47 protein-coding genes (1 of these 47 running past the window's edge) are annotated in these 57,671 nt (G+C 63.1%); 19 read left to right on the top strand and 28 right to left on the bottom strand.

What is annotated here, in order from left to right:
• A protein-coding gene (locus C6W88_RS17475; protein WP_124804776.1) for a hypothetical protein crosses the window boundary here: on the top strand, positions 1–471 show its 3' portion. The gene continues 306 nt to the left of window position 1, outside the view; only the last 471 of its 777 coding nucleotides appear in the window; its start codon lies off the left edge, out of view; its stop codon occupies positions 469–471.
• 108 nt (positions 472–579) lie between these two features.
• On the opposite strand, the gene C6W88_RS17470 is transcribed toward C6W88_RS17475, so the two are convergent.
• Positions 580–2,286, bottom strand: a complete 1,707-nt coding sequence (locus C6W88_RS17470; protein WP_108133392.1) for a potassium/proton antiporter — start codon at positions 2,284–2,286, stop codon at positions 580–582.
• Positions 2,287–2,474: 188 nt separating this feature from the next.
• Between C6W88_RS17470 and C6W88_RS17465 the strand changes: the two genes are divergently transcribed.
• Positions 2,475–3,701 carry an ABC transporter substrate-binding protein gene (locus C6W88_RS17465; RefSeq protein WP_181248659.1) on the top strand — a complete coding sequence of 409 codons (1,227 nt, stop codon included), beginning with the start codon at positions 2,475–2,477 and terminating at the stop codon, positions 3,699–3,701.
• 149 nt (positions 3,702–3,850) lie between these two features.
• Here the strand turns inward: C6W88_RS17465 and C6W88_RS17460 are convergent, their stop codons facing one another.
• Positions 3,851–4,630 carry an alpha/beta fold hydrolase gene (locus C6W88_RS17460; protein ID WP_045993713.1) on the bottom strand — a complete coding sequence of 260 codons (780 nt, stop codon included), beginning with the start codon at positions 4,628–4,630 and terminating at the stop codon, positions 3,851–3,853.
• A gap of 214 nt (positions 4,631–4,844) precedes the next feature.
• Positions 4,845–5,534: a 7-cyano-7-deazaguanine/7-aminomethyl-7-deazaguanine transporter gene (locus tag C6W88_RS17455; protein ID WP_108133390.1), complete on the bottom strand. Its 690-nt coding sequence runs from the start codon at positions 5,532–5,534 to the stop codon at positions 4,845–4,847.
• Between the two features lie 851 nt (positions 5,535–6,385).
• Between C6W88_RS17455 and C6W88_RS17450 the strand changes: the two genes are divergently transcribed.
• On the top strand, positions 6,386–6,715 hold the full coding sequence (locus C6W88_RS17450; protein ID WP_045993715.1) for an ArsR/SmtB family transcription factor: 330 nt from the start codon (positions 6,386–6,388) through the stop codon (positions 6,713–6,715).
• A 175-nt stretch (positions 6,716–6,890) separates the two neighbouring features.
• On the opposite strand, the gene sohB is transcribed toward C6W88_RS17450, so the two are convergent.
• Positions 6,891–7,922, bottom strand: a complete 1,032-nt coding sequence (gene sohB / locus C6W88_RS17445; RefSeq protein WP_108133389.1) for a protease SohB — start codon at positions 7,920–7,922, stop codon at positions 6,891–6,893.
• A 143-nt stretch (positions 7,923–8,065) separates the two neighbouring features.
• Here sohB and C6W88_RS17440 point away from each other — a divergent pair, with 143 nt between their 5' ends.
• A complete protein-coding gene (locus C6W88_RS17440) occupies positions 8,066–8,374 on the top strand; it encodes an SCP2 sterol-binding domain-containing protein (RefSeq protein ID WP_045993717.1) in 309 nt (102 codons plus the stop codon).
• Positions 8,375–8,412: 38 nt separating this feature from the next.
• Here the strand turns inward: C6W88_RS17440 and nudC are convergent, their stop codons facing one another.
• The 4 genes from nudC to C6W88_RS17420 are packed head-to-tail and all read right to left on the bottom strand — an operon-like array spanning position 8,413 to position 11,172.
• A complete protein-coding gene (gene nudC, locus C6W88_RS17435) occupies positions 8,413–9,189 on the bottom strand; it encodes an NAD(+) diphosphatase (protein WP_108133388.1) in 777 nt (258 codons plus the stop codon).
• On the bottom strand, positions 9,189–9,965 hold the full coding sequence (dnaQ, locus tag C6W88_RS17430; RefSeq protein WP_108133387.1) for a DNA polymerase III subunit epsilon: 777 nt from the start codon (positions 9,963–9,965) through the stop codon (positions 9,189–9,191). Before dnaQ ends, nudC begins: the two co-directional genes overlap by 1 nt.
• A 47-nt stretch (positions 9,966–10,012) precedes the next feature.
• Positions 10,013–10,447: a ribonuclease HI gene (gene rnhA / locus C6W88_RS17425; protein WP_231498692.1), complete on the bottom strand. Its 435-nt coding sequence runs from the start codon at positions 10,445–10,447 to the stop codon at positions 10,013–10,015.
• 23 nt (positions 10,448–10,470) lie between these two features.
• The gene (locus C6W88_RS17420) at positions 10,471–11,172 is read right to left on the bottom strand and encodes a class I SAM-dependent methyltransferase (RefSeq protein ID WP_231498691.1); all 702 of its coding nucleotides are present in this window, start codon (positions 11,170–11,172) and stop codon (positions 10,471–10,473) included.
• A 208-nt stretch (positions 11,173–11,380) separates the two neighbouring features.
• Between C6W88_RS17420 and gloB the strand changes: the two genes are divergently transcribed.
• The 7 genes from gloB to C6W88_RS17385 all read left to right on the top strand — a co-directional run bounded on the left by gloB (position 11,381) and on the right by C6W88_RS17385 (position 21,707).
• Positions 11,381–12,148 carry a hydroxyacylglutathione hydrolase gene (gloB, locus tag C6W88_RS17415; RefSeq protein WP_045993722.1) on the top strand — a complete coding sequence of 256 codons (768 nt, stop codon included), beginning with the start codon at positions 11,381–11,383 and terminating at the stop codon, positions 12,146–12,148.
• A gap of 74 nt (positions 12,149–12,222) precedes the next feature.
• Positions 12,223–13,416: a transglycosylase SLT domain-containing protein gene (locus C6W88_RS17410; RefSeq protein ID WP_045993723.1), complete on the top strand. Its 1,194-nt coding sequence runs from the start codon at positions 12,223–12,225 to the stop codon at positions 13,414–13,416.
• 45 nt (positions 13,417–13,461) lie between these two features.
• Positions 13,462–15,288 (top strand): extracellular solute-binding protein, encoded by a 1,827-nt coding sequence (locus C6W88_RS17405; protein ID WP_108133385.1) that lies wholly within the window; start codon positions 13,462–13,464, stop codon positions 15,286–15,288.
• Between the two features lie 190 nt (positions 15,289–15,478).
• On the top strand, positions 15,479–16,552 hold the full coding sequence (locus C6W88_RS17400; protein WP_083970510.1) for a microcin C ABC transporter permease YejB: 1,074 nt from the start codon (positions 15,479–15,481) through the stop codon (positions 16,550–16,552).
• 2 nt (positions 16,553–16,554) lie between these two features.
• Positions 16,555–17,628 carry an ABC transporter permease gene (locus tag C6W88_RS17395; protein ID WP_231498690.1) on the top strand — a complete coding sequence of 358 codons (1,074 nt, stop codon included), beginning with the start codon at positions 16,555–16,557 and terminating at the stop codon, positions 17,626–17,628.
• Positions 17,618–19,207 carry an ABC transporter ATP-binding protein gene (locus tag C6W88_RS17390; RefSeq protein ID WP_108133384.1) on the top strand — a complete coding sequence of 530 codons (1,590 nt, stop codon included), beginning with the start codon at positions 17,618–17,620 and terminating at the stop codon, positions 19,205–19,207. Before C6W88_RS17395 ends, C6W88_RS17390 begins: the two co-directional genes overlap by 11 nt.
• A gap of 205 nt (positions 19,208–19,412) precedes the next feature.
• On the top strand, positions 19,413–21,707 hold the full coding sequence (locus C6W88_RS17385; RefSeq protein WP_181248660.1) for a sensor domain-containing diguanylate cyclase: 2,295 nt from the start codon (positions 19,413–19,415) through the stop codon (positions 21,705–21,707).
• A gap of 207 nt (positions 21,708–21,914) precedes the next feature.
• Here the strand turns inward: C6W88_RS17385 and C6W88_RS17380 are convergent, their stop codons facing one another.
• Positions 21,915–22,610, bottom strand: coding sequence for a pseudouridine synthase (locus C6W88_RS17380; protein WP_045993727.1), 696 nt, complete (start codon positions 22,608–22,610; stop codon positions 21,915–21,917).
• Positions 22,610–23,425, bottom strand: coding sequence for an amidohydrolase (locus tag C6W88_RS17375; protein ID WP_108133382.1), 816 nt, complete (start codon positions 23,423–23,425; stop codon positions 22,610–22,612). Before C6W88_RS17375 ends, C6W88_RS17380 begins: the two co-directional genes overlap by 1 nt.
• A gap of 197 nt (positions 23,426–23,622) precedes the next feature.
• Between C6W88_RS17375 and rarD the strand changes: the two genes are divergently transcribed.
• Positions 23,623–24,522: an EamA family transporter RarD gene (rarD, locus tag C6W88_RS17370; RefSeq protein WP_045993729.1), complete on the top strand. Its 900-nt coding sequence runs from the start codon at positions 23,623–23,625 to the stop codon at positions 24,520–24,522.
• Here rarD and C6W88_RS17365 read toward each other — a convergent pair.
• Positions 24,498–26,927, bottom strand: coding sequence for an EAL domain-containing protein (locus C6W88_RS17365; RefSeq protein WP_181248661.1), 2,430 nt, complete (start codon positions 26,925–26,927; stop codon positions 24,498–24,500). The genes rarD and C6W88_RS17365 overlap by 25 nt on opposite strands.
• A gap of 285 nt (positions 26,928–27,212) precedes the next feature.
• On the opposite strand from C6W88_RS17365, the gene C6W88_RS17360 reads away from it, so the two are divergent.
• The 4 genes from C6W88_RS17360 to C6W88_RS17345 all read left to right on the top strand — a co-directional run bounded on the left by C6W88_RS17360 (position 27,213) and on the right by C6W88_RS17345 (position 31,653).
• A complete protein-coding gene (locus C6W88_RS17360) occupies positions 27,213–28,370 on the top strand; it encodes an NAD(P)/FAD-dependent oxidoreductase (RefSeq protein WP_108133380.1) in 1,158 nt (385 codons plus the stop codon).
• Positions 28,371–28,470: 100 nt separating this feature from the next.
• Positions 28,471–30,183, top strand: coding sequence for a SulP family inorganic anion transporter (locus tag C6W88_RS17355; protein ID WP_108133379.1), 1,713 nt, complete (start codon positions 28,471–28,473; stop codon positions 30,181–30,183).
• Between the two features lie 283 nt (positions 30,184–30,466).
• Complete coding sequence (csiR, locus tag C6W88_RS17350) at positions 30,467–31,153, top strand: DNA-binding transcriptional regulator CsiR (RefSeq protein WP_045993733.1); 687 nt, start codon at positions 30,467–30,469, stop codon at positions 31,151–31,153.
• Between the two features lie 287 nt (positions 31,154–31,440).
• Entirely contained in the window at positions 31,441–31,653 is a 213-nt protein-coding gene (locus C6W88_RS17345) for a YlcI/YnfO family protein (RefSeq protein ID WP_045993734.1), read from the top strand.
• A gap of 83 nt (positions 31,654–31,736) precedes the next feature.
• Here C6W88_RS17345 and C6W88_RS17340 read toward each other — a convergent pair whose 3' ends face one another.
• The 8 genes from C6W88_RS17340 to osmF form a co-directional block, all read right to left on the bottom strand.
• Positions 31,737–33,641, bottom strand: a complete 1,905-nt coding sequence (locus tag C6W88_RS17340; protein WP_108133378.1) for a protein kinase domain-containing protein — start codon at positions 33,639–33,641, stop codon at positions 31,737–31,739.
• A gap of 64 nt (positions 33,642–33,705) precedes the next feature.
• Complete coding sequence (locus C6W88_RS17335; RefSeq protein WP_108133377.1) at positions 33,706–35,397, bottom strand: dihydrolipoyllysine-residue acetyltransferase; 1,692 nt, start codon at positions 35,395–35,397, stop codon at positions 33,706–33,708.
• Between the two features lie 21 nt (positions 35,398–35,418).
• The gene (locus tag C6W88_RS17330; RefSeq protein ID WP_045993737.1) at positions 35,419–36,396 is read right to left on the bottom strand and encodes an alpha-ketoacid dehydrogenase subunit beta; all 978 of its coding nucleotides are present in this window, start codon (positions 36,394–36,396) and stop codon (positions 35,419–35,421) included.
• Between the two features lies 1 nt (position 36,397).
• The gene (locus C6W88_RS17325; protein WP_045993738.1) at positions 36,398–37,606 is read right to left on the bottom strand and encodes a thiamine pyrophosphate-dependent dehydrogenase E1 component subunit alpha; all 1,209 of its coding nucleotides are present in this window, start codon (positions 37,604–37,606) and stop codon (positions 36,398–36,400) included.
• 343 nt (positions 37,607–37,949) lie between these two features.
• The gene (locus C6W88_RS17320; protein ID WP_045993739.1) at positions 37,950–38,684 is read right to left on the bottom strand and encodes an ABC transporter permease; all 735 of its coding nucleotides are present in this window, start codon (positions 38,682–38,684) and stop codon (positions 37,950–37,952) included.
• Positions 38,677–39,621 (bottom strand): ABC transporter ATP-binding protein, encoded by a 945-nt coding sequence (locus tag C6W88_RS17315; protein ID WP_045993740.1) that lies wholly within the window; start codon positions 39,619–39,621, stop codon positions 38,677–38,679. The genes C6W88_RS17320 and C6W88_RS17315 overlap by 8 nt, the downstream gene beginning before the upstream one ends.
• Complete coding sequence (locus C6W88_RS17310; RefSeq protein WP_308812446.1) at positions 39,618–40,772, bottom strand: ABC transporter permease; 1,155 nt, start codon at positions 40,770–40,772, stop codon at positions 39,618–39,620. Before C6W88_RS17310 ends, C6W88_RS17315 begins: the two co-directional genes overlap by 4 nt.
• Positions 40,773–40,793: 21 nt before the next feature.
• Positions 40,794–41,696 (bottom strand): glycine betaine ABC transporter substrate-binding protein OsmF, encoded by a 903-nt coding sequence (gene osmF / locus C6W88_RS17305; RefSeq protein ID WP_045993742.1) that lies wholly within the window; start codon positions 41,694–41,696, stop codon positions 40,794–40,796.
• 87 nt (positions 41,697–41,783) lie between these two features.
• On the opposite strand from osmF, the gene C6W88_RS17300 reads away from it, so the two are divergent.
• Positions 41,784–42,923 (top strand): DUF1853 family protein, encoded by a 1,140-nt coding sequence (locus C6W88_RS17300; protein WP_108133376.1) that lies wholly within the window; start codon positions 41,784–41,786, stop codon positions 42,921–42,923.
• Positions 42,924–42,925: 2 nt separating this feature from the next.
• On the opposite strand, the gene cysS is transcribed toward C6W88_RS17300, so the two are convergent.
• On the bottom strand, positions 42,926–44,311 hold the full coding sequence (cysS, locus tag C6W88_RS17295) for a cysteine--tRNA ligase (protein WP_108133375.1): 1,386 nt from the start codon (positions 44,309–44,311) through the stop codon (positions 42,926–42,928).
• A gap of 1 nt (position 44,312) precedes the next feature.
• A complete protein-coding gene (locus C6W88_RS17290) occupies positions 44,313–45,992 on the bottom strand; it encodes a glutamine--tRNA ligase/YqeY domain fusion protein (RefSeq protein WP_045993745.1) in 1,680 nt (559 codons plus the stop codon).
• A gap of 172 nt (positions 45,993–46,164) precedes the next feature.
• Between C6W88_RS17290 and C6W88_RS17285 the strand changes: the two genes are divergently transcribed.
• Together C6W88_RS17285 and C6W88_RS17280 are read left to right on the top strand one after the other, a co-directional pair.
• On the top strand, positions 46,165–46,665 hold the full coding sequence (locus C6W88_RS17285) for a peptidylprolyl isomerase (RefSeq protein WP_045993746.1): 501 nt from the start codon (positions 46,165–46,167) through the stop codon (positions 46,663–46,665).
• 58 nt (positions 46,666–46,723) lie between these two features.
• Positions 46,724–47,506, top strand: coding sequence for a UDP-2,3-diacylglucosamine diphosphatase (locus tag C6W88_RS17280; RefSeq protein ID WP_308812445.1), 783 nt, complete (start codon positions 46,724–46,726; stop codon positions 47,504–47,506).
• A gap of 62 nt (positions 47,507–47,568) precedes the next feature.
• On the opposite strand, the gene C6W88_RS17275 is transcribed toward C6W88_RS17280, so the two are convergent.
• From C6W88_RS17275 to tig, 7 genes are all read right to left on the bottom strand, one after another.
• Positions 47,569–48,630 (bottom strand): CobW family GTP-binding protein, encoded by a 1,062-nt coding sequence (locus C6W88_RS17275; protein WP_108133374.1) that lies wholly within the window; start codon positions 48,628–48,630, stop codon positions 47,569–47,571.
• 320 nt (positions 48,631–48,950) lie between these two features.
• Complete coding sequence (locus tag C6W88_RS17270; protein WP_045993748.1) at positions 48,951–50,771, bottom strand: SurA N-terminal domain-containing protein; 1,821 nt, start codon at positions 50,769–50,771, stop codon at positions 48,951–48,953.
• Positions 50,772–50,964: 193 nt separating this feature from the next.
• Positions 50,965–51,237, bottom strand: coding sequence for a nucleoid-associated protein HU-beta (gene hupB / locus C6W88_RS17265; RefSeq protein WP_045993749.1), 273 nt, complete (start codon positions 51,235–51,237; stop codon positions 50,965–50,967).
• Positions 51,238–51,414: 177 nt separating this feature from the next.
• Positions 51,415–53,823, bottom strand: a complete 2,409-nt coding sequence (gene lon, locus C6W88_RS17260; protein ID WP_045993750.1) for an endopeptidase La — start codon at positions 53,821–53,823, stop codon at positions 51,415–51,417.
• A 163-nt stretch (positions 53,824–53,986) separates the two neighbouring features.
• Positions 53,987–55,276: an ATP-dependent Clp protease ATP-binding subunit ClpX gene (clpX, locus tag C6W88_RS17255; protein ID WP_045993751.1), complete on the bottom strand. Its 1,290-nt coding sequence runs from the start codon at positions 55,274–55,276 to the stop codon at positions 53,987–53,989.
• A 75-nt stretch (positions 55,277–55,351) separates the two neighbouring features.
• Positions 55,352–55,972 (bottom strand): ATP-dependent Clp endopeptidase proteolytic subunit ClpP, encoded by a 621-nt coding sequence (gene clpP, locus C6W88_RS17250; protein WP_045993752.1) that lies wholly within the window; start codon positions 55,970–55,972, stop codon positions 55,352–55,354.
• A gap of 73 nt (positions 55,973–56,045) precedes the next feature.
• Complete coding sequence (tig, locus tag C6W88_RS17245) at positions 56,046–57,386, bottom strand: trigger factor (RefSeq protein WP_045993753.1); 1,341 nt, start codon at positions 57,384–57,386, stop codon at positions 56,046–56,048.
• Positions 57,387–57,671 lie beyond the last annotated feature (285 nt).

Here is a 57,671-nt window from a genome sequence, read left to right as displayed (position 1 = left end):
ACGGTGTTCGACCTCACCACCTTCGAACACTCCTGGGGTCGTTCTGGCTTCGGTGTGGTCGCCCTTCTGCCGACCGGCGGTGAGCATCGTGGCGCCGAACAGTGGGGTCTGGGTCCGGCGGTCGGGTTTGCGGCCTCGCGGGGCTCCTTCCTGTATGGCGCCTTCAACCAGAACATCTTCAGTGTCGCCGGTGAGGACGATCGCGAGGACGTCAACCTGAGCATCCTGCAGCCCATCATCAATCTCGGGCTCGGCCAGGGCTGGTCAGTGGGCACTTCGGAGATGAACATCACCTACGACTGGGAGCACAGCGACTGGAGCAGCCTGCCCGTGGGTGGCCGACTCAGCAAACTGGTAAAGCTGGGAGACTCCCCGCTGCAGATCAGTGGTCTGTATGAACACAACTTCGCCGACGACTACGCCGTGCCCGAAGACCAATTTTCGCTGCAGTTCAAGTTGCTGGTGCCCTGACGGGCTCTTCCAGGGCATCTTGGCAAGGGGCTTTCTCGACAGACCCCGCTCGATAATTTCCGCCCGGTTATTTCCGCTCGATTCTTTCCGATACTGGAACGCTGCGCCTCAGTAGAGGCGCAGACCCACACGGGTGATATGGTTGCCTTCCATCTCGCTCACCACCCAGTGGATGCCATGCCAGTCGACGTCGTCGCCTACCACCGGATGCCCGCCCAAGCGTAGCCCCATGAATTCGCCCAGTGTCAGCGAGGCCTCGCCGGGGCTCAGGGTCAACGCATAGGCATCGGCCACATCGCCCATCCTGGCGTCCGCATCCAGGGTAAAGGTGCCGAAGAAGGCTCGCTGCTGGCGATGCTTGGCGTCGCCGTTGAACAGCCGGTTCAATGCTGGCAGATCGTCGCTCTTGCCGATGACACAGATGATATCGTCGATGCGCAACTGTGTACTGCCCTTGGGGTGCAGCATCACGTGCTGGCGGAACAGGGCAGAGATCAAGGCACCTGAGGGAAAGCGCAGCAGCCGAATCGGGACGTCTTCGAGATCGGCATTTTCGACCTTGTAAACGAACATCTCGAAGTCGTTTTCAGGCAGGATGCCAAGTGGCCCCCGATGATTGGGAGTGGCACTGTCCGGCACCATGACCTTCATGCGGCGTGCCATCCAGGGCAAGCTTCCGCCCTGGATCAACAGCGACAGCAACACCACCGCGAAGGCCACATTGAAGTAGAGGCCAGCTTGCTCGACGCCACCGATGACAGGAAAGATCGCCAGCACGATGGGCACGGCACCGCGAAGCCCCACCCAGGAAATGAATCCCACCTCGCGCCAGCGGAAATGGAAGAACGGCTTGAGCGTCAGCACCACCGCCAACGGACGCGCCACGAAGATCAGCGCCAGGGCCACCACCGATGCAGGCAACAGCACCTCCAGCAGTGCAGAAGGTGTCACCAGCAAGCCAAGCACCAGAAATAGCCCGATCTGACTTAGCCAGGCCAGTCCGTCATGCACCGGCAAGATGAAGTTGAGGTGCCGCCCCGGCTGATTGCCGATCATCAATCCGGCCAGATAAATCGCCAGGAAGCCACTGCCCCCCAGGGCACTGGTCAAGCCAAAGACGCAGAACCCCAACGCCAGGGCCAGCAGCGAGTAAAGTCCCGGTGCAAGATCCACATAGCGCAGCAAGCGACCGATCAGCCAGCCCGCGCCAAGCCCGATGGCGATGGCCATGGCGAACTGCTGAACAAAGAACAGCAGCATGTCCATGGGGCCACCGAGGTCCCCCACCAGCGCCTCGACCAGCACCAGGGTGAGAAAGATCGCCATGGGATCGTTGGTGCCGGACTCGATTTCCAGGGTGGCGCCGACCCGTTCATTGAGGTTGAGCCCTCTGCCACTGAGCATCGAGAAGACCGCCGCAGCGTCGGTAGAACCGACGATGGCCCCGACCAGCAGGCCCTGCAGCAACGATAGATCGAAGACCCACATCGCCAGCAGACCGACCAGACCGCTGGTGATGAAGACCCCGACGGTAGCGAGCCCCAGGGCGGGTTTGAAACCGACACGAAAGGTCTTGAGCCGTGTCCTCAGGCCACCATCCAGCAGGATCATCGCCAGGGCGAGATGGCCGATGACAAAGGCCAGCGAGTAATTGTCGAAGTCGATACCCAGCAGGCCGTCTTCACCCGCCAGCATGCCGAGTATCAGGAACAGCACCAGCAGTGGCACACCGGCCAGAGCGGAAAGCCGACTGGCCAGCACACTCAGCGCAATCAGCGTTCCACACAGAAGAAAGAGACTATTGATCGAATCCATGCGCATCCCTTGCAACGTTCATCATGATTGTCTCACGCCCGGCCCCACGCCGCGATCTGTCGAGTGTAACGTGATTCATCGAGCGCACTTCGAATTACCAGGATGTTGATGGATGCCGCTGGTGAACGAAGCTCGCCCTTGGATACACTAGCGCGCTGGTACGAATGCCTGACCCATGGAGATTGTTGATGCCTAAGTCGTCGCCCAGGCAACACCGGCTAATCCGGCTTGCGGGCTTGAGCTTGCTGCTGGCAAGCCTCGGCGCGTTGCCCCCGGCCCTGGCCGAGCCGGAGGCGCCCGCTGAAGCCGCAGCGCAGCAACAGGCAGCGCCGCCCCTTGCCCAGGAGCAACGGGTCGAGACTTCTTTCGAGCAGATTGGCGGAACGCCCCCTACAAGCGCCGAAGCGGCGGTGGTGAGCGATATCCTCGAGCGCTACCGTGGATTGCCTGGTGGACCCGGTATCGACACGCCCGCGATGCCGGTGGCACCGTCGGCCACGGCGGCTCCTGCCGATCCGATCGCACCGCCACCGGTCACCGAGCTGACTCTAGTGCTGGAATGGTCACCCGGGCCGCAGCACGCTGCCTTGCTGGTGGCTCAGGAGAGGGGGCTGTTCTCGCGGCGCGGACTGAACGTCGTGCTGCAGACCCCCGCCGATCCCGACGTACCTGCCAAGCTGGTGGCGGCATCCCAGGCGGATCTGGCACTGACCGACCAGCTGACCCTGCACCGGCTGGTGGACCAGGGGCGCCCCATCATCAGGGTAGCCACCTTGAGCGAATTGCCACTGTCGGCACTGCTGGTACGCGAAGATGCGGACATCGACTCGGTGCTGGGACTGATCGATCACCGGATCGGCTACGCGCAGCGCGCGGGACAAGACGTCTTGCTCAGGGCCATCCTTCAACACGAAGGATTGAACCTGTCCCATGTCGAGGCCAAGGACGTGCACTTCAGCGTGATACGCGCGATGAACGAAGGCTGGATCGATGCCTTTATCGGCGGCGCGGCACTGTCCCTGCCGCGAGAGCTCGCCGACCTCGGCATCGCTACCCGCGCCATGCCGACCGAGACACTGGGTATCCCTGTGCATGACGGCCTGGTCGTCGTGGCCAACCAGGACCACTTTCAGGCACAGAAGGACGCCATTCGCGCCTTCGTCGACGCACTGGAACAAGCCACACGCTGGATCATCGACCATCCCGCCGCGAGCTGGGAGATCATGACTCGACTCGAGCCGACCATGGACAGCCCCGCCAATGCCGAGGCCTGGCCCGACATCAGGCGCCGACTCAGCCTGCGCCCCGGCGCCATGGACCACGGCCGCTATCGTCGCCTGGAGCGCTATCTACATGACCAGAAGATCGTCGAACGCTTGACCCCGATCTCGCGCCTGGGCAAGGACCCCGGCTAATCACTGGCGCCTGGGCATGGACCCCGGCCAATCACCGGCGCCTAGGCATGCACCCCGGCTAAACCACAGACGCCTGGGCAAGGACCCCGGCTAATCAGCGGCACCTGGACCAGGACCCCGGCCAATCACCGGCGCCTTGATTGCACTGGCTAGTCGTCCAGAGAGGCCAGAAACTCGGCCACTTGCTCCTGAAACTCCTGCGCCCTCTCGGTGTGCAGCCAGTGACCAGCGTCCAGGGTCTTGACTTCGGCCCTGGGCAGGACGGCGCGCAGCGACTCAAGCAGGTCATCGGCGACGTAGTCGGAGCGACTACCGCGCAACACCAGCGTCGGCACATCGATGCTTCCTTCGCCACCGGGCGGTGCCATGATCTGGCCGTAGCCGGCTTCGATCGCATCGAGATTGACCCTTAGGCGTAGTACGCGATCGTCGTCGCGCACCAGATTGGTAGCCAGAAACATGCGGGTGGGCTTGTCGTCGATCACCTCAGCCATCAAGGCATCGGCCTCTCGCCGGTCGGTGGGCTCACCCTGCTCGACACGCCGCAGTGCGCTGAAGACGCTATCGTGCCGGTGTTCATAGGCGACCGGCGCGATATCGGCAACGATCAGCGACGCCACCAGCTCAGGATGCAGCCTGGCCAGGGTCATCACCACCTTGCCGCCCATGGAGTGGCCAAGCAGGTGCCCTCTGGTGACGCCGCAGCGGTCCATCACGGCTGCCACGTCCTCGGCCATCTGGTCATAGTCCATACCCTCGGCATGGGGAGAACGGCCATGATTGCGAAGATCCAGGGCGATCACACGGCGCTCGCCCGACCACTGTTTGACATGGGAGCGCCAGTTGTCGGCGCTACCCAGCAGGCCATGAACGATGACCAATGGCTCTCCCTGACCACCACTGTCCGTATATTCCAGGGAAACCGTCATAGCTGCACTCCTTTGAGCGATCGAAGGTTGGTAGAGAGCCGGTAGAACGTCGTGCTTCACGACACCAGCATAGTACTGAACGTGCCAGGCGGGGCGCGGAGCCAGGCAGCAAGCACAGCCAGAGCAAACCAAGGCGGGGCTAGATCGGGACCAGAGCAGAACCAGATCGTAACACCGGCCCAGCAGGCTCAACCGCCGGGGATCGAGGCCCTTATCAGCGTCCCTCTCCCCGAGCGACCTGCTCCGGCCAGACGTCCTGACTGCCGGTCACCGCCACCAGTCGCTGGCTCAGATAACGCAGCAGCACGCCGTACAGGGGCAGGAAAAAGACCAGACTGATCGCAAGTTTGATGGCGTAGTCGACCGCTGCGATTTCTGGCCAATGCTGCGCCATGAACGGGTCAGGGCCAGCCTCGAAGGCGATGGAGAAGAACGCCACGGTATCGACCAGATTACCGACCAGGGTCGACGCCGCCGGCGCCACCCACCAGTGCTTGAGTCGCCTGAGCCGGTCGAAGACCTGCACGTCGAGCAATTGTCCGAGCAGGTAGGCCATGAAACTGGCCAGTGCGATCCGGGCGACAAACAGATCGAAACCATCGAAGGCTGCAAGGCCAGCGAAGCCGCCCTGCGGGAAGACCACCGAGACAACGTACGACACCACCAGCGCGGGCAGCATCACGCGCATCACGATAGCGCGCGCCGGCCCCTTGCCGAACAGGCGTACCGTGAGATCGGTGGCCAAGAAGATGAAGGGAAAGCTGAAAGCGCCCCAGGTCGTGTGCAAGCCAAACACCGTAAACGGCAACTGGACCAGGTAGTTGCTGGCGGCGATGACGACGATATGGAAAACGACCATCAACGCCAGCAGGCGACGGCGCTGTTCGAAGGACAGAGTGAACATCATGATTCCTTTTTCGCAAGGGGTGAGGGAACCCTGGGAACAACCACAATACGGGTACAGGCACGCCTGGCTGCGATACCTCTGGAGGGCGCTGCAGCATGCTGGCTTGAGCAATACCTGGTGCTGTTTCGCCGTCGACTCGCCATCGTCTGCTCAGTGGCACACGACGACTGACGCGAATCGCACCGACCGGGCCGAGCCGGATGGCTCAGAATTCCAAGCCGGATGGCGCACGATTTCGAGCCGTATGGCGATAAGTCTCGCGCCACCGCGTGGGGTGCAAATTTGGCGGCGGAAATTATACGAGACAAGCCTGCGCCTTGCCAGCACTCCCTTGCTCGACCCCTTCCCCTTTACCCACAGGCCACCCCGGGTAGACGGGCAAAATCAGATAACTGCAGATCCAGGCACCAGATGTGCCATACAGGATACCTAGAGAAACCTGATATTGCACAATATTGTCAGTCTGCTAAATACAAATACAATAAACAACGCGATGGACACACTTTGAAAAACTTATTATCTAATTCTGCCGAAACGGTCACAAACACGCGTTTAAGACGCGTTTACTTCAACAATGCGCTATTATTGAGAAGTTTCTTAATCACTAACGGAAAGAAAGGCTTCGGCTTTCATCAGCGACCAAATGAAAGGAGTCCTGCGCCCCGGACCAACACTATTCCGAGGAGCCGGATACGCCGAATCCGACTAGCGGATCTCTTCGATGAGGATGACAAGCCATCCATGCACAACACCTCGATCCCTATTGCCGTCCATCTCGGGTGGCGCCTAGCGCCACGACGTCCAACGGGTGAAATTCGTGTCAGTCACCGCTGCAAGGGAGAGTGCTGATGAACAGCTCACAACGTGTTGCCGGCCGCCTGCTTGAGGGTGGAGATGCCGTGGTAGACAGAGCGAGCGGCCTGCTGAAAGCCATCGCCAACGACAATCGCCTACGAATCCTGTGTCTACTTGAAGGCAACGAGCTGTCCGTGACAGAGCTCAATCAACGCCTGAGCCTGAGCCAGTCGGCCCTATCCCAGCACCTTGCCATCCTCAGGCGAGCCGAGCTGGTCAGTACTCGGCGCTCCTCCCAGACCATCTACTACTCATTGCAAGGCGACAGCGCGAGCATCATGATCGCCGCCATCGTCAAGATGAACGCAGCCAACGACGACTGAAGCGCGACCACAGACTCTGGTCAGGCGCTTCGCACCCGATAGCCCTCGCTGGAGGGCATCGGGCTCGCTCGATGGACAGAACGACTTGGACAGGCGGAGCTGGGGCGGCTCAGGTCAGGCAGTATTGCGATCCAATATTGCGATCCAATGTTATGAACCGCGACGCACGCTTCGTCTACCGATGCTCCCAGCCGGACGCATCGACACGCTCTTCCACCCGGTCGAGCGCCTGCTCGACCATGCCAGAGGCGGAAAAACCAAGACGCTCGGCCAGTGATGGCACCGCCGCAAGCCTCAGGCTCAGCACCTTGCCACGTTCCATCGCCTTGCTGAGATAAGCCTCGCTGGTGGTGACCTCATCCGCCAACCCTCTGGACACGGCCTCTTCTCCGTACCAGACCTCGCCGGTGGACACGGCGTCGATATCCACGCCGGAGCGGCGCTGGTCGACGTAGTCCTTGAACTTGGCATGGATGGCGTCGAGGTCCGCCTGCAGCTTGTCTCTGCCTTCCTCGGTGTTTTCGCCCAGCACGGTGAGCGTGCGCTTGTAGCGCCCGGCGGTCACCAGCTCCACATCGACGTCATGGCGCTTGAGCAGGCGGTGGACATTCGGGATCTGGGCCACCACCCCGATGGAGCCGATTACCGCAAACGGGGCCACCAGGATGCGGTGTGCGTTGCACGCCATCAGGTAGCCGCCGCTGGCCGCTACCTTGTCCACGCAGACCGTGGTCTTGAGCCCCCCCTCGGTGAGCCGGTGCAGTTCCGCCGCACCCTGCCCATAGGTGTGGACCAGGCCTCCGGGGCTCTCCAGTCGAATGACCACCTCGTCCCCTTCCTTAGCCACACCAAGCAGCAAGGACACTTCGCGAGCCAGGCGGTCCACGCCGCTGGCCTTGAGGTTGCCATGAAAATCGATCACCCAGGTGGTGGCGCTCGATGCCACGCCTTCGTCCTGCCTGGGCTTGGTATCCCGACGCCACGGCCAGCGCAGGCGAGACCGCTTTTCTGTGCCTGTCCTGGCGTGTATCAAACGCTCACGCCACTGACGCTGACGCTGACCCAGGTCCTCGATCCTGAGTTGCTCCCTGGGTACACTGCCGCCACCCTTGGCCCGGGCAAGCACGATCAGCGCCAACAGCACGACCCCCGCCACCAGCAGCAGCTGAACAAAAAAGGTCAGGATCTCACCCAGCCAGTCTTCCATCGCTCTCTCCCTGTCACCCGGCACGATTCTGCAAAGACCTGGACCTTGACGGTCATAGGCCCTGAACGGCGCCCGGCCTTGATTGAAACATTCGTTTGAAATACGCTGCCTGACAGCGACTCACACAACTGCAAGGAATTCTCATGTCACAGACACTCGATACGCTACGCTCTCGCTTCAATCCTGACGCTGCCCAGGGCATGCACGAGATCTTCCAGTTCCACTTCAGCGATACCGAGGATCACTATGTCGTCATCGACGATGGCGCACTGGACATCCAGCAGGGCGAGCACGACGATCCCTCTGTCAGCCTGAGCATGAGCAGCGACACCCTCAAGGGCATCATGACCGGTGATATCAACGGCATGACAGCCTTCATGACCGGCAAGCTCAAGGCGACCGGCAATATCATGCTGGCGACCCGCCTGACCGAGCTGTTTCCCGAGAAGTGATGCTCAAATGGGCAGTGGCTCCTCCCGGCGACTGCCCGTCAGGACCGACCGTCACGCACCTCGGACAGGTGCAACTCGATCAACTCCCGCGAGATCGAATAAAGCGGCGGCAACTGCGGTAGCTGCCGTGGCGAGAACCAGGCGGCGTCTTCGATCTCGTGGCCGTCGATCACGATGCGTCGGCTTGCCGCCTCGACCAGATAGCCCAGCATCAGGGAGTGGGGAAAAGGCCAGGCCTGACTGCGAATATAACGCAGCCGCCCCAGCTTCAGACCGACCTCCTCGTGGACCTCGCGATGCACCGCCTGCTCCGCCGACTCTCCCGGTTCGATGAATCCTGCCAGGGTGGAATAGCGTCCGGGTGGAAAACGCGGGCTACGAGCCAGCAACAGCGACTCCCCGTGGGTCACCAGGGTGATGATGCAGGGCGAGATGCGCGGGTAGTTGCGATGGCCGCAATTGTCGCAGTGCATCGCAAACTCGTGTTCCAGGCGCCTGGCTTGGCTGCCGCAACGCCCGCAAAACCGGTGGTTGCCCATCCAGGCACCCACCTGCAGCGCCGTTGACACCAGCCCGTACCATGACTCGGGCAACCTCGACAGCCAGCTACGGCCGTCTGGCCAGTCGGCGGCTGGGCTGTCTTCAAGACGCAGCCCCACCGGTTCGTCCGACCACCAGCACAACGGCTGAACACGCTCATCCCAGGGCTCGACCGGCCCCAGCGGCGTATTGTCCAGGCCAGGCGCCATACAGCCTTTCGCCAGGCGAATGATACGCCCCGACTCGACACCTCTTGGCAGCTCCCGATGCAGCATCAGACACCGTCCTGCGTGGCGCTGCCGGGGCCGGCGTAGACAGGGTCCAGGTCGTCCCAGCGACACTCACCTGCCTTGCCACGCACCTTGTCGAGCTTGGCCAGATGGGCCGCCATCTCCTGCTCTGTCGGGCGTACCACGCTCAACCGCCCCGGCTCCAATGACAGCCGACGCACCGAAAGCTCGCCGGGCACTGCCGCCTGCTGGTCGCTGTCGTTGCCCGCATCCAGGGTCAGGGCAGTCTGCCCACCGGTCATCGCCAGATAGACGTCTGCCAGGATCTCGGCATCGAGCAAGGCCCCGTGCAGCACGCGGTGACCATTGTCGATATCGTAGCGCTTGCAAAGGGCGTCGAGGCTGTTGCGCTGCCCCGGGTGCAGCCCCCGTGCCATGGTCAGGGTATCGAGGATACGACAGTGATCCTTGACGGGCCCTGCATATAGCTCGGGGTGGGTGGCCTTCAACAGCTTGAATTCGTGGTCGATGAAGCCGACATCGAAGGGCGCGTTATGGATGACCAGCTCGGCCCCGCGAATAAACTCCCAGAAGTCGGCCGCCACCTCGGCGAACACCGGCTCATTGGCGACCCGCTCGTTGGTGATGCCGTGGACACCGATCGCCTCGGCATCGATCTCACGCTCGGGATTGATGTATTGATGGTAGGAATTTCCGGTCAGACGCCGGTTTATCATCTCCACGGCGCCGATCTCGATGAGACGGTGGCCGTCGCGAGTCTCGATACCGGTGGTCTCGGTATCCAGTACAATCTGTCGCATTCTGGGTCCCTGATGTCGGATGGGCTGTGGGGTGTGGGCCGACGGCGTCAGGCGCCTTCCAGCAACTCGTCGATGGCCTCGTTGACCAGGGCGTCGGCGGCCTCGTTTCCAGGGTGGCCGCTGTGCCCCTTGACCCAATGCCAGCTGACCTGGTGTCGGCGTGTCTGCTCATGCAGCTCGCGCCACAGATCGGCGTTCTTCACCGGCTGCCTGGAAGCCGTCTTCCAGCCACGCTTGATCCAGCCATGGATCCATTCGGTGATGCCCTTGCGCAGATACTCCGAATCTGTCCAGAGATCCACGTGACACTCGCGCTTGAGCGTCTTCAGCGCCATGATCGCGGCGGTCAGCTCCATTCGGTTGTTGGTGGTATCACGCTCGGCGCCCTTGAGCGACTTGCGGTGATCCCCGCTTTCCAGCAGCGCTCCCCAGCCGCCGGGTCCGGGATTGCCGCGGCAACCCCCGTCGGTGTAAATGGTCACGACAGGGAGTGAATCGGGAGTGGTCAACGCATTGCTACCTTCTTCTGCTTGGGGGTCTGCCGCACACTGGGCTCGAGCCTGGTGGTGCCGAGTGCGGTGTTACCGACCGGCAAGCCGAACAGCGGGCGTTTTCCCTGGGTACAGGCCAGCTGCGAGCGGCAGCGAGCCTGGATGATATAACAATCGCCCAGGGGCAGGTTGTGGCGCCGGCCAAGGGTCTCCAGCATGCCATTGCCACCGGCGAGCCCCGGCAGGCGAAATCGGCAGTAGTCTACCCGCTCGATCTCGAAGTCGACAAACTGAAGCCAGTCCTTCATCGTCCGCGGCGTTCGCCATACGCCCTGCCCCGGCAGCTGCCGCCGGCGGCGAGGCCGAACCCTCATCAAGCCCGACGATGACAGCGGAGACCAGCCGAGCAGCACCAGTCGCCCCTGCGGCGAGACCACCCGGGCGGCCTCCTGCAGAAGCTGGTGGGGGTGGGACACCACCTCCAGCAAGTGATTGAGCACCACCACGTCCATCGCCCCATCGGGCAGAGCCAAGCGCTCAGGACGGCAAACCAGCGTGCTGGAACTTTCCGCCAGCTCCCTGGTCGGAGACCACCGTATCCAGTGGCGCACCGCGCTCATGTCGGCCAGTGGCTCGGCCAGTGACATTTCAAGACCGTGCTGGCCGCACCAGCGTTCGGCCAGCGGGCCCAGGCAGGCTCGCTCGGAACGCCGCACGGCGCATCCGCTGTCGCTGGACCAATAGCGTCGAGCGTGCCGCACCAGGCACGCGAGCTCCATCGGCTCCGACGCATTTGACATAGTCGACCTGTGCCTCCAAAGTGTCTGATTTTGCAAGGCGAAAAAACGAAGTTTACTGAAGTCTGCGCCGGCCGCCCAGCTAGATGCTGCCCGCTCAAGGCTCGCTCCGAGGACCCTGCCGACCATGTTAAGCGTGACACCGATTCCAGCCTTTAGCGACAACTATATCTGGCTGCTGCGCCAGGATTCGAGTCAAGAGGTCTGCGTCGTGGATCCCGGTGACGCCGAGCCTGTTCTGCGCTTTCTCGAACGTGAAGGGCTGAGCCTGGGCTGCATCCTGCTGACCCATCACCACCATGACCACACCGGCGGCGTTGCCGAACTGATCCAGCGCTATTCGCCCCGGGTGATCGGGCCGGATAACCCCGAGATCGCAGGCGTCGACGAGATCGTGCGTGACGGTGACGAGTTTCGCGTCATGGGCCGCCTGTTCGAGGTGATGGCGGTGCCTGGGCACACCCTGGACCATCTGGCCTTCTTTACCGCAGGCATCCCGCCGCTGCTGTTCTGTGGGGACACCCTGTTCAGCGGTGGCTGCGGACGCCTGTTCGAAGGTACCCCGGAGCAGATGAAGGGGTCCCTCGACCGACTGAATTCCCTGCCGGCGGATACACTGGTATTCTCCGCGCACGAATATACATTGGCTAACCTCGCTTTTGCGAAGGCGGCCAACCCCGGCAACCCCGACGTTGCCACCGCCTTCGACGAATGTCAGAAGGCACGAGATCTGGACCGACCCACGCTGCCTACAACGATGGAACGTGAGCGCCGCATCAATCCCTTCCTTCGTTGCGATGATGAAGATGTCAAGCGCGCTGCCTCAGCCCATGGGTCGACCGATAGCACGGACGCCACCTTTGCCACGCTAAGAGCCTGGAAGGATTCCTTCTGAACGGCTCGGCGTCCTGAACCATCGTCCCACAGGACGCCCGCGATAAGCATCGCGGGCCAGGAGTTTCTGTACGCATGACATTTCACACGACCCGTAGACGACTTCTTGGCGCGGCCAGCAGTCTGGCCCTCCTTGGCTCGTTGATGGCCGGTGCCTATACATCCCAGGCCTCGCCACTCCCCCCCGGTGGCGCCATGCCATATGGCGGAACCAGCGCTGACGCAAGCGCCGCGCCTTCGCATCAACACCTGACTCGCCACTTCTGGGATGCCCTGGAACTCGAGCCGCAGGATGCCTGGACGAGTCTGCGGGCGGATTTCCAGTGGCAGGACCAGCCGGTCAATGCCCGCGTGCAGGAATGGATCGACTACTACCAGGACAGCCCCCATAACGTGGCGGAGATCACCGAGCGCGCCCGCCCCTGGCTCGCCTGGATCACCCAGCAGGTCGAATCACGTGGTCTGCCGGGCGAGATCGCGCTGATCCCCTTCGTCGAGAGCTCCTTCGATCCCAAGGCACGTAGCCACTTTGGCGCCGTCGGACTGTGGCAGATCATGCCGCGTACCGGTGACGCCCTCGGCCTCAAGCGCAATGGTGCCTGGGATGGCCGCAATGATGTCGTGGCCTCCACCCGCGCCGCCCTGGACTACATCGAGATGCAGGCGGATCAGTGGTACGAGGGCGACCTTCAGTTGTCACTCGCGGCATACAACGCCGGCGCCGGCACCGTCAACAATGCCCGCCGTGCGGCACAGGCTCGCGGACTCGCCGGCGACTACTGGGATCTCAACCTGCCCTCGGAGACCATGGCGTACGTGCCGAAGCTGATGGCCATCTCGCGGATCATCAATGATCCCGAGCGCTATGGCGTCAACCTTCCGGAGATCAGCGGCTCGGCGGCCTTTGCCAAGGTCTCGGTCACCGCACCGATCTCGTTGAACAAGGCAGCCGCTCTGGCCGGAGTGACCACCCACGAGCTGAGCGAACTGAACCCCGGACTCAAGTCGCGCAACGTCAACCCGCGTCACACCCGTCAGATTCTGGTGCCGGCAGAAAGCGCCGCCACCCTGCGCAATGCCTTGAGCAACCTGGGGCAGATCGAAGTGGCCAGCGCCTCCGACGAGACCCATGTCGTCGAGAGCGGAGACACCTTGAACCGCATCGCCATGCTTCATTCCATCTCGCCTCGGGACCTGGCACGCTGGAATGGCATCGACAACCCGCAGGCTCTTCAACCCGGTCAGCAACTGACACTTTCCGGTCGGTAAAGCGGGCGCCACGGTGGCGCCCCTCAGGACAAGGACTCCACCGCCATGCGACAGGTGGCAATTGGCGCCTGCCTGCTGGGCGCCCTGCTGGCGACCGCTAGCGAGGCCGCAGACGTTTCCAGCGTGCCCACCGTGCACGCCCTTCCGCTCTATGGTGAGCCGGCCCTGCCGGCTGACTTTCGCCACTTTCCCCATGCCAATCCTGATGCTCCGTCAGGCGGTGATTTGATTCGCGCCGCCCAGGGCAGCTTCGATTCGACCAATCCGTTTATTGTTCGTGGCACGCCAGCCTCTGGCCTTACACAGATCTACGACACCCTGCTCGAATCGAACCCGGGAGAGCCCTTCACCATGTATGGGCTCCTGGCCGAGGGTATCCGCCTGGACCCCGAACGGCGCTGGGTCGAGTTCGACCTGCGCCCCGAAGCGCGCTTCCATGACGGCGAACCCGTGGACGCCCAGGACGTGGTATTCAGCTTCGAGACGCTGACCACCAAGGGGCAGCCCTTCTACCGCGCCTACTACAGCGATGTCGACAGCGTCACCGCCATCGACAGCGACACCGTGCACTTCGACCTCGGTGACAGCGAAAGCCGTGAACTGCCGCTGATCCTGGGCCAGATGCCGATCCTGCCCGAGCATTACTGGCGTGATCGCGACTTCGAGGCGGTGACCCGCGATTCGCTGCTCGGCTCCGGCCCCTATCGGATCGCCGAGGTCGATCCGGGCCGCCGCATCGTCTACGAGCGCGTCGACGACTACTGGGGTAGCGAGGTACCGGTCAACGTCGGCCGACACAATATCGGACGGCTGATCTACGACTACTATCGCGACCAGACGGTGGCACTGGAGGCCTTCAAGGCCGGCAATCTCGACTTCCGTCTCGAGAATTCCGCGAGCAACTGGGCCACGGCCTACGACTTCCCGGCGCGCGAGCAGGGCTTCGTCAGGCAGCTTCAGGTCCATGACGGCCAGCCCGCTGGCATGCAGGCCTACGTCATGAACCTGCGCAAGGCCAAGTTTCAGGATCGCCGCGTGCGCGAGGCGATCACTCTTGCCTTCGACTTCCCCTGGCTGAACAGAAACCTGTTCTACGACGCCTATGCGCGCACCGACAGCTACTTCGAGAATTCCGAGATGGAAGCCACCGGCTTGCCGTCCGAAGACGAGCTGGCACTGCTCAAGCCCTTCCGCGACCAGCTGCCGGAGAGCGTCTTCAGCGAGCCACTGCCGATGCAGCAGCCCCAGGAGATGCGTCCACGCCTGAGGAAGGCCCTGGAACTTCTGCGTGAGGCCGGCTACGAGGCCCGTGACGGGGTAATGATCGACCCCGAGAATGGCGAGCCACTGCACGTCGAGATCCTGCTTTACAGCACCCAGTTCGAGCGCATCGCCCAACCGCTGCTGCGAAGGCTGGCCCGACTGGGGGTGCAGGGCAATATCCGTACCGTCGACGTCAATCAGTACCTCAATCGTCTGCGCAGCTTCGACTTCGACATGGTGGTGGGCAGCTTTCCGCAGTCCTTGAGTCCCGGCAATGAACAGCGTGAGTTCTGGGGCAGCGAGTATGCCGAACGCCCCCAGAGCCGGAATCTGATCGGCCTTCAGGATCCCGTCATCGACGCTCTGGTCGATCGCCTGATCGCCGCCGACTCGCGCCAGGCACTGGACACCGCCGCCCAGGCGCTGGACAGAGTGCTGCGCTGGGGCTTCTACGTGGTCCCGCAGTTCCATCTGGCCGCCCACCGCATCGCGGTGTGGGACAAGTTTGCCTGGCAGGAGCCCTTCCCCGAGTACACGCTGGACCTGAGCGCCTGGTGGGTAGACCCTGAACGCGAGGCGGTCATCGAGGATCGTCAGCGTAGCCGTTGATTCAACGGCGGCCCAAGGGCGCTGTGCTGTGGTAAGAAGGTCAAAGATTCAGAGGGCAGGCGCACGTGTCCAGCCCGAACGGCAGGCCCGACCACGCCGGCGGCCCTGATACAGAAAATGTTTCTGGTGGTGCGAAGCGTCGTGCGAAACGACGCTTCGCCTTGGCAAACCCAATCCTCAAGGAAATGCCGTGGGTGCCTACGTACTGCGCCGTCTGCTGCTGATGATCCCCACCCTGCTGGGGATCATGCTGCTCAACTTCATCATCGTCCAGGCCGCGCCGGGCGGGCCCATCGACCAGTTGCTGGCACGTTTCGAGGGCTTTTCCAGCGAGGCCAGTACGCGCCTGCAGGGCGGTGGCGGCGAGACCATCGATAGCGGCGAGTCTCGCGGCAGCCGCGGGATCCCCGAGCAGTTCATCACCCAGCTTGAGCAGCAGTTCGGCTTCGACAAGCCGGCCCATGAACGCTTTATCGACATGATGGTGGACTACGCCACCTTCGACTTCGGCGAGAGCTTCTTTCGCGGCGAGGCGGTCACCACCCTGATGTTCGAGCGACTTCCGGTGTCGATCTCGCTAGGTCTGTGGACCACCCTGCTGGTGTATCTGGTGTCGATCCCGTTGGGGGTACGCAAGGCCCTGAGACACGGCTCCGCCTTCGATGTCTGGACCTCCGGCCTGGTCATCGTCGGCTACGCCATTCCCGGCTTCCTGTTCGCTATCCTGCTGATCGTGCTGTTCGCCGGCGGCAGCTACTTCGACGTCTTCCCGCTGCGAGGGCTGACGTCACCGGACTTTTCCGAGCTCAGCGCCTGGGGCAAGGTCAAGGACTACCTGTGGCATATCGTGCTGCCGGTCAGCGCCTCGGCCATCGGCAGCTTCGCCACCCTGACCATGCTGACCAAGAACAGCTTTCTCGACGAGATCCACCGCCAGTACGTGCTGACCGCCCGGGCCAAGGGTGCCAGCGACAGGCGGGTGCTCTATGGCCACGTCTTCCGCAACGCCATGCTGATCATCATTGCCGGGATGCCGTCGGCGCTGATCGGGATCTTCTTCACCGGCTCGCTGTTGATCGAGGTGATCTTCTCGCTCAACGGGCTGGGCCTGCTCGGTTTCGAGGCGGTCATGCAGCGTGACTATCCGGTGATCTTCGGCACCCTCTACCTCTACACCCTGATCGGCCTGATACTCAAACTGGTTTCCGACCTGACGTACGTCTGGGTGGATCCGCGCATCGACTTCGAGACACGGGAATCCTGATCGTGCCTAGCCTTTCTCCCATCACCCGCCGTCGCCTCGCCGTCTTTCGCCACCAGCGCCGTGCCTGGTGGTCACTGTGGGCCTTCGGCCTACTGTTCGTGCTCAGCCTCGGGGCCGAACTCATCGCCAATGACAAGCCGCTGCTGGTGCAGTATCAGCAGCAATGGTACTTCCCGATGCTGGTCGACTATCCGGATACCGTCTTCGACGGCTTTCTGCCGACCGCGGCCGACTATCACGATGACTTCACCCGCAACGCCATCGAGTCGGATGGCTGGATGCTGTGGGCGCCGATTCCGTTCTCCTACGACACCCTGGACGAGTATCTCGACCACCCTGCGCCGTCACCCCCGGATGGCCGCCATTGGCTGGGTACCGATGACCAGGGACGTGACGTGCTGGCGCGGGTGATCTACGGCTTTCGCCTGTCGGTGATCTTTGCTCTGGTGCTGACCGCCGGGTCGCTGGTGCTGGGGGTGCTGGCCGGCGGGGTGCAGGGCTATTTCGGCGGCAAGGTCGACCTGATCGGCCAGCGCCTGACCGAGATATGGTCGGGTTTGCCGGTGCTGTTCCTGCTGATCATCCTGGCCAGCCTGGTGGAACCCAATCTGTGGTGGCTGCTCGGGATCATGCTGCTGTTTTCCTGGCTCGGACTAGTGGATATCGTGCGTGCCGAGTTTCTGCGTGCGCGCAATCTGGAGTACGTACGGGCGGCCAAGGCCATGGGGCTGCCGTCGCATCTGATCATGTGGCGCCATGTGCTGCCCAACGCCATGGTGGCGACCCTGACCTTCATACCCTTCCTCTTCACCGGCGCCATCACCACCCTCACGGCGCTGGATTTTCTCGGCTTCGGGCTGCCGCCAGGTTCGCCTTCCCTGGGCGAGCTGGTGGCCCAGGGCAAGAACAACCTCCAGGCGCCATGGCTTGGGATTACCGCCTTCATGACCCTGGCGGTCATGCTGTCGCTGCTGGTATTTATCGGCGAGGGGATTCGCGACGCCTTCGATCCGCGCCACGTCCAAAGCGCCAGCGGCAACACGACACCGCAAGGAAGCCCCGCGCATGAACAATGACACCCTGCTGTCGCTGGATCGGCTGTCGATCGGCTTCGGCGACACCACCGTGGTCAAGGAACTGTCGCTGGACGTCAGGCGCGGAGAGACCCTGGCGCTGGTGGGTGAGTCGGGGTCCGGCAAGTCGGTCACCGCGCTTGGCGCGCTCAACCTGCTGCCGCCCAACGCCACAATCAAAGGCGGTAGATGGCTCGGCGACACCGACCTGTCGCGGCTGACGCCGCGCAAATGGCAGGGGCTGCTCGGCAACCGCGTCGGTTTCGTGTTTCAGGAGCCGATGACCTCGCTCAATCCGCTGCACACCATCGGACGACAGCTGGCGGAGACCCTGCGCCTGCACCAGGGCCTGCGAGGCCGCGGGGCTCGCCACCGCTGCCGCGAACTGCTGGAACAGGTAAGACTGCCGCGAGCCGAGGAACTGCTCGATGCCTGGCCCCACCAGCTTTCCGGCGGGCAGCGTCAGCGGGTAATGATCGCCATGGCCATCGCCAACCAGCCTGAGCTGCTGGTGGCCGATGAACCCACCACCGCCCTGGACGTGACCGTACAGCAGGAGGTACTCGCCCTGCTGGCCGAGCTGCGTGATCACCACGGCATGGGCATGCTGTTCATCACCCACGACCTGAATCTGGTGCGTCGACACGCCGATCGCGTGTGTGTCATGCGTCATGGCGAGCACCAGGAAACCGGGACCGTCGAGCGGGTCTTCCAATCCCCCCAGAGCGCCCACGCGCGGGAGTTGCTGGACGCCGAGCCGGAAGGTGTCCCGACCCCCTGTGGCGATGCCCCGACCCTGATCGAGGCCCGCCAGCTAAGCGTCACCTTCGAACGGCGCCGACGCCTGTTCCAGCGTCGCCAGCCTGGCTTCGAAGCGCTGGCCCCGCTGGACTTGCACATCGCCGCCGGCGAGACCCTGGGCGTGGTCGGCGAATCGGGTTCCGGCAAGACCACCCTGGCCTCCGCTCTGCTGCGCCTGAACCAGGCCAAGGGGGTCATCGACTTCGCCGGCGCCAGGCTGGATCAGCTATCGGGCAAGGCACTGCGCCAGCAGCGCAGAAATCTGCAGATCGTGTTCCAGGATCCCTACGGCTCTCTCTCTCCGCGAATGCCGGTGGCGGATATCATCAGCGAGGGACTTCGCTATCATCAGCCTGAGCTTTCCGAGCAGGAAGTCAGCGCTCGGGTCCGTGCGACCTTGCGTGAGGTGGAGCTCCCCGAACACGTCGCCCAACGCTATCCCCACGAGTTCTCCGGCGGTCAGCGCCAACGCATCGCGGTGGCCCGAGCGATCATCCTCGAGCCGCGCCTGATCGTACTCGATGAACCGACCTCGGCACTGGACAGGACAGTGCAGAAACAACTGATCGCCCTGCTCAGGGACCTCCAGGCACGGCGCGGACTGAGCTATCTGTTCATCAGCCACGACCTGGCGGTGGTGCGCGCCATGGCCCACAGGGTGATGGTGCTGAAGGAAGGCCGCCTGATCGAACAGGGGCCCTGCATGGACGTACTTTCCCGGCCGGCCGATCCCTACACCAGGGCTCTGGTCAAGGCAGCGGGGCTTGTGCCCCAGGGTTGAAGCAAGGCTGACAGGAGGTGTCCCGACAGGGGGCGGTAGAAGGCATGGCATCCGAGCGCGGTTGCAGCCAAATGCGCTCCATGGCGGTTCATGCCGGGACTGGGGCCGTCCAGGCCTCAAACGTTTATTCTTTCGACTATGCCGTCGAATGTTGTTATTGCCACCTCGTTCTATACTGGCCGGGTTACCGTCCATAGGTCTCGCCATGTTCCGCTGCATCACGCTTCTTGTACTCGCCCTGCTCTGGCTGCCCGGCAGTCAGGTACTGGCTGGCGAGCTCGCGTTGAATGATGACTGGCAATATCGTTGGGGGGACTCGCCCCGCACTCCTGACGGAGAATTTGAGTGGCTCACCGCCGCTGAAGGGGAATGGAAGTCCCTGGAGGGCATCGGCAATCCCCCTGGTCGTGACGGTCGCGACAGCCTCTGGCTGCGTCGGGAGTTGCCCGCCGGTGACTGGCTTCAGCCGGCGCTGTTCGTCTCAAGCCTCAACCTGGTCGCCGAAGCCTACGTCGATGGGCAACACGTCTATCGCCACGGTCAGCTCGAAGGACCGGACGCCGGGGCCTTCGCCGGCTGGACCTGGCACGCCATCGAGCTGCCCTCGCCCACCCAGGGCAAGACCCTGTACCTGCGCCTGAAGTCGTCCTACAAGGACATCGGGCTTTGGGGCAAGGTCGTGATCATGGAACAGTCACGGATACTGCCCTCGATTCTCGAGGCCACCAAGGGCGAACTGGTGATCGCGCTTGCCTGCCTGATCGTCGCAGCCCTGGCGCTCGTATTGATCCTGACCCAGCCCGAACGCTGGCGGCTGGGTAGCCTCGGGCTCTTCTCGCTGGCGGTCGGACTCATGGTGCTGGCCGAGAGCGACGCCAGCCAACTGATCGTGTTCGCGCCCCTGGCATGGGACTATGTGGCCGCCATCGCCTATTTTTCGTTGCCGGTGGCCATGGCGCTGATCCTCGAGCACTGGTTTCCGCAGATCCCGCGACAGGGCATGCGACGTCTGTGGCTAGGCTTGCTGGCCTACGCCATCATCGCCCCGGCGCTGGCGATGCTGGACGTGGTATCGCTTCCTCCGACCTTTCCCTTGTTCGACCTGATACTGCTCGGGGCGCTGGCCTATATGGCACGCTGGCTGTTTCGCTATCGACGAGAGTTCGACAGCGACCAACGCCTGATCGTCGCGAGCTACGCCATCTTTGCTGCCATCGCCATCACCGACATGCTGGTGGCCCACGGCCTGGTGGGCTGGATCAGTGTACCGGTGCATCTTGGTGCCCTGGCCTTCATCGTCGCCATGATCGTCATCTCCACGCGCCACTATGCTCGCTCCCAACGCCAGTTGCAGCGACTTAACGATCACCTGGAGCAAGAGGTGGCCGAGCGTACCCGGCAACTGGAAAGCCTCGCAGAACAGGAGAGACAACGTGCCCTGGTGCTGGCCACCGAACACCACAAGACCCAGCGACTGGCCAGTCTGATCGACACGCTGCAGGCATGCACCAGCCTCGAGGAAGCGCTATGCCTGACCCAGCGGGCCATGCCGGAGATACTGGAACCGATGCAGGGCGCCTTCTACCGGCCTCAGGATCAGCCGGACAACATGACGCTGGAACTGTTCTGGCCCACCACCTATCGCCCCCCGGCTTGGCTGGACACCACCGCGATTCCGCCGCTTCGAACGCGCACGGAAGAAAGCCTGCCCGCCCTGGACGACCTGCTCACGATCTCCACCAGGAGGCCGCCCTCGGACCCTTCGGCACCTTCCACTGCCGACAACCTGCCTCACTGGATCTTTCCGTTGGACTTGACCGGCCCGGATCGCCAGCACCGCCGACTGGGCGTGATCTGCGTCGTGCCCGACGGGCCACTGGTCAAGCGCCCGCAGTACTGGGATCGCACCCGCAGCTTCATCGAACTCGGCGTCAGCCGCCTGGCCCTGGTATTGTCGAGCATCGCCCTGCAGGAAGAACTATCGGCGCTATCCTATCGCGATGATCTGACCGGACTGCACAATCGTCGCTACTTCGATGAGCTTTTTGCCCACGAGACGGCTATTTCGTTGCGCAAGAAGAGCCCCTTGGCGGTGGTCATCCTGGACATCGACCACTTCAAGAAATTCAATGATCGCTATGGTCATGCGGCGGGTGACACGGTGCTTGAAGGGGTTGGCAGAATGCTGGCCAACAGCTTTCGTGACATCGACGTGGTCTGTCGCTTTGGTGGAGAGGAGTTCGTCGTGCTGCTGCCCGGCGCCGAGGCCGACGACGCTCACCATCGCATGCAGCGCATGTGCCACGCCCTGGCCAGCGCGAGCTTCCGCCACGAGGGCCAGAGCCTGGGTACGGTATCGGTATCCTGCGGCATCGCCAGCTTCCCGGCCACCAGCGACGATCCGAGCTGCCTGCTGGCGATGGCAGACAGCGCCCTGTACCGGGCCAAGCACGCAGGGCGGGCGCGCATCGCACTCGCCACGCCTCACGAGAACGACTAGCCGGCCGGGCAAGCCGCCTGGAGGGGCCTGAAGCGCTCTCGCTACAGCGCCCGGCCCCGCGCTATCCAATCAGCACCCGGCCCCGCGCAGTCAATCCAGCGCCCGCTGCTGCGATCCAAACCAGCGCTGTCACACCAGCGCCCGCTGCTGCAATCCAAACCAGCGCTGTCACACCAGCGCCCGCTGCTGCAATCCAAACCAGCGCTGTTAAAACAGCTCGCGTTCCTCGGCTGTCAATTCGCGCCATTGGCCGGGTTCGAGTGACGCATCCAGTGTCAAGGGTCCGATCGTGTGGCGATGCAGCGTTTCGACATGGTTGCCGATGGCGGCGAACATGCGACGGACCTGATGATAACGCCCTTCGACGATGGCGAGTTCGACCTCCCTCGGCCCGTGACAGGTCAGGGTAGCGGGACGCGTCGGGGTCTCCTCGCCCTCCAGCATGATGCCCTCGGCAAAACGTGCGACGGCCTCGTCAGGGTCGTCCAGGTCCCGTGCCAGCAGGGCCTGGTATATCTTGGCGCTGCGATGGCGAGGCGAGGTGATGCGGTGGGACCACTGGCCATCGTCGCTCAACAACAGCAAGCCAGTGGTGTCGACGTCCAGCCGCCCTACCGGCTGCAGACGCTCGGCCTTGGGCAGATCGATCAGGTCAACCGCCCGCGGGTAGAGTCCCCGTCTGGCCGTGCACTCCACCCCGACGGGCTTGTGCAGCATGATGTAACGAAGTCCAACCAGCTCAAGAAGTCGTCCCTCCCAGCGCACCTCGTCATCACTCGCCACATGTCGCGCAGCCTTCTTTTCAAGCTCGCCGTTGACCGTTACCTCCCCGCGCACCAGGGCCCGCTTGGCCAGGCTACGCGTCAGGTCGGTGGTCTCGCTGAGAAAGCGGTCCAGACGCATCAGTTGGCCTCGTCATCGGCGAGTTGAAAGGCATCGGCATCCTGCCATGCCGGGAACTTCTCCCGGAATGCCGCCAATTCGTCGCGGTCGAGCACACCGGTCTTGACAAAGGGCTCATCACGCGCCTCGTCGATCAGCGCCTCACCCTTGGCATCGATCAACATGGAGTCACCCGAGTAGGCGAGGCCCTTGGCGTCCTCACCGACGCGGTTGACACCGATCACAGGGGCCAGGTTCTCGATGGCACGCGCCTGCAGCAGTGTGCGCCAGGGGTGGCGCCTCGGCGCCGGCCAGTTGGCAACACATAGAAGGGCGTCATATTCGAAGTGGGTCGATGGGTTCTGGCGTTGACGCAGCCATACCGGAAATCGCAGGTCGTAGCAGACGCTCAGCAGGATGCGGAAGCCATTGAGCTCGACGATCACGCGCTCACGACCCATGTCGTAGCGTTCATGCTCGCCTGCCATGCGGAAGAGATGGCGCTTGTCGTACCAGCTGATGTCGCCGTCCGGTCGCGCCCAGACCAGGCGGTTGAAGTACTCGCCCTGCTCCTCGATGGCAACGCTGCCGGTGACCACGCAGCCTCGTTGGCGAGCCTGATCCACAAGCCATGCCACCACGCTGCTGTCCGCCATGGGCTGGGCCATCTCGCGTGAGTTCATGGTGAACCCGGTGGCGAACATTTCCGGCAGCACGATCAGGTCGGTATCGTTGGCGCCCAGGTCCGCCAGGCTGTCCTCCAGCATCCGGCAGTTGGACTCGGGATCTTCCCAGTGAAGGTTGCACTGGACAAGCGTCGTACGCAGCTGTGTCATGGTAGTCTCATCAATTGACGTCGTCCCCCTAGCCTAAACGACACAGCGCCTTGTCGCAGCAGGTGGCAACGGTCGAATGCCCCAGGCCCCGGCAAACCCCACCGTCATCCGGCCTGACGCGACGCGGCGATCAGCTCAACCTTCGCTACCAACATCGATACCAACGTCGACACCAACTCTGAACGGGAATTCGCGGCATGAAAGGACTCTCCACTCCCTCGGCCCAGGGCGTCGCCTTTGCGCTGCTGGCTTACGGCACCTGGGGTGGATTCCCCCTTTTCTTCGCATTGTTCGACGGCGTAGGTGCACTCGAGATACTCGCCCATCGTGTCATCTGGTCGTGCCTGTTTCTGGCACTGGTCATCAGTCTGCTCAAGCGCTGGTCGGTCATCGCCAATATTCGCCAGGCACCTCGACAACTGCTGCCGGCGCTCGCCTGCGCTCTGCTCATCGGCGCCAACTGGGGCCTTTATATCTACTCGGTAGAGACTCATCGGGTGCTGCAGGCGAGCCTGGGATATTTCATGACACCGCTGGTCAACGTGGCACTGGGCGTGGTGGTGCTCAAGGAACGCGTCGCGCCGACGCAGCGCCTGGCGATTGGCCTTGCCCTCGGTGCCATCGTGCTGCAGCTGTTCCAGTTGGGCACCTTGCCCTGGCTGAGCCTGTGCCTGGCGGTGTCCTTCGGCACTTACGGACTGCTGCGCAAGCAGCTTGCGCTGGACGGGCTGTCGGGCCTGTTCATCGAAACGCTGCTGCTCCTTCCACTGGCGCTGCTGCTGATACAACAGCTGCCGGTCAGCCACTTCGATGGGGCGCTATTCTTCACCGCCCCCTACAGCGCCGCGCTGCTGATGGCCTCCGGGGTGCTGACCGCCCTGCCGCTGCTGGCCTTTGCCGGCGCTGCGCGCCGGCTGACCCTCGGTACTCTGGGATTTCTGATGTACATCAATCCGACGCTGCAGTTTCTGATTGCGTTGTGGGTGTTCAACGAGCCCCTGGCGGTCGAGCAGCTTACTACCTTCGTGCTAATCTGGATCGCGCTGGCGCTCTACTCCTGGTCGAGCCTGCGTCAGCAGCGCCGAGTGCCCACCTGACGCAGTACCGTCGTCGGCATCGGGCCCGCTGGCTTCTCGCCATAGACCGCGACCAGATCCTCCAGCTCCATCGGTGGCGCGAAGAAGTAGCCCTGCCCTTCCTGGACCCCCAGGGTGATCAGCCAACTTGCGTCCTCGACGGTCTCGACGCCTTCCGCCACCACCGTCAGTTCCATGCGATGGCAGAGTCCCACCAGCGCCGCATACGCCTGACGCGCCTGATCGAAACGCCGCGCGGCGTGAAGTAATGAATAATCCAGCTTGATCGCCGCCAGGGGCAGGCGCTGAAGCAGGTTGAAGGCCGTGTAGCCGCTACCGAAGTCGTCCAGGGCGACGCCAATACCGCGTTCGTGGAGCCGCCTCATCTGTCGCTGAACCCGCTCGACGTCATCGACATGCTCGTGCTCCACCAGTTCGAGTGCCAGGCAGCGCGGAGGCAGCCGACGTCGCGCCAGTTCAGTCACCATGAAATCGGGGAAGTCATCGGCCACGAGCGTCGAAAGGTGGACATTGACCGAGACGGTACCGAGCCAGTCCGCGCCTCGCAGTTCCAACAACCAATCCAGGGTGCGGCCGATCACCCAACGGTCGAAACGCTCCGCCAGGCCGAGCATCAGAATGACCGGAAGAAACTCCGGCGGCGGAATATTGCCCGCGTCGGGATGACACCAGCGGATCAACACCTCGGCACCGACCAGGGTTCTGCTCGAGGGCGCCATCTTGGGTTGGGCCACCAGACGCCATTGATTGCCGGGATTCTCGATCAGCAGACTGACCTGCCGGCACAGCCAACGCAGCTGAGTCTCGTGATAGGGACCCGCCGCGGTCACCCTGAGCACCGGACGTACCCAACCTTCGCTTTCCAGCCGCTGCACCCCCTCTTCCAGCGAAGCCAGACAGTTGCTCAGGTCCGTGGAGTGTCCGGGCACCACCACCACACTGGCATGCCAGCGCAGGACCCGTGCGCTGTCGCGTTGCTGAAACTGCCCCACCAGGGCCAGGTAGCTATCGAGCTGGGATTCCACGTCGGGTCCGTGGGCCTGGGCAGGGACCATGCCAATCAGCTGCTCTTCGCCCCCCAGATACAGCCGCCAGCCCTTGGGGAGGTGCGCCTTGAAGACATCGATACTGATCCGTAGAAGACCCTCCAGACTGCCGCTGCCAAAGCGCCTGCGATAGCTCCTGAGTTCGGGTGAGACCAGCACAAACAGCCACTCCACCTCCTCGCATCGACTGCCTCGATAGTCGCTTACCAACGCCAGCCTGGTAGGCAGACCAAAGCGCTGATCGACCATCAACTTGCGACGAAGACGTCGTGACCTGTTGCGCGCCACCAGCAAGGCCCCCACGCCCAGCAGCGAGCCAACCGCCACCACCGACACCCCGTACAACGCCTGACGATACTCCCGCGCGACCTGCTCCAGCCGCCCGCGAACGCCGATCCACTGGAACGGGAGGTTGTCATGGCCCTCGAACAGACGGTACCAGCGGGCATCGATCAGGTGACGCTGGGCCATCACCGAGGAACTGGCCGGTACCAGGTCAAAGGCTGGCGTCAGCGCCAGTTCCACGGCGGCGTGGGCAAGGAAGTCGACATCGAGAATCGCCCCGCCGGCACAGCCTATCGCCATCTGGAATTCGAAATGGCAGAACACCGGATAGCCTTGGGCGGCCAGCGCTTCCAGTCGATGGGCAGTGCTTCCTGCCCCTTCGGACCAACCGGAGTCCTGCCCCCCTTGCATGTACAGTCGAGTTCCCGGGGGACTTCGCGACAATCGCTCGATCACCTCCTCCGGGGTCCAGCCAGTGACCACATCGACCAGGGTCACATCGGCGACACTGCCGATCACCTCCACCATGTCATCGACGACATTGAAGGCGTGTTCGGAGTCTTCGGCCAGCAGCATCAAAGGCACCGGTGAGCCAAAGGTTTCCACCAGCATATTGAGCGACTGCGCCATGACCGGGTAGGACTTGAGCAGTTTCACTCCAAGCGCCTGGGCCTGCTCCCTGAAGCGGTCATCATTGAGTCCCAGTGCCACCACCTTGCGCGGCCAGGGGAGCTCGTCACGATACTCCAGATAGAAGGCCATGGCGGGGTCATCGGCAATGATCAGACTGCCGCTTTCATTCAAGGTGCTGGCGGTCAATCGCTGGAGCAGGGCCTCATGGGCCAGCGGCCGCGCCAGGCGCAGCGCATCGACATACTCCACCAGCAGTTGTCGGTCTGCGCTGGCTTCGTGACGAAAACGCGCCTCGACACTGCTGACCACATCGTCATTCCACCGGTACCCCTGGTGGTAAGAGGTCAACAGTGTCAGTGAAGCACCCTGCGACTCGTCCAGTTCATCACCCGATAGCATCGCAGAAGCGACCATGGCCAGCAGGCCAAGGGTGGTCGGCACAAGTCTCCTGAGTCTCACCAGTAGCAGTGACCTCAACCACGGGAGAGGACACGGCCCGAGCAGGATGTGCATGAGTAAGGCTCCCACGGGAGCGTCTGCTGGCGACGTTCGATCAAGTGCTGTCTCGCCCCGTAGATGAAGCCTAGAAGTCGCCGATGCTCCCCTCGCGCTCCCTTTGGAGGTAGCGATGGACTGAAGATAGGGTTAGGTCCAGCGCGCACCGACTTTGACCTCGCGCATGTCAGCCGGGATGATCGCTACTCGCTTTCAGGATGACGGCCGCCCATGTCCTCGACCACCGCGCGATCCCGCCCTACCGCTATCGGCAGCAAGCCACGGCTGCTGCTGATCGGGGCAGGCCACGCCCATCTGCATCTGCTGCACCAGAGCTCCTTGCTGTCGCGCTTCGATGTCACCCTGGTCGATCCCGGCGCCTTCTGGTACTCGGGCCTGGCCAGCGGCGTGCTGGCCGGCGACCATTCACCTGCGACCGACAGGATCGATCCTGCGACGCTCTGTCTTGGGCGAGGGGTTGCACTGGTCAGGGCGCGTCTTTGTGGGCTGAACACCGACGTGCGCCAGGCGCTGCTGTCCAACGGGACCTCTCTGGCGTTTGATCGACTGGGGCTGAATCTGGGCTCTGCTCCTGTGTTGCGGTCGAGCGATGATGAAGCCAGCGGCGATAGCGCAGCCTCGCTACCAGGCGACAAGCAGACACACTGGCAGATCAAGCCCATCCCCCATCTGGTGCGGCTGCGGCGCAGCCTCGAGCGTCGGTTTCAGCGCCGACAGTCGGTGAGCGTCGAGATTCTCGGTGCCGGCGCCAGCGGGGTCGAGATCGCCTGCGCCATCGAAGCACTCGGCCGCCACCACCAGCTCGCCGCTGGTGCTCTGACCATTCGCCTGCGACATCGCGGCTCGGGCCCCTTGCCAGAAGCGCCCGCGCGAGCCCGACGCTACCTGTTGGCAGCCCTGGAGCGTCGCGGAATCCTTGTCGTCGACAGCCACCATGACCGACATCTGCCGGCGTCCGACATCGTCGACGCCACTGGGCTGGGTCCTCCGCGAGGACTCGAGAAGTTCGGCCTGCCGACGATCGATGGTCGCGGCATAGCCATCGACCCGTCGCTGAAGGTCCAGGGGACCGACGGCGTCTTTGCCAGCGGGGACTGTGCTGCACTGATCGACCATCCCTTGCCACGGCTGGGCGTCCACGGGGTTCGTCAGGGTCCCGTACTGGCCCGGAACCTGATCGCATCGCTGGACCCGCAGACGTCACTGACCTCTTACCGCCCGCCTGCGCGGGCCTTGTCCATCGTCAATCTCGGCCACGGCGAAGCCCTGGCGCTCTACGGGAACGCCTGGTGGGGCGGACGCCTGGCCAGCCGCCTGAAACGTCATCTGGACCTGAGTTTCATGCAGCGTACCAGGAGCCTGCGCTGACAAGACTCTACTCGCTCAGCGCTTTCGGCTAGGCTAGAGGTTTCTCGGCAAGCGCCTGCGCCAGGCCCCCCAATACCCTGACTAGGACGTCGGTATTTCCATGATCAAGCGTTACCTCCCGATTCTTGCCTGGTTGCCACACTATACGCCGCGCCTGCTGGGGGGCGATCTGCTGGCGGGTATCATCGTCACCGTCATGGTGATCCCCCAATCGCTGGCCTACGCCATTCTGGCGGGTCTGCCTGCCGTGGTCGGACTCTATGCCAGTCTGCTACCGGCGGTGGTCTACGCCATGCTGGGCACCAGCCGGTCGCTGGCGGTGGGCCCGGTGGCGATCATCGCTCTGATGACTGGCGCCGCTCTGTCCAAGGTGGCCACTCCCGGTAGCGCCGCGTACGTCGAGGCGGCGCTGGTGCTGGCACTGCTGTCGGGACTGATGCTGACCGCCATGGGCATGCTGCGCCTGGGCTTTTTCGCCAACTTTCTCAGCCACCCGGTCATCGGTGGCTTTCTCTCAGCCTCGGGGCTGCTGATCGCCATCAGTCAGCTATCTCACCTGCTGGGCATCGAGGCCGGTGGCTATACCGCCCTGGCACTGATCTACAGCCAGCTATCCCACCTCGACCAGACCAACCTGATGACCCTGGCGATGGGCGCCTCGACCCTGCTTTTCCTGTGGGCGACCCGCCGCTATGGTCAACACGCTCTGACGGCACTGGGCCTGCCCAGAGGGCCTGCCAGCATGCTGGTACGCGCAGGTCCCGTGGCGGCGGTGGTCGTCACCACGCTGATCAGCTGGCGATGGGATCTTGCCTCCAGGGGGGTTGCGACCGTGGGGCAGATCCCCGCCGGCCTGCCAGCCTTCGGTCTGCCGGCATTCGAGCTGGGCCTGTGGCACGCGCTGCTGGTGCCGGCGCTGTTGATCAGTGTGGTGGGCTTTGTCGAGTCCATCTCGATGGCCCAGATGCTGGCAGCAAAGCGCCGCGAGCGCGTCTCCCCCAATCAGGAGTTGATCGGACTCGGCGGCGCCAACCTGGCCGCTGCTGTCACCGCCGGCATGCCGGTCACCGGTGGACTGTCACGCACCGTGATCAATCAGCAGTCTGGTGCACGCACCCCCATGGCCGGTCTGTTTGCCGCCATCGGTATCGGCGTGGTGACACTGGCGCTCACTCCCCTGCTGGAACATCTTCCGATCGCCACCCTCGCCGCCACCATCACCGTGGCCATACTGACGCTGGTGGATATCCCGCTGATTCGCCAGACCTGGCGCTACTCCCGCAGCGACTTCTCGGCCCTGGCGGTGACCATGCTGCTGACGCTGGTGGAGGGCGTCGAAGCCGGCATCATCGCCGGGGTAGGTCTCTCGATTGCGCTTTTCCTGTACCGTACCAGTCGCCCCCACAGCGCCATCGTCGGTCGCATCCCTGGCAGCGAGCACTTCCGCTCGATCACCCGGCATCAGGTCGAGACCGTCAGCCATCTCGCCCTGTTCCGGGTCGACGAAAGCCTCTATTTTGCCAACGCCCGCTACCTCGAGGACACCCTCTATACCCTGGTGGCCCAGCGCCCCGAGCTGAGCGACGTGGTACTTATCTGCTCTGCGGTGAATCTGATCGACGCCTCGGCGCTGGAAAGCCTGGACGCGATCAACGCCCGTCTGAAGGACTCTCGCGTCACCCTTCACCTGGCCGAGGTCAAGGGGCCGGTGATGGACCGGCTGAAGCATTCCGACTTTCTCGATGAATTGACCGGCCGCGTGTTCCTGAGTACCTATGCCGCCTGGACGGAGCTTCGACGTACCCGGGACTGAGGTTCACCAGACTCGCCTCGCCGGACGATACCCGGTATCTGCCCGGTAGCTGCCCGGTATCTGCCCGGTATCTGCCCGGTAGCTGCCCGACAACCACCAGGCGAGGCTGGAGCCGCGTCGCTCTTGCGGGTCAAAGGGCCCGCCTCGAGCCATCGGTGCCGTAGATAGGAAAGCCGCACCTGCTGCCATCGACACAACTGGGTGCCGACCGATGCCTTAGGAGAATATCGACATTGTCGGCATTGCGGTAAGATGGCCCGGTGATACATGGACGGGCCACGAGATGGAAGACTCACCCAAGCAGAACCTCGCCATCAGCGCTTACCGCTGGCTCAAGCAGGACATCATTCGTGGCGTCTTCGCCCCGGGCGAAAAGCTGTTGATGGCAAGGCTGAAAGAACGCTACGACCTTGGCGTGGGGCCGCTGCGCGAAGCCCTGTCCCAGCTGGTTGCCGATCGCCTGGTGGTTGCCATCAGTCAACGTGGTTATCGGGTGGCCCCCATGTCGCTGGCGGAGCTCGAGGATCTGTACGATGCCCGCGCCCAGCTCGAGGGGCTGATGCTGGAGTTGGCCATCCAACGCGGTGACGATCGCTGGGAAGCCGATATCATCGCTACCGCGCACACCCTGGCCAAGGTCGAAAGCGTCAGCTCCTCCGAGGAGCTGCTCGATATCTGGGACAGTCGCCACAAGGCCTACCACAGTGCCATCGTGGCCGGTTGCAACTCGCCTCACCTGATGCAGGTGCGCGAGACCCTGTTCGACCAGGTCGAGCGCTACCGCCACCTGTGGCTTCGCGAGACGGTGTTTTCCAGCGAGGCCCTGGCGGTCAAGCGTGACGAACATGCGGCACTGACCGAGGCGGTATTGAGTCGGGACGCCGGCAAGGCCCGGCGCATGATGCGTGACCATCTGATGACGCCGGTACCGATCATCACCGAAGTGATGGCCCGGCGCGGCCTGGATTGAGTCACCATGACGGCGCGTACGCTTGAGCAAGGCAGTGGGCCTGCGCTCACCTGCGCTCAAAGAAGGGCCACACTCCCGCCTCGGCGCGCAGTGAGCTACTCCCCAAGGGAGAGCGACAGCGCCAGACGGATAGCTGCACACTTGGAAGAGCACCGTGCCTGGTCCTGAACCTCGATGGGCGCGGGCACCGTCTGGACAGGGCCCGGGATTGTCACCGGACTGTCACCCGTAACACCTAGACTTTTCATAAATCTGATAGCCGTACGCGTTGCCACCGGAGGAATACCATGCCCCATCTACTCAGATTCTCGCGGGACCTGGAGGCACGCCTGGATTTCCTGGCCGAAAAGACCGGCCTGTCGAAGGCTGCACTGATCGAACGTCTGGTCAGCGAAGGCGCCGAGGTCCTCGAAGCCGAGCTGGCCCACGAGGGCGCCGGCAGCCAGCGTGCGGAGCGCTCCATCGATCAACTGCTGCGCGAAAGCGGGCTCGGCGCCTGACGACTCGTCGCCTCCTCCCTCCATCATCGAAAGGTGAACAGCGCGCGGGGAGGCTCAACAGCGAGAGCGCGTCGAACGTCTGGCTAGCGCTGCGCCTGGTGCAGACCTTCTCGCAGCGCTTCTGACTCCCCCCCGGCCGGCTGCTCGGACATCGCTCTTGCCAGCGCCGCTCTGGGGTCGCGAGGATAGTAGCGTTCCGGCTGACGCGCCACGTGGGGAAAGAACCGCGTGTCCTTGTAGGGCATCTTCATGAAGCCGGAGATACCCAGTCCCTCGATCAGCTTCACCGCATCGACGATGTCCTCGAGACAGTCATGGAATTCCTGCTCCCTTGAAGGGTCGAGCAGCCGATAGTGGTGGTGAATCTTGAGATGCGACGGCAGCACCTCGAAGATGATCATGCCGGTGTGGTGGATATCATTGAGCGCCTGCAGCGAGGTGATGATCGCCTCCGGCAGGACCAGCAACTCCTCAGGGTCGGGTCCGTCCTCGAAATAGCTGTGCAGACGAGAACGATCCTCCAGTTCCGGTACCGCGCTGACCTCATAGGACAGTTTCAGCGACGGATCGACCACGAAGGGGTGATCCGGACTGGTCCGTTCCAGGTGCAGGGTATCGCGGGCATTGAACAGGCAGCTCTTGAAGATACCCCGCCGATGGATCGCCCGCGCCAGGGTCACCATGTTGTTGACCGCCGCCACGAAGGCTCGCTTGAGCCCTGCGTCGTGCAGATTCAATGACGAGTCGATATAGACGCCATCGGCCTCCCAGCGCACCGCCAATCCTCCGACCACCGGGTACTTGCCCAGCCGGCTGACGGCGGCCAGAAAGGCCTTTTCGGTCTCCCCCATGCCCTGCATGAAGTTGCGATAGTAGCGGTCCAGCTGAACATCGTTGACGTCATTGAGCGTCTCCTCCACGCCCTCTTCCCTCAGAAATGCCTTGCGCGAGCTGTACACCACGGTATCGATCTCGCGACTCAGCGCACGGCTCCACACCGGCACCTGCGCCACTTCCTGGGGCCGCGGCAGATCGAGCATCACCAACCGTCCCAGGCGCGGCATTTCGGTAATGAAGTGGTCGCCGGCCCTCAACCGCACCGCGGGGTCGGGATCGAGCATCCCGTCCAGGGTCCTGGCAAACTCCATCGGCAGACCCAGCGAGGTGGCGGGAATGGCGCGATGTCCAAAACGGCAGGACTGCGCCGAGGCCAGCGCGTAGAGGGTCCCGGCGACACCCTGCTCGTCGAAGCGCGGTGATGACAGCGCGCCCCCAAGCTGGTCCTCGCCGATGAAATAGACGTCCCCGAGCCTGGCGTTGGTCTGCTGCAGATTGTCGGACATCAGCTCCATCACGTTGGCGGTGACGAACTGCAGCCGTGCGTCGAGCTGTGCAAATACCGACGACCCCCAGTCGATCAGCGCCACCGTTTCGTCGCGGGCGTCAAAGACCAGATTCGACGGTTTGATGTCGCCATGGACCACCGGCTTTCTCGGGGCGCCGGCGGGGGTGGTTTCACGCCTGAGCTCACGCAGGATATCGGCCAGTTGGGTGGCGATACGCACCACCAGCCGCGGTGACAGCCGACCCTGACGCAGCGATACCTCTTCCAGATTGAGCCCCGGGGCCCGCTCCATCACCAGAATCGCCTGGTGGCGCACCCGCTGATAGGCGACCAGCGCCGGCACACGGGGATGCACCACCTGCTCGAGCATGAAGGCCTCTTCCTCGAGGCGATCCTGCAGGTGCTGCGGCAACGTGACCCGGCTGAACTTGAAGACGTGATGGCGCTGGTCGGGACTGACCCCGGCAAATACGAAACCGTAGGCGCCCTTGCCGACCAGTTCGATGCGCCGATAGCCCAGCTGCTCTAGCTGGGTACGACACAGCGCTACCCACTCCTTGAGCTTGCGCGCGTCGTCCTGGCTGAGCAGGTAGATCGACTGATCTTCCGGGATGTAGAACTGCTGCAACGGGGCCTGGGGCATGGCGGTATCCTCCACCGATACACGATGCCACGGCGGCGCCTCGGGCGCACGCCGTCACAACCGTTCAGGACAGGTGAAGCAGCATGCTTTCAGGGTCCTCGAGGTAGCCTTTCCAGGCATTGCAGAAACGCGCGATGGTGCCGCCATCCAGCAAGCGATGATCACCGGCCCAGGTCACCGTCATGATGCCCCGCCGCACGACCTGCCCTGCCTCATCGAAGCGTGGCAACCACTGGGTCTTGCCGATGGCCACGATCGCCGACTCGGGGATATTGATGATGGGGGCGGCATAGGTCCCGCCGAGGGCACCGATGTTGGAGATACTGATCGTACCTCCCTTGAGGTCGCTGGCAGCCACCCGCCCCTCGCGCGCGGCCTCGGTCAGACGCTGCACCTCGGCGGCGATCTCAAGCAGGCTCAGGCGCTCACAGCCCTTGATATTGGGCACCATCAGGCCGGCCTTGCCGTCCACCGCCATGCCCACGTTGCAGTGGGGCGGATAGTGGATTTCGGTGGCCTCGTCATTGAGACGCGCATTGACCAGGGGATGTTCATCGATCGCCAACGCCAGCGCCTTGATGAAAAACGGCATCAGGGTGAGCTTGACGTCCCTGGCTGCGGCCTGGGGCTTGAGCCGGCCGCGCAAGGCCAGCAGGTCGGTGACGTCGATCTCTTCACCGTACTGGAAGTGCGGCACGCTGCTGGCCGCCGCCACCATCTGGCGCGCCATGGCCGCCCGGACCCCGCGCAGCGGTTCCACTCGCACCTCTCCCTCGTCGCGGGCTGTTCCATCGGTGCCGGCGAGAGAGCCCGTCCCTGCTGACTCGGCCCCGGAATCGGACCCGGAATCGGCCGCGGAGACGGCACCGCTGTGTCGAGCGCCATCGAGAAAGCTCAGCACGTCTTCCTTCAACACGCGGCCCTGGCGACCGCTGCCGGGAATGTCCTCGAGTCGCAGCTGGTGTTCTCGGATCAGTCGGCGTACCGCCGGGCTCGCCGGGATGCGCCCGTAGGGGCCCTTGCCCCCCTCGGACGCAGCCTTGTGCACGGGAGAGTCACTCTTTGGGGTCGGGGTCGGGGTAGGGGGCGACGCCTCCTCGACCGCCAGCGTTTCACCAGCGGCGGCGGCACCCGCCACCTGATAGGCAAACAGCGGCGCATGGACCTTGGCCATCTCGCCCTTGGCCACATACAGCTCGGCGACGACCCCATCTTCCGGCGCAGTGATCTCGACCATGGCCTTGTCGGTCATGACATCGACCAGCCGCTGGTCTTCGCTGATCTCGTCACCCTGGGCCACGTGCCATTCGACGATCTCGCACTCGACGATGCCCTCACCGATATCGGGCAGAATAAAGTCCACCCGTCGCCCCGCACCGCCCTTTTCGCTGGAGCTCGACGGCGGTTCTACTGGCTCTGCCTGCTTATGGACAGGCGCCTCTGCGGCGCTCTCCGCCAGCTCCGGCGTATTGTCTTCGCTATCTGCCTGGGCCTCTTCGCCCTGCCCATCGCCGCCCTGATGCTCGCCACGATAGGCAAACAAGGGCGCATGGACTCGCGCCATTTCACCCTTCGCCACGTGCAGCCTGGTAACGACGCCGGCCTCCGGGGCGGTGATCTCCACCAGCGCCTTGTCCGTCATCACCTCGACCACAGGCTGGTCTTCGGCGATGGTATCACCCTCGGCAATCTTCCATTCCATCACCTCACACTCGACGATGCCCTCGCCGATGTCAGGCAGCTTGAACTCTGTCATGTCTTGGCTCCCGGCGCCGTCTCAGTAGTGGAGTGAGGTCTTGATGGCCTCGTAGATCTTCAGATGGTCGGGCAGATACTCCTTCTCCAGCGTCAGCGGAAAAGGTGTATCGATGCCGGTCACCCGTTGGATCGGCGACTCCAGGTAAAGAAAGCAGCGCTCCTGAATGGCAGCGGCGATTTCTCCGGCGAAGCCCCCTGTGCGGGGCGCCTCGTGGGTGATGACCAGGCGGCCTGTCTTCAGCACCGACTCGGCGACGGTATCCTCGTCCCAGGGCAGGATGCTGCGCAGATCGATCACTTCGCAGGACACCCCGTCCTTTTCTGCCATCTCCACCGCCCGATCGATCACCTCCATCTGGGCCCCCCAGCCCAGCAGCGTGATATCGGCCCCTTCCTTGGTCACCTCGGCTTCTCCCAGCGGCAGCTGGTAATCCTCTTCCGGGACCTCGCCGGTGGAGGCGCGATAGAGGCGCTTCGGCTCGAAGAACAGCACCGGATCTGGGTCACGAATGGCGGCCAGCAACAGGCCCTTGGCCTCGTAGGGATTGCGCGGCACCACGATCTTGAGACCCGGGGTGTGGGCGAAATAGGCCTCGGGCGACTGGGAGTGATAGAGGCCACCGGAGATACCACCGCCGTAGGGCGCGCGGATGGTCAACCCGCCGACGTTGAACAGATCGCCGGAGCGGTAGCGAAACTTGGCGGTCTCGTTGACGATCTGGTCGAAGGCCGGAAAGATGTAGTCGGCGAACTGGATCTCCGCCACCGGCACCGATCCCTGGGCCGCCAGCCCATTGGCGAAGCCGATGATGCCCTGCTCCACCAATGGCGTGTTGAAGCAGCGCGCCTTGCCGTACTTTTCCTGAAGGTGACTGGTCGCACGGAAGACGCCACCGAAGCCCCCGACGTCCTCACCGAAGCACAGCACCTTGTCGTCTTCGGCCATGGCGATGTCCAGCGCCTGGTTGATGGCCTGCAGCATATTGATGGTCGGCATCTCAGTCCCCTCCCTGGTCGGCATCGCGATGGCTCAACGCCGGGTCCAGCGACCTGGCCCCACGCGGATAGGCCTCCGGGTAGCGACGAACATGCTGCTTGAGAGCATCGAGCTGATGCTGCAGCGCAGGCGTCACGTCGGCATAGACGTCGGTGACCATGGTATCGATCGCCGGAGGTGGGCGCTTTTCGGCCCGTTTCATGGTTTCCAGCACCTCGCGACGCAGTTCGTCCTGCAACGCCTTTTCCTCGTCTTCGCTCCACCAGCCCTGGGCCTCGAGCCACAGCTGCATGCGCCGGATCGGGTCCTTGGCCCGCCAGGCGTCCTCTTCCTTGCGCGAACGATAGCCCGATGGGTCATCGGAAGAGCTGTGGGCCGCCAGACGGTAGGTCATGGCCTCGATCAGTACGGGCTTGTTCTCCTCCACCGCCAGACGTCGTGCCTTTTCGGTGGCCCGGTAGACCGCCAGCACGTCGTTGCCGTCGACGCGGATCACGTGCATGCGATATCCCAGCGCCCTGGGCGCCACGCCATCTGCGGCGAACTGCTCCACCGACGGCGTGGAAATGGCGTAGCCATTGTTGCGACAGAAGAAGATCACCGGCGCTTCGTGTACCGCCGCCATATTGAGCGCCGCGTGGAAATCGCCCTCGGAGGCAGCGCCCTCACCAAAATAGACGATGGTGCAGAGGCCCTCTCCCGCCAGCTTCTGGCCATAGGCATAGCCCGTGGCCTGGGGAATCTGAGTCGCCAGCGGTGATGAAATGGTCATGTAGTGCAGCTTGCGCGACCCATAGTGGATCGGCATCTGCCGGCCCTTGCCGTAGTCCAGTTCATTGCCGAACAACTGGTTCATGAACTCGTCGAAGCTGAAGCCGCGATAGGCCAAGGCGCCCTGCTCTCGGTACTGAGCCATGATCATGTCGGCGTCGTCCAGGGCGGCGGCGCTGCCGATGACCGCCGCTTCCTCGCCGGTGCACTGCATGTAGAAGCTCAGGCGTCCCTGACGCTGCGCCGCCATCATGCGCTCGTCCAGCACCCGGGTGGCCACCATGGCGTGGTAGATTCTCAGCGCCTTGTCGCGCTCGAGATCCGGCCCTTCGGCGCCGTCATGGAGGGTGCCATCCTGGGATAGCACCGCATATGTGGGAATGCTGTATTCGTCGCCGGACAGAAAGTCCGGGCGGTGGGTCTGTGCGGTCGTCGTCATCGTGCTGTTCCTTTGCCCCTTTTGAGGGCAGTGTTGTCTTTATTCCCGCCCCTTGCCAGGGGATTGCCCGTGGCGGGACCAACGCACTGACTTGACGTTAACGTAAACTGAGACGCCTGCCTAGCCGCGACTTTGGTCGAAAATTCGTCTCGAATTGCCTCGATGGACCGCTTTGCGGCGAGCACCATGGGACGCCCGAACCGGGCCACCGTGACGGGGAGACCGGCTGGTGAGAGACGCAGGCCACCACGAAGCCCCCCTCTCTGCACGGGGGCTTCGCGGATACGGAGATCAGGAAAGGGAAAGCGGACCAGGTCTCGGTGTTCGGACCCGGACGACGCCATCAGGCCCGGCGAGCAGGAGCCAGGCGCGCGAACACGCTGTCCACCGTCAGCGCCAGCAGTGCAATCAGCACTGCGCCCTGGACGATGTAGGCGGTGTTGCCATTGACGATACCGGAGATGATCGGGTCCCCAAGGTTGCTTGAACCAACGGTAGCACCCAGGGCGGCGGTGGCGATGTTGATCGTCACCGAGGTGCGAATACCGGCCAGGATCACCGGTGCCGCCAGCGGCAATTCCACCTGGCGCAGGATCTGGCCACTGGTCATGCCCATGCCACGGGCGGCCTCCCGCACCGAGGGATCGATACCCTCGATCCCGGCGAGAGTGTTACGCACGATGGGCAGCAGACCATAGAGCAGCAATGCCACCACGATGGGCAGGGTGCCGAAACCCAGCACCGGCACCGCCAGCGCCAGTACCGCCACCGGAGGAAACGTCTGTCCCAGCGATGCCACCTGGGCGACCAGCGGCAGAAAATCGCGTCCTCCCGGACGGGTGACGGCGATGGCGCCGCCCACCCCGATCAAGGTAGCCAGCACGGCGGCAACGCTGACCACCAGCAGATGGCGTCCCAACAACACCAGAAAGTCCACCCGCGAGAAGATCACGTCACGGCTATCGGGCTCGACCCAGCGAAACAGCGCTTCCAGCTGCCCCATCAACAGACAACCCGCCAGCAGCAACAGCCCCCAGATGACAGGAACCCGCCAGCGGCTGGCCCAGTGCTCAGTCATGGCCCCGGGCTCCCACCAGCCGACGAAAGCTCAGTTCGCCGATCGGAATATCATCGTCATCGACCACTGCCAGGCGCTCGACCCGGCGCCATAGCATCACCGATAGCGCCTCCCTGAGCGAGGCGCCCTGGTCGATCCGCTCGCGCGCCACGCCACCGGTGCCCAGAGGCATCATCCGCTCGCTGACCGGCAGTAGCGCTGCCTCCTTGAGGCCGCGATCCTCGCCCCCCAGCAACGAGGCGACGAAATCGTTGGCGGGGTCTCTCAGCACGCTCAATGGATGCCCCTGCTGCATGATCTGCCCTTCGTGCATCACCACCAGCCGGTCAGCCAGGGTCAGGGCCTCGTCCATGTCGTGGGTCACGAATACGATGGTCTTGCCCAGCCGCGCCTGAAGATCACGCAGCTCCAGTTGCAGGCTCTCGCGGGTGATCGGGTCCAGGGCGCCAAACGGCTCGTCCATCAGGAGGATATCCGGGTCCGCCGCCAGGGCGCGGGCGACCCCGACCCGCTGCGCCTGCCCCCCGGACAACTGGTCGGGGTACTTGCCGGCAAATTCGTCCATCGACAGCCCCAGCAAGGCCATCAGCTCCTCGACCCGTGCGTCGATCCTGGCCTTTGGCCACTTGAGCAGTCGCGGCACTAGGCCGATGTTGCGCGCCACGGTCCAGTGGGGGAACAGACCGGTGCTCTGGATGGCGTAGCCGATCCGACGCCTCAGCGTCTCTTCCCTGAAGCTGCGAATGGGCTGCTGGTCGATATGGATCTCGCCATCGCTGTGTTCGATCAGCCGGTTGATCATCCTCAGGGTGGTGGACTTGCCGCAGCCGGAGGTCCCCACCAGGCAGCAGAACTCCCCGCTCTCCACCTTCAGCGAAATGCTGTCCACCGCAGTGGTCGACCCGAAACGCTTGCTGATATTGATCAATTCGATCATGCGGCCTCTCCTCTCCCCAGTCGCCTCGACAGGTTGCCGAGTACCGCATCGGCGAGTATTGCCATCACCAGAATGGGCAAGGCCCCCAACAGCACCAGATCCATGGCGGCCTGGCCCAGCCCTTGAAAGATGAAACGCCCGAGCCCACCGGCGCCGATCAGGGCCGCCACCGCGGTCAGGCCGATAGCCTGCACCGTGGTGATGCGCACCCCTTCCAGCAGTACCGGCACCGCCAGTGGCAGGCGCACCTGAAAGAAGATCTGCAACCGACTCATGCCCATGCCGCGCGCCGCCTCGATCACACCGGGGGAAACGCCCTCCAGGGCAACAAAGGTGTTTCTGACCATCGGCAACAGGCTGTAGGCCACCAGGGCCAACAGCGCCGGCGCCCAACCGATGCCGCTGATGCCGAGCGAATCGACCCAGGGGTAGCGATTGGCAAGCCACGCCAGCGGTCCGAGCAACAAGCCGAACAAGGCCAGACTGGGGATCGTCTGCAGGAAATTGAGTACCGCGAAGGCGCCCCGTTGCACTTCGGGGTAGCGCCGCATCAGCAGCGCGATGCCGGCGCCGAGGACCAGACTGACGCCGACGGTGGTAGTGACCAGCAGCAGGTGCTCGCCGATGGCCAGCCAGAAGTCATCGGCACGGCCCTGGTACTCCTGCCACAACGCCAGACGATTCAGCCCCAGCGGTAGGCAGACGGCGAGCAGCGCCAGCGGAGTCAGCATCAAGAGCCAGGACACCCCGGTCGACAGCCGCTGTCGAGTCCGCAGGTCCAAAAGCGCCAACATCAGCACAAACAGCGCACACCAGATGCCTGAACCGATCCCGAGCCGCGCCTGGGGCAGCTCAGGATCGATGAGCTGGTGCACCGCCAACACCAGCCACAGCGGCAGGCCCGCCAGCGCCAGCAGCACCAGCCCAAGCGAGCGCCAGCCGGGGTCAGCGCTACGCGCCGACAATGCCGCAAGGGCCATGGGCAGGCTGGCCAGCAGCGCCATGGCGGGCCCGGCCACCTCCCAGGCGTAGCGAGCCTCGCCGGGCACAATACGATTCGGTGCGACGCTGACCACAGGCAAGGCCCACCAGGCACCGAGCCCCACCAGCATCAGAGTCAGCAATACCGTATTGCCGCGCTCACCGTTCACTGCACTCAAGAGACCGATGGCTCAGTCCTCGAGAGTCGACAGGTAGTCGGCGGCCACCTTCGCCGGGTCCAGACCGTTCACCGCCACGTCACCGTTGAGACGCTGCAGGGTCTCCAGATCCAACGACTGGAACACCGGCGCCAAAGCCTCTTCGATCTCGGGGTGAGCCTCGAGCACCTCCTTGCGCACGACGGGAGCCGGCTGATAGACCGGCTGAACACCCTTGGTGTCGGTCATCACGGTAAGGTCCAGCGCCTGCAGGCCACCATCGGTGCCGTAGGTCATCGCAGAATTCACGCCGCTGGTCTGCTGGGCCGCGGCGCGCATGGTCGCGGCGGTATTACCCCCGGAGAGTACCAGCAGGTCATCATCGTCCAGAGAGAAGCCGTAAGCCTCCTCGAACGCCGGCAAGGCAAAGGCGGACTCGACGAAATCGGTACTGGCCGCGAGCTTGTATTCGCCCCCCTGGTTGATGAAGTCAGCCATGTCTTCCAGGGTCTCGAGCCCGTTGTCACGGGCGACATCTCCGCGCACGCTGATGGCGTAGGTATTGTTGGCCGAGGCCGGCTCGAGCCATACCAGCCCCTGCTCGGCGTCCTTGCTCTTCACCGTTTCATAGGCCTTGTCCGCGTCATGCCACACCGGGCTGTCGGTCATATCGTGGAAGAAGGCACCGTTGCCGGTGTATTCCGGATAGATATCGATCTCGCCGTTGATCAAGGCCTCGCGCACGATGCTGGTGCCGCCAAGCTGAAGCCGATCCTCGACCTCGAGCCCTGCCGCTTCCAGGCGCTGCAGGATCATCTGACCCAGCACGGAGCCCTCGGTATCGATCTTGGAGGACACCACCAGCGGGTCCTGTGCTTGAACCTGCCCCGCCAGGGCAGAGGCGACCATCACGGCTAACACCAGGGGACGTTTCATATATCTCACCCAATTCCTTGTGTGTGTATGCTGAGTATAAGGAGGCAAGGCCAAGCCTGCTGAACGTTTCACCAACGTGAGTCCATCATGACCTCATGCCAAGGCGCAACCACCGCCGTCCAGCTCGGCGCAGTACCCAACCATCCCATGGTGCGTGATCTGGCATGGCTGATGACGGCTCCCGACCTGATCGACACCGACTGGCCCGGGCGTCCGAGTCTGACCCAACTCGGGCTGGGCGAGCCGGAGCACCGACACGCCTATCTGGCGGCCATCGACGCCGACCCGAGCGCACTGGAGGCGATGGTGGGACGGACCGCCACCACCCGGCTTGGACAATATCACGAGTTTCTTTGGCAATTTTTGCTCTCTACGGCACCGGCTACCCAGTTGCTGGCTCACAATGTGCCTATTCGAGAAGAAAAGCGGACCCTGGGCGAACTGGACCTGCTCTACCGCAACGTCGATGGGCGCCTTCAACACCTGGAAGTGGCGATCAAGTTCTTTCTCGGCCTCCCCTGCGGTCCGGGGGACTCGGGCGATACCTGTCGCTGGATAGGCCCCGGGGGGCTGGACAGCCTGGCGCTGAAGGTCAGCCATCTGCTGCATCATCAACTGCCCCTGCTGCAGAGCCAGCGCGCCCGAGAGCTTTTGCGTCTGGGCCTGAATGACAGCCCCGCCAACACGATCAAAGGGGCTCCCCTGGCGTCACTGCAACACGGAATCGAGGCCCACCTGGCGATGCCCGGGGTGTTGTTTCAACCCTGGCACTGTCCCATGGCGCTACCCCGCGGCGTGCCGGATTCGGCGCTACAGGGGCTCTGGTGTCACTGGCGCGACTGGTCGGCCCTGTGCCGACAATTCGAGAACATGCGCTTCGGTACCTGCCTGGCGAAACCCCATTGGCTGGCCCCGCCACAACCGCGACACTGGAGCAGCCGTGACGACCTGACACGGGCGCTGGCGGCCCATTTCGCCACCTATGCGACACCGGTTCAGGTGATGCTGACAGAGGACCCCCTGCGCTTCGAGCGAGAGGCACTGGACCCGCCGCTGGATGGCTCATGGGTCCTTGGCCAGGATGCCGATGAGCCTGCCACGCCGGACATGAAAAATGCGCCGCCCGCGGCATGCGGACGGCGCATCTTCGTGGTCGGCGACGACTGGCCCCGACAGGTCCCCCTGCCGCCCCGCGCGGTGCACAAGCGACAGGCGACTACGGGCTGAGCTCAGCCCTTGTCGACCACCCAGGTGGTACCTTCGCGGGAATCCTTGAGCACGATCCCCAGGGCGGCGAGCTCGTCGCGGATGCGGTCCGCTTCGGCGAACTGCCTGGCCTTCTTGGCCTCCGCCCGCGCCGCGATACGCGCATTGATCTCGTCTTCGGACAGCGCTACCGAACCACCCTTGAGGAAGGCGGCCGGCTCCTGGGTCAACAAGCCCAGGATACCGCCCAGACGCTTGAGCTCGAGCGCCAGGGCAGGAACGTCATCGCTGCCTTCCTTGCGCGCACGATTGAGCTCGCGTACCAGTTCGAACAGCACCGACAGGGCCTCCGGCGTGTTGAAGTCGTCGTCCATGGCGGCGCTGAAGCGTGCGGCGTAGTCGCCCGGCCCCACTTCGATTTCCGCCGGCAGCGCGACGCCATCAAGCGCGGTATAGAAGCGCTCGAGTGACTTGCGTGCCTCGCCAAGCGCCTCCGGGGCGTAGTTGATGGCACTGCGATAGTGGCTTGCCACCAGCAGATACCGGACCACCTCTGGATCGTGGTGCTCCAGCACCTCGCGAATGGTGAAGAAGTTGCCCAGTGACTTCGACATCTTTTCGCTGTCGACCCGCACCGCTCCGGCGTGCATCCAGGTATTGACGTAGCGCTCGCCTGTGGCCGCCTCGCTCTGGGCGATCTCGTTCTCGTGGTGCGGGAAGGTCAGGTCCGGACCTCCACCGTGGATGTCGAAGGTGTTGCCCAGGCAGCAGGTGGACATTGCCGAACATTCGATATGCCAACCCGGACGCCCCTCGCCCCAGGGAGAGGCCCAGCTGGCCTCACCCGGCTTGGCACCCTTCCACAGCACGAAGTCCAGCGGATCTTCCTTGTGCTCGTCGACCTCGACGCGGGCGCCGGAGCGCATATCGTCGAGGTTACGATTATTGAGCTTGCCGTAGCCTTCGAACTTGCGCACGCGATAGTAGACATCGCCGTTACCCGGCGCGTAGGCAAAGCCCTTGTCGATCAGCACCTCGATCATGGCGATGATCTCGGCCACGTGACCGGTGGCCCTGGGCTCCTGGTCCGGACGCTGGACAAACAGTCGACCTTCATCCTCGTGCATGGCGTCGATCATGCGCTCGGTCAGTTCACCGATGCTCTCGCCGTTCTCTTCGGCGCGACGCAGGATCTTGTCGTCGATATCGGTGATGTTGCGCACGTAGGTGACGTCATAGCCACGATGGCGCAGATAGCGGCTGATGACATCGAAGGCGACCATGACCCGGGCATGTCCCAGGTGGCAGAAGTCATACACCGTCATGCCACAGACGTACATGCGTACCTTGCCCGGCTCGATGGGCGTGAACTCTTCCTTGGTGCGGCTCAGCGTGTTGTAGATCTGCATGTCAGCCCTTCTTCTGCATCTTGGCCCAGGTGTCCTTGAGACCGACCGTGCGATTGAACACCAGGTGATCGGGGCGGCTGGCGTAGCGGTCGGCACAGAAGTAGCCGACGCGCTCGAACTGATAGCGATCCTCGTTGCCGGCATCAGCCAGGCTCGGCTCGCCGACACCCTGGACGGTCACCAGCGACTCGGGGTTCAGGTGCTCGAGGAAATCGGCGTCCTTGTCCTTGTCCGGCTGCTCGACCAGGAACAGATTGTCGTAGAGCCGCACCTCGATCGGCACCCCGTGGCTGGCACTGACCCAGTGGATGACCCCTTTCACCTTGCGCCCTTCCGGGTTCTTGCCCAGGGTGTCGAAGTCCACACTGCAACGCAGCTCCTGGATCTCGCCAGCCTCGTCCTTGACCACCTCGTCGCAACGGATCACGTAGCTGTTGCGCAGGCGAACCTCCTTGCCCGGGGCCAGACGGAAGAACTTCTTCGGCGGCTCTTCCATGAAATCGTCGCGGTCGATCCACAGCTCTCGGGTAAAGGGGATACGGCGTACCGGCATGTCGTCACGGGCCGGGTGTCCCGCCACCTCGTAGACCTCTTCGTGGTCGGCGTCGACATTGGTCAACACCACCTTGAGTGGCTTCAGCACACACATGGCACGAGGCGCATTGTCCTCGAGGTCGGAGCGGATGGCATGGGTCAACATGGCAATGTCCACCAGACCGCCGTCGGCCCGGGTCACACCGATCATCTCGCAGAACTTGCGAATCGACGCCGGTGTATAACCGCGCCGACGCATCCCGGAGATGGTAGGCATGCGCGGATCATCCCAGCCATCGACGATGCCGTTGTCGACCAGCAGCTTGAGCTTGCGCTTGGAGGTCAGGGTATAGTTCAGATTCAGGCGCGCAAACTCGATCTGCCGGGGCTTGGCCGGCACCGGCAGCTGCTCGAGAAACCATTCGTAGAGCGGCCTGTGGTCCTCGAACTCCAGGGTGCAGACCGAGTGGGTAATCCCTTCGATGGCGTCAGACTGCCCGTGGGTGAAGTCGTAGGACGGATAGATCTTCCACTTGTCGCCGGTCTGGTGGTGGCTGGCATGCCGAATGCGATACAGGATCGGGTCGCGCAGGTTGATGTTGGGCGAGGCCATGTCGATCTTCGCGCGCAGCACCTTTTCGCCTTCGGCAAATTCCCCCTGGCGCATGCGCTCGAGCAGATCGAGGTTCTCCTCTGCGCTGCGGTCGCGGTAGGGACTGGGGCGACCGGCTTCGGTCAGGGTGCCGCGGTATTCGCGAATCTCGTCCGGAGACAGATCATCGACATAGGCCTTGCCTTCCTTCACCAGATGCTGCGCCCAGGCGTAGAGCTGGTCGAAGTAGTCGGAGGCGAAACGAATGTCGCCCGCCCACTGGAAGCCCAGCCAGTGCACGTCTTCCTTGATGGCGTCGATGTAGGCCTGCTCTTCCTTGGCGGGATTGGTGTCATCGAAGCGAAGATGGCAGTCACCACCGAACTGCTCCGCGAGTCCGAAGTTGAGACAGATCGACTTGGCGTGCCCGATGTGCAAGAAGCCATTCGGCTCGGGGGGGAATCGCGTCACGATCTTCTGTGACCGTCCGGCCTCGATTTCCTCGCGAATCTGATTGCGAATGAAATTCGGCGCGTTGCTGGTCTCGGTGGTCATGTTGATGAATCAACCTCTGGTGAAGTAAGGGCTTTGAAGGGCACAGATCCGCCCCCGGCTTCGCGCTGCGAAGCAAAACGGCTATTATAGCGTCACGCCAGGGCCCGGCGCCAAGCCGGGCCGAGAACGAGAAAGGCGCCAAGAGGCGCTGTAAACGCTACAGGACCACTCCATGATCATTCTGCAGACCAATTTTGGCGACATCTCGATCGAACTCAACCATGAAGAGGCGCCAAAGACCGCGGCCAACTTCGAGCAGTACGTCCGCGATGGCTTCTACGATGGCACCCTTTTCCATCGCGTGATCGACGGCTTCATGGTCCAGGGCGGCGGCTTCGACAGCAACTTCGAGCAGAAGCCCACGCGTGACCCCATCGAGAACGAAGCGGACAACGGCCTCAAGAACGCTACCGGCACCCTGGCCATGGCGCGGACCCAGGACCCTCACTCCGCCACCGCCCAGTTCTTCATCAATGTGGCCGACAACGACTTCCTCAATCATACCGGCAAGAACATGCAGGGCTGGGGCTACTGTGTCTTCGGTCGTGTGGTCGACGGCATGGACGTGGTCAACCGGATCAAGGACGTGGCCACCACCCGACGCGGCATGCACGCCGACGTGCCTGCCGAGGACGTGATCATCCAGCGCGCCTACGTCAAGGACGACGCCTGATCCTCCTGCCTTTCCACCGAGCACGCCCGCACTGCGGGCGTGCTGCGTTCAGGAGACCATGAACACCATGACCACTCTGTTGATCGCTGACCTGCACCTGCATCCCGAGGCGCCGCAGATCACCCAGGGATTCTTCGACTACCTCGAGCGCAACACCGCCGAAGGCACCGATCTTTACCTGATCGGTGACATCTTCGACGCCTGGATCGGCGACGACCTGATGGATCTCGGCGCCGCGGATCCGTCTGGCCACGCGGCTCTGGCCTGCCAGGTGGCCGAACGCCTCAAGGCTGCCAGCGACGCCGGCATGCGACTTTTCCTGATGCACGGCAACCGCGACTTCCTGCTGGGCGAAAGCTTCGCCCAGCGGGCCGGCGCCACGCTGCTCGACGAACCAGAACGACTTGACCTTGGCGGTGAGCCTACCCTGGTGATGCACGGTGACAGCCTGTGCACCAGCGACGAAGCCTACATGGCGTTTCGCGCCAAGGCCCGTGACCCGCAGTGGCAGGCAGGAGTCCTTGCCATGCCGATCCCGGAACGTCTGGCCTTGGCAAGCCAGTTGCGTCAGCAGTCCGGCGAGGCCAACAGCACCAAGGCCGCTGACATCATGGACGTCACCCCCGAGGAAGTCGTCGACGTGATGCAGGCCCACGAGGTTCGCAGGCTGATTCACGGTCATACCCATCGTCCCGCCGTGCATGACTTGAGCCTTGCCGGTCCTCAGGGCGATCCCGTGTCGGCGCAACGTATCGTGGTCGGCGACTGGACCCGCGATCAGGGCTGGGAGGTGCGCATCGAAGACGGCGAGGCCCCATCACTCAACCGCTTTTCCTTCTGACGCAGCCTTTATCGACGCCCTGCCCGCCCTGGGCCTTCGGGCATCGATGACACGCCGGACGCTCAGGCGTCCGGCCCCGCCTCACCCGACGGCCGACGTCGACACTGCTCGAGCGCCCGCTCCAGGCCATCGATATCGAGTTCCATATCCTCTGGCCAGATCATCTCGAGCCGCGAATCCTTGCGCCAGGACGCCTGAGCCTCTTTGCCGGGAACGGACGGAAGCGGGAAGGTGCGCCAGCCCCGGCCGGTTCGCATGACCCCTTTCACCCGCACGCCAGATGGCAGTTGCTTCCACCACTGCTCCAGCGCTGCGAGATCGAAGCACTCCTCGCGGTGCCAATGCCAGCTTGCGGAGCGATACCCCAGACCGTGTCCGTTCTGTCTTGCTGCACCACCGGCGATGGGCGCCGGGACCTCTGGCGTACCTGGCGACGAGTCGATCGCCTCGGCATGCAGCGAAGGCCGACGCAGCAGCAGACTCTGAGCATCGCGACGAGCGTTCTGACGGCATCGCGCCGGGGAGTCGAGCAGATGGCTGATCGGCAACCCTTTCGCGCCGCTTTCCACCATCCAGGATGGTGCCAAGCCACTCTCCTGGCGCCATCGCTCGAGCCCTTGGCGATGCTCGTCCTCGAGCAGGTCCTGCATGGACAGCACCCATCCATCGGCCACTGCCAGCTGATCGATAAAGGTGGAGTGGTTAGTGACTCTGGGATCATCGAAACGGCGTGCATCGAGCACAGTGATGACCTGGCGGAGATCCAGCACCTGGGCAAGATCGCCGCCCCCCAGCACCTCCAGCAGGCCGGCCGGGTGGCCGAGCCCGGAGGGCTCGATCAGCAGTCGATCTGGCCGTTCGCGGCGCAGCAACTGCACCAGCACCGAGCGGAAGACCGTCGCCACCTGACAGCAGAGACACCCTCCTGGCACCCCCTGCACGGTGACGTCGTCGCGCTCCCCGACTATCGCTTGGTCGATGCCCACCTGACCAAATTCATTGATCAGGATTGCCCACCGCTCACCAACGGGTTTGCGATCGATCCAATGGCGGATCAACTGGCTCTTGCCGCTGCCGAGAAATCCGGTGATGACATGGGTGGGGATGCTGGCCAGTGGTTGCATGACGGTTCTTGGCTCCGGCTAGAAGATTGGCAACAGATGACGACCAATAAGATAACGGTATAAATATAAACAGCCTATGCAGAGGCCTTGTGCGACGCTATACCCTGAACGCCGTATGCGCTTCACCAGAACGCAAGATAACGGTATAAAAAGAACCATCGAGCAGGCACGCAATACCCGAAACATCGCTCCAACAATCGTTCCAACAGGACTTCACAGGCCGGCGCCAACGAAAAGGAGCGCCAGATGGCGCTCCTTTTCGACAGCAGGGGGACCGCGACACGCGTATGGCCCCTCTCCGCGCTGGCTAGACGAGTTGGCTAGTAACGCTCGATCTCGCCGGTATCGCGTAGATGGGTCAACAGGCCATCCAGCACCGCCTGGGCACGCAGCCGCTCGGCCATGCTGGCGACAAACTGCTCCATCTGCTGGTTACCCTCACCCTGGCCAATGCTCTCCAGCGCAATAAGACTGACATCGGCGCCATCGACCGCCCGGCCGTAAACCACCTGGCCCTCTTCAGGATGCGGCAGCTTGAACGCGGTGGTCAGCACTGCATCGGGTACGCTGGGCGCGTCCTGACGGCTGATGTTGTCAGCACGCTGCCAATCGATGTCCAGCGACTGGCCCCCCTGCAGCTGCGACACTCGCTCTTCAGCAAGCTCGATCAAGGCGTCGCGGGTCTTGGCCTGACGCACCGCCGCTTCGACCTGGTCCTTCACCTGCTCCAGTGGGAGCGTCGCCGCGTCGCGGTGATCGAGTACCCGCAGCACCAGACGCCGTGAACCATCCAGCTCGATGACCTCGCTGTTGAAGCCCTCTCCAAGCACCTCATCGCTGAAGGCCTGATCCATCACGCCAGGTTCGGCCAGTACGCCTTCAGCGCCTTCACGACCGACCCAATCACTGGTCTGACGCTCGAGTCCAAGGTCGTCAGCCACACTCTGAAGATCGTCGGCAGCGAAGCTCTCGTCGATCAACTGCTGGGCCTTGTCATTGAAGGCGTCACGCACCTGTGCCTGAGCAAGCTGATCACGCAGACGGTCACGCTCGGAGGCAAAGTCCGCACGATCAATCTCGGTCACCTTGATCAGGTGCAGTCCGTTGTCGGTCTCGACCGCCTCGGAGACCTGGCCCTCGTCGAGGGCAAAGGCGGCCTCTTCAAAGGCCTCGCCGAAGATACCCCGGGTGATCACCCCAAGATCGCCACCATCGTCGCTGGTGGATGTGTCATCGGAGAACTCGGCCGCCAGATCGTCGAACGCGTCGCCATCGGCCAGTCGCGCCTTGATGGCTTCGATACGGGCCTCGGCCTCGTCTCTGCTGCGCTCGTCGCCGAAGGTCACCATGATATGTGATATCTGACGATCGGCGTTCTCCGCCTGGGCTTCCCAGGCTTCGCGCAGGTCCTCCTCGCTCACCTCGATATCGGCGGCCATGGCCTCCTGATCGAGCACGATGTAACCGAGCTTGACCTGCTCCGGCCGCAGGAATTCCTGCTGATGCTCGTTGTAGTAGGCTGTCATTTCCGCCTGAGACACCTCGACAGGCGCCTCGAGGTCCGCCTCGGTCAGCCGGTGGTAGCGGAAACTACGCGTCTGGCGCTGCAACTCGGCAAGCCGCTCGCGTTCACCTGGCAAGGTGAAGTCGCTGGCGATCAGGCCTTGCTGAATGTGCCCGCGCATGACGTCACGACTGAGCTGCTCGCGGAAGGACAATGGCGTATAGCCGACACTTGATAGACGGCTGCGGAAGAGCTCCTGGTCGAACTGGCCATCGGCATTCTGAAACTCCGGGCGACTGACGATCAACTGGTCGAGTTGATTGTCCGAAACCGCTAGTCCGCCGTTCTTGGCGTAGTCGATCATCAAGCGGTCACTGATCAAGCCTTCGAGCACTTCGCCGCGCAGCGCGCGCTCCTGGTCGGCCGGCACCTGGTTGGAGCGCATGGCGCGCTGGACATTCAGTTCGACCTGCTGGCGATTGATGGGCTCACCATTGACCGTGGCGACCTCATCGCCGGATTGTCCGAATAGACCAATCAACGACTCCACGCCAAACAGTGCCATGGTGACGATCACGGCACCAATGATGATCTTTGCGATCCAGCTCTGGGATCGGTCGCGAATACTCTGCAGCATGCATGCCTCTGCGAAAGGATGGGGATTCTTCGCGCACCAGTATACGCACCCGAGGGCCTGGCGCGACCTCCCCCAAACTCATGAAAAAGGCGCACCGCGATAGCGATGCGCCCTTGGCGAGTCCGGCGTAGGCGGTGGCCGCCAGACTCGTGTCAACGTGACGATGCTCGACGTGCCGCCGAGACCACGCGTCTTAGTTGACGGAATCCTTCAGAGCCTTGCCGGCCTTGAAGCTCGGCACCTTGGCGGCACTGATTTCGATCGGCTGACCGGTCTGCGGGTTGCGGCCGGTACGTGCAGCGCGCTCCTTGACGGAGAAGGTACCAAAGCCAACCAGTGAAACGCTGTCGCCCTGCTTCAGGCTCTCGGTCACGGATTCCACCATAGCATCCAGCGCGCGAGAAGCGGCGGCCTTCGGAATATCGGCAGACGCGGCAATGGCATCAATCAGCTCGGACTTGTTCACACTTCACCCCTTGACTATTACAGAAAAAAATTCGAAACGGCGATACTTCTTGCCGACAGGCTCGATCGCAGCATGGCGATAATTTATAGCAATGCTGCAAAAGACCTGTCAAGCAACCTTCCTTGCCAATCCGCATGAACTCGGCATTCTACACCCAAGATCATGGAAAAAACGTCACTAGTGTGTGCTGACCATTGAGTGTGTCGCAGACGACTCTGTCGACAGTGAATCGTCGGTTTTTTGATCCACCTTTTGTGACAGAGCGAGCTCGAGCACTTCATCAATCCAGCGAACCGGATGGATCGTCAGAGCATCCTTGATATTTTCAGGGACCTCCTTGAGATCGCGACGGTTCTCCTCGGGTATTAGCACCGTCTTTATACCACCGCGCCTGGCCGCCAGCAATTTCTCCTTGAGCCCACCGATCGGCATGACTTCGCCTCTCAGGTTGACCTCACCGGTCATCGCAACGTCGCAACGCACAGGACGGTTGCAGAATGCCGAGACCATGGCGGTCACCATGGCGATACCCGCGCTGGGGCCGTCCTTGGGGGTGGCTCCCTCCGGCACGTGGATATGCAGGTCTTCCTTCTCGAACCGCTCGGGATCGATCCCCAGCGCCTCGGCGCGGGCCCGCACCACCGTCTGGGCGGCACTCACCGACTCCTTCATGACGTCACCCAGTGAACCGGTCTTGTTGAGACGCCCCTTGCCAGGCGTCACCACCGACTCGATATTGAGCAACTCACCTCCCACCGAGGTCCAGGCGAGTCCGGTCACACGACCGACCTGGTCCTGCTGGTCGGCCAGACCGTAGCTGTAACGCCGCACGCCAGCGTAGGCTTCGATATCCTCGGCCGCCAGCGTCTGTGAGCCCAGGGCACCTTCCTTGCCTTCCTTCTCGAGCCGCTCACGCAACACCTTGCGACTGACCTTGGCGATCTGCCGCTCGAGCTCGCGAACGCCGGCTTCGCGGGTGTAGTAGCGAATCAGCTCCAGCAGCGCATCCTCACCAAAGCTCAGCTCATCTTCCTTGAAGCCGTTAGCGGCCAGCTGCTTGGGCACCAGATAGCGCGTGGCGATGGCCAGCTTCTCATCCTCGGTGTACCCCGGGAGGCGTATCACCTCCATGCGGTCCAGCAGCGGCCCCGGAATATTCATCGAGTTGGCGGTACAGATGAACAGGGTTTCCGACAGATCGTAGTCCAGCTCCAGGTAGTGGTCACTGAAGGTGTTGTTCTGTTCGGGGTCCAGCACCTCAAGCAGCGCAGACGCAGGATCTCCACGATGGTCCATGCCGACCTTGTCGACCTCGTCAAGCAGGAACAACGGGTTCTTCACCCCCGCCTTGGCCATGCGCTGGATCGGCTTTCCGGGCAGAGAGCCGATATAGGTCCGGCGATGCCCACGGATTTCCGATTCATCACGCACGCCGCCGAGGGCCAGACGCACATACTTGCGATTGGTCGCCCGGGCGATGGACTTGCCCAGCGAGGTCTTGCCGACGCCGGGAGGCCCCACCAGACACAGCACCGGCCCCTTGAGCTTCTTGACCCGCTTGTGCACGGCCAGATACTCGAGGATGCGTTCCTTGACCTCATCCAGTCCATAGTGGTCCTCGTCGAGCACCTTCTGGGCATTGATCAGATCGTGCTTGACCCGGGTACGTTTCTTCCACGGTACCGACACCAGCCAGTCGAGGTAAGAGCGCACCACCGTCGCCTCCGCCGAGGAAGGTGACATCATGCGCAACTTGCCGAGCTCCTGGTTGGCCTTGTCGGCGGCCTCCTTGGGCATCCCGGAGTCCTTGATGGCCTGCTCGTACTTGTCGGCCTCGTTTGGCGCGTTCTCGAGCTCGCCCATCTCCTTCTGGATGGCCTTCATCTGCTCGTTGAGGTAGTACTCGCGCTGGGACTTCTCCATCTGGTCCTTGACCCTGGAGCGAATGCGCTTCTCTACCTGCAGCAGGTCGATCTCGGCTTCGATCAGCGCCATCAGGTGCTCGATACGATCGCGGACGCGATCCATCTCGAGCAATTCCTGCTTGTCGCCGATCTTCAGCGACAGATGGGCGCAGATCGTATCCACCAGGCGGCTGGGATCCTCGATCCCGGACAGCGAATTCAGTACCTCGTTGGGCACCTTCTTCGACATCTTGACGTACTGCTCGAACTGGTTGAGCAGCACCCGCACCAACGACTCCTGCTCACGCTCGCTCAGGGGCTCGCTGGAACGCAGTATCACCTGGGCCGTGGAGTAACCCTCTTCGGCTACCGAGATCTCACCGATATCGGCGCGAGACTCGCCCTCGATCAGCACCTTGACGGTACCGTCCGGGAGTTTCAGCAGCTGCATGATCTCGGCTACCGTGCCGATGGCGAACAGATCTTCGTCATCGGGATCATCCTTGCTCGCCTCACGCTGGGCGACCAGCAAGACCCGCTTGTCATCCGCCATGGCGGCTTCCAGCGCTTGAATCGACTTCTCTCTGCCGACAAACAAGGGGATGACCATCTGCGGGTATACCACCACGTCACGCAGTGGCAAAAGGGGCAGACTCATAGTCTGTTCGGCGTTCTGCTGCATCGCAGACGTTCCTCAAACTTAGCGGGTGAAACCTAAGGGGATGGGGGCAGCCCCGAGGCATTGCAAGGGGAAACGCCTAGCCGAATCGCCATCGAAGGCTCCGGCAGACAAAGGGGCCGCGTCTGCGGCCCCTTTTGACGGCGTCGCGGGAAGCGCTGACGGACTAGCCGTCGGTGCCGTCCACGCGAGTGTCTTCCTCAGCGTCGCTGGCCTGGCTGTAGATCAGCAGGGGATCACTCTCCCCACCGATGACAGAGGCGTCGATAACCACCTTGCTGACGCCCTCGAGAGAGGGAATCTCGTACATCGTGTCGAGCAGCACCGACTCGAGAATCGAACGCAGGCCACGGGCGCCGGTCTTGCGCGCCATTGCCTTGTGGGCCACCGCGCGCAGGGCATCCTCGCGGAAGTCCAGCTCGACGCCTTCCATGTCGAACAACCGAGCGTACTGCTTGACCAGCGAGTTCTTCGGCTCGGTCAGAATCTGAATCAGTGCGTCTTCGGTCAGCTCGGTCAAGGTTGCGATGACCGGCAGACGTCCGACGAACTCGGGAATCAGGCCGAACTTGACCAGATCCTCGGGTTCCACGTCCAGCAGCAGATCGCCGACACCCTTGGTCTCATCCTTGCTCTTGACCTCGGCATTGAAACCAATGCCACCGGTCTCGGCACGATCCCGGATAACCTTGTCGAGGCCGGCGAAGGCACCGCCGACGATAAACAGGATATTGCCGGTATCGACCTGCAGAAACTCCTGCTGCGGATGCTTGCGACCACCTTGCGGAGGCACCGAGGCCGTGGTGCCCTCGATCAGCTTCAACAGCGCCTGCTGCACGCCCTCGCCAGAAACATCCCGGGTGATCGACGGATTGTCCGACTTGCGCGAGATCTTGTCGATCTCGTCGATGTAGACAATGCCACGCTCGGCCTTGTCCACGTCGTAGTCGCACTTCTGCAGCAGCTTCTGGATGATGTTCTCGACATCCTCGCCGACGTAGCCCGCTTCGGTCAGCGTGGTGGCATCGGCGATGGTGAAGGGAACATTGAGCAACCGCGCCAGGGTCTCCGCCAGCAGAGTCTTGCCGCTACCGGTGGGCCCGATCAGCAGGATGTTCGACTTGCCGAGCTCGACCTCATCCTTGCCACTGTGACGCAGACGCTTGTAGTGGTTGTACACGGCCACCGACAGCACCGTCTTGGCGCGGTCCTGACCGATCACGTAGTCGTCGAGGGTGTGTCGAATTTCGCGCGGAACGGGCAGACGCTCCTCGTCGCTCTCGGCATCGGCATCGAGAACTTCTTCGCGAATGATGTCGTTGCAGAGATCGACACACTCATCGCAGATATAAACGGACGGACCGGCGATCAGCTTGCGTACTTCGTTCTGGTTCTTGCCACAGAACGAACAATACAGAAGCTTGCCGTTGTCGTCCTTGCCTTTGCCGTCGGCCATTCGCGTACCTCTCTGGCAGCGGTGGCCCCAGGGGCCACCGGTAATCACGTAGTCATCGCGCGAGCTATCACGCTATCAGGATGCCGGGCGCTTATCCAGCACTGCGTCGATCAGGCCATACTCCGCGGCCTGGGCGCCGTTCATGAAGTTGTCGCGATCGGTATCCTTGGCGATGGTCTCGATATCCTGGCCGGTGTGGTGCGCCAGGATCTGGTTCAGTCGCTCGCGGATGCCCAAAATTTCACGGGTGTGAATCTCGATGTCCGAGGCCTGCCCCTGATAGCCACCCAGCGGCTGGTGGATCATCATCCGCGAGTTGGGCAGGCAATAGCGCTTGCCAGCGGCACCACCGGCCAGCAGCAGGGCTCCCATGCTCGCCGCCTGACCGATACAGACGGTCGAGACGTCAGGCTTGATGAACTGCATGGTGTCGTAGATGGACATCCCCGCCGTCACCGAACCGCCGGGCGAATTGATGTAAAGGTGGATGTCCTTGTCCGGGTTCTCGGACTCCAGGAACAACAGCTGGGCGACCAGCAGGTTGGCCATATAGTCTTCGACCGGCCCCACCAGGAAGATCACCCGCTCCTTCAACAGCCGGGAGTAGATGTCGTAGGCACGCTCGCCGCGGGCGCTCTGCTCGACCACCATGGGCACAAGGCCGCCGGCAGCGTTGATATCGAACTCGGTGTTCATGAGGAGATGTCCTTGTTTCCTTGCGTGACAAAACGACGAAGCCGGCCCGACGGGGCCGGCCAGGAGAGGCGCCTCAAGCGTCCTCGCCTTCCTCCGCCTCGTCGCCCGGCTGCTGCTGCGCGGCAGCCAGGGCCTGCTGGTAGGACATTTCCACGTCCTTCACATTGGCCTGATCGAGCAAAGCGTCGACGGCCTTTTCTTCCAGCAGTGCAGACTTGACCTGGGTCTTCATCTGCTCGTTGCCCATATAGTACTCGACGACCTGCTCGGGCTCCTGATACTGCTGTGCAAGCTCCTCGACCTTTGCCTTGATCTCGTCGTCGGAAGCATCCAGCTCGTTGACCTTGATCACCTCAGCCAGCAGCAGACCGACCTGCACGCGGCTCTTGGCCTGTTCGGTAAACAGCTCGTTGGGCAACTGGCTGACGTCGAAGTCCTCGCCCAGACCAAACTGCTGCGCCGCCTGACGCTTGAGGCCATCGACCTCCTGCTGGACCAGCGACTCGGGAACGGGGATCTCGTTGGCCTGCTTGAGGGCCTCGAGCACCTGCTGCTTGACGCGATTCTCGACCGCCTGGTCAGCCTCACGGCTCATGTTCTTCTTGACCTCGGCGCGGAACGCCTCGACGTCACCACCTTCGACACCGAATTTCTCGATGAATTCCGCATCGACTTCCGGCAGCGCCTGGCCCTTGACCGCGTTGACCTTGACCTTGAAGGTCGCTTCCTGGCCGGCCAGCTGCTCTGCCTGGTAGTCCTCGGGGAAGGTCACGCTGATGACCTTGTCCTCACCCGCCTTGGCACCTTCGAGCTGATCCTCGAAGCCGGGGATGAAGCTGCCGGAACCCAGCACCAGATCGTGGCTCTCGGCGCTGCCGCCTTCAAACGGCTCGTCACCCAGGAAGCCCTGGAAGTCGATATTGACCTGATCGCCCTGCTCTGCAGCACGCTCAACCTCTTCCCAGGCAGCGTTCTGCTTGCGCAGCGTCTCGATCATCTCGTCGACGTCGGCATCGGTCACTTCAACCACCGGACGCTCGACCTCGGCGCCTTCAATGGTCGCCAGCTCGAACTCAGGATAGACCTCGAGGGTGGCAGTGAACTCCAGGTCCTTGCCGGTCTCGTTGACGGTGGCTTCGATCTGCGGGTAGCCGGCCGGATTGAGCTTCTCATCGGTAATGGCGCGAACATAGCGCTCACGCATGACCTCGCCCACCACCTCGTTGCGCACATCAGCACCATAGCGCTGGCGGATGACCGACATCGGCACCTTGCCCTTGCGGAAACCGTCGAGACGAACGTTCTTGGCGGCATCCTTGAGACGGGCGGCGACGGCCTCGTCGATCTCGGCGGCCGGCACCTGGACGTTGATGCGGCGTTCGATCTGGGAGGTCGTATCGACGGAAACTTGCATGAATAATCCTCTACCGACTGGGGGCGTACTGAAAAATTGAAAACGTCAAAGGGGAGATTCTAAGAATCCCGCCGGGCACTGGCAAGCGCCAACGCCCACAACATGGGGCCTGGCATGTCTTTTACAAGGGGCTATTGGAAAATTCGTGGCCACCGAATGACGACACGACCGCCGCCGAGGGCGAAACACAGGCACGACAAAACGCCGGACAAGCAACTTTGCCTGCCAGCTTCAGATTCGACAACGACTTGTTCAAGAAAGAAACTCGGGGAAGGAATCAGGTTG

The organism is Halomonas litopenaei (assembly GCF_003045775.1).
Taxonomy (GTDB): domain Bacteria; phylum Pseudomonadota; class Gammaproteobacteria; order Pseudomonadales; family Halomonadaceae; genus Halomonas; species Halomonas litopenaei.
This window is presented reverse-complemented; position numbering and strand designations above follow the sequence as displayed.

What these genes read in the sequence shown, in the direction of transcription:
- C6W88_RS17360 (WP_108133380.1), top strand. Translation starts at nt 27,213, where the DNA reads ATGTCCTCGACCACCGCGCGATCCCGCCCTACCGCTATCGGCAGCAAG.
- C6W88_RS17300 (WP_108133376.1), top strand. Translation starts at nt 41,784, where the DNA reads ATGACCTCATGCCAAGGCGCAACCACCGCCGTCCAGCTCGGCGCAGTA.
- dnaQ (WP_108133387.1), bottom strand. Translation starts at nt 9,965, where the DNA reads ATGCGACAGATTGTACTGGATACCGAGACCACCGGTATCGAGACTCGC.
- C6W88_RS17320 (WP_045993739.1), bottom strand. Translation starts at nt 38,684, where the DNA reads ATGACTGAGCACTGGGCCAGCCGCTGGCGGGTTCCTGTCATCTGGGGG.
- clpP (WP_045993752.1), bottom strand. Translation starts at nt 55,972, where the DNA reads ATGAACACCGAGTTCGATATCAACGCTGCCGGCGGCCTTGTGCCCATG.
- csiR (WP_045993733.1), top strand. Translation starts at nt 30,467, where the DNA reads ATGGAAGACTCACCCAAGCAGAACCTCGCCATCAGCGCTTACCGCTGG.
- C6W88_RS17345 (WP_045993734.1), top strand. Translation starts at nt 31,441, where the DNA reads ATGCCCCATCTACTCAGATTCTCGCGGGACCTGGAGGCACGCCTGGAT.
- C6W88_RS17285 (WP_045993746.1), top strand. Translation starts at nt 46,165, where the DNA reads ATGATCATTCTGCAGACCAATTTTGGCGACATCTCGATCGAACTCAAC.
- C6W88_RS17280 (WP_308812445.1), top strand. Translation starts at nt 46,724, where the DNA reads ATGAACACCATGACCACTCTGTTGATCGCTGACCTGCACCTGCATCCC.
- C6W88_RS17335 (WP_108133377.1), bottom strand. Translation starts at nt 35,397, where the DNA reads ATGACAGAGTTCAAGCTGCCTGACATCGGCGAGGGCATCGTCGAGTGT.
- C6W88_RS17460 (WP_045993713.1), bottom strand. Translation starts at nt 4,630, where the DNA reads ATGACGGTTTCCCTGGAATATACGGACAGTGGTGGTCAGGGAGAGCCA.
- C6W88_RS17355 (WP_108133379.1), top strand. Translation starts at nt 28,471, where the DNA reads ATGATCAAGCGTTACCTCCCGATTCTTGCCTGGTTGCCACACTATACG.
- osmF (WP_045993742.1), bottom strand. Translation starts at nt 41,696, where the DNA reads ATGAAACGTCCCCTGGTGTTAGCCGTGATGGTCGCCTCTGCCCTGGCG.
- C6W88_RS17390 (WP_108133384.1), top strand. Translation starts at nt 17,618, where the DNA reads ATGAACAATGACACCCTGCTGTCGCTGGATCGGCTGTCGATCGGCTTC.
- C6W88_RS17275 (WP_108133374.1), bottom strand. Translation starts at nt 48,630, where the DNA reads ATGCAACCACTGGCCAGCATCCCCACCCATGTCATCACCGGATTTCTC.
- C6W88_RS17385 (WP_181248660.1), top strand. Translation starts at nt 19,413, where the DNA reads ATGTTCCGCTGCATCACGCTTCTTGTACTCGCCCTGCTCTGGCTGCCC.
- C6W88_RS17270 (WP_045993748.1), bottom strand. Translation starts at nt 50,771, where the DNA reads ATGCTGCAGAGTATTCGCGACCGATCCCAGAGCTGGATCGCAAAGATC.
- lon (WP_045993750.1), bottom strand. Translation starts at nt 53,823, where the DNA reads ATGCAGCAGAACGCCGAACAGACTATGAGTCTGCCCCTTTTGCCACTG.
- C6W88_RS17325 (WP_045993738.1), bottom strand. Translation starts at nt 37,606, where the DNA reads ATGACGACGACCGCACAGACCCACCGCCCGGACTTTCTGTCCGGCGAC.
- C6W88_RS17290 (WP_045993745.1), bottom strand. Translation starts at nt 45,992, where the DNA reads ATGACCACCGAGACCAGCAACGCGCCGAATTTCATTCGCAATCAGATT.
- clpX (WP_045993751.1), bottom strand. Translation starts at nt 55,276, where the DNA reads ATGGCCGACGGCAAAGGCAAGGACGACAACGGCAAGCTTCTGTATTGT.
- C6W88_RS17380 (WP_045993727.1), bottom strand. Translation starts at nt 22,610, where the DNA reads ATGCGTCTGGACCGCTTTCTCAGCGAGACCACCGACCTGACGCGTAGC.
- C6W88_RS17450 (WP_045993715.1), top strand. Translation starts at nt 6,386, where the DNA reads ATGAACAGCTCACAACGTGTTGCCGGCCGCCTGCTTGAGGGTGGAGAT.
- C6W88_RS17465 (WP_181248659.1), top strand. Translation starts at nt 2,475, where the DNA reads ATGCCTAAGTCGTCGCCCAGGCAACACCGGCTAATCCGGCTTGCGGGC.
- rarD (WP_045993729.1), top strand. Translation starts at nt 23,623, where the DNA reads ATGAAAGGACTCTCCACTCCCTCGGCCCAGGGCGTCGCCTTTGCGCTG.
- C6W88_RS17440 (WP_045993717.1), top strand. Translation starts at nt 8,066, where the DNA reads ATGTCACAGACACTCGATACGCTACGCTCTCGCTTCAATCCTGACGCT.
- tig (WP_045993753.1), bottom strand. Translation starts at nt 57,386, where the DNA reads ATGCAAGTTTCCGTCGATACGACCTCCCAGATCGAACGCCGCATCAAC.
- C6W88_RS17455 (WP_108133390.1), bottom strand. Translation starts at nt 5,534, where the DNA reads ATGTTCACTCTGTCCTTCGAACAGCGCCGTCGCCTGCTGGCGTTGATG.
- C6W88_RS17340 (WP_108133378.1), bottom strand. Translation starts at nt 33,641, where the DNA reads ATGCCCCAGGCCCCGTTGCAGCAGTTCTACATCCCGGAAGATCAGTCG.
- C6W88_RS17330 (WP_045993737.1), bottom strand. Translation starts at nt 36,396, where the DNA reads ATGCCGACCATCAATATGCTGCAGGCCATCAACCAGGCGCTGGACATC.
- gloB (WP_045993722.1), top strand. Translation starts at nt 11,381, where the DNA reads ATGTTAAGCGTGACACCGATTCCAGCCTTTAGCGACAACTATATCTGG.
- C6W88_RS17405 (WP_108133385.1), top strand. Translation starts at nt 13,462, where the DNA reads ATGCGACAGGTGGCAATTGGCGCCTGCCTGCTGGGCGCCCTGCTGGCG.
- C6W88_RS17375 (WP_108133382.1), bottom strand. Translation starts at nt 23,425, where the DNA reads ATGACACAGCTGCGTACGACGCTTGTCCAGTGCAACCTTCACTGGGAA.
- C6W88_RS17315 (WP_045993740.1), bottom strand. Translation starts at nt 39,621, where the DNA reads ATGATCGAATTGATCAATATCAGCAAGCGTTTCGGGTCGACCACTGCG.
- C6W88_RS17410 (WP_045993723.1), top strand. Translation starts at nt 12,223, where the DNA reads ATGACATTTCACACGACCCGTAGACGACTTCTTGGCGCGGCCAGCAGT.
- cysS (WP_108133375.1), bottom strand. Translation starts at nt 44,311, where the DNA reads ATGCAGATCTACAACACGCTGAGCCGCACCAAGGAAGAGTTCACGCCC.
- C6W88_RS17470 (WP_108133392.1), bottom strand. Translation starts at nt 2,286, where the DNA reads ATGGATTCGATCAATAGTCTCTTTCTTCTGTGTGGAACGCTGATTGCG.
- nudC (WP_108133388.1), bottom strand. Translation starts at nt 9,189, where the DNA reads ATGCTGCATCGGGAGCTGCCAAGAGGTGTCGAGTCGGGGCGTATCATT.
- sohB (WP_108133389.1), bottom strand. Translation starts at nt 7,922, where the DNA reads ATGGAAGACTGGCTGGGTGAGATCCTGACCTTTTTTGTTCAGCTGCTG.